This is a genomic window from Halobacillus sp. B23F22_5 (assembly GCF_043497085.1).
In the GTDB taxonomy this organism is placed as follows: domain Bacteria; phylum Bacillota; class Bacilli; order Bacillales; family Halobacillaceae; genus Thalassobacillus.
In genome coordinates this window covers 57672-115342 of the sequence record NZ_JBIEKI010000008.1, presented here as the reverse complement: position 1 = coordinate 115342, position 57671 = coordinate 57672, and the positions used below count along the sequence as shown (strand labels likewise).

Sequence of the window (57671 nt, the reverse complement as noted above, 5' to 3'; positions counted from 1 at the left end):
CTGATAAATTATTTTCGTAATTTTGCGGTGTATCGAACTGGGACTCTTCACTTGAGCAAGCTGCAAATGCTGCGATTATTAAAAGCAAAGCAAATATCAGCCATTTGTTCTTCCACATGCAACTGCCTCCTAACTTTCTCATATAGTTGAATACGTTTAGAATGATGTCAATTACTATTGGTACGTTATTAATAGTGTAAAAAGGTCGTTGGGAAGAGAAACTCCACCAATGTATTTAGAGTTTCTTCCGCCTCTTCAGTCTGCTGGTACGACATTCTCGATTTCTGTCCAATCAAATTCGCCGTTACGGATTTTTTCGCGTCGATCCTGAGTAATGATATCAGTAGGACGACCGCCCTTTGGCCAGTCATTTTCATGTCCTTCCCAAACTGGTCTTTCATGGGAGAGGATATAAGCGGCAAGGTCAGCAGCTTCCTGGTCAGTCAAATTTTCTCCATCGCCAGGTGGCATATTACGCTTTAAATATCCCGACATCTTGGATAAGCGCGTCATACCAGCACCATCATTGAACGAATTGTCACCCCATAAAGCCGGTCCGGAAGTTGCTCCTGTTCCTGACCCATCCTGGGCATGACAGGACATGCAGTTCTTCTCTGAATAAAGTTCCTCGCCTCTCGCGACATCAGGTTCCGGAACTTTTTCCATGTTATTTTGCATCCTCCAAGGGATATCTGCGTCATAATCGATACCTTCTGATATGTAAGTAAGGTAGGCGACCATGCCACGCAATTCATCGCTTCTACGATCAAGCTTTTCCCCATTCATACTCCGCACCATACAACCGTTGATGCGGTCTGATAAAGTGAACATTACTCCTTCACGAGGGCGGTATTGCGGGAACTGTGTAGCTACACCGACCATGGAAGATCCTTTTCCAGTACCCCCGTCAGCATGACAGCTGGCGCAGGAGAGCTCATTGCCCACCTCTTCGGATAATACGGTGTTAGTCTCGTTAAAGGCTTTTTCCCCAAGTTTGATATATTCAGTCATTGGGTCATCCGGATCTAAATCGTCCGTGGAAGGAGGATTATACTCTGGTTCTTCTGGTGTCCGGTCATAGGGGGAATCTTTTGTTACAATTTCATTGTTAGAACATGCTGTAATAGTAGCTATGATTAATAGCAGCATCCATAAAAACCATTTGTTTTTCACCATTTTTTACCTCCTAGTCTCTAGTTGTTAAGGTAGTGTTGACATAATTGTAATAAATTTTTGGATGTAATATATAAGATATGAAATTTCTACATATAATCTTCATAAGATTTTGCCTTTTCTGACATAATCCGCTTGCAGTAAGCGGTTATGCATCGGCGGTCAGACTGATATAAAGCTGCTGGTAGGCTTTCGCTTCTTCTGCCATCCCTTTTTCGTTATAAATTTTAGCTAACCATTGTACAGGCGATGGATCATTTTCTTTCAATTCCATTTCCCAGCTGAAGCATTCTAAAGCTCCATCCAAATTACGAAAATGGTAATATAACTCTCCAAGCTGGTATTGATGGTCTAAATCATTGATCAGGGATTTGATCTGTTTCGCTTTTTGGATGGCAGGTCTTGCTTTGGGGATGATTTCCAATGGGTTCAACCATTCAATTACCCCGTCTATCCCCTCGTTAACCATCAAAATTTCAATACATTGGTAAAGGATACTATTTGCCCGCTCCGGGTGCGTTTGGAATAATGGGAGCAAAAATTTATTCATGTGGTGGATATGCATGGATTCATTTTTTGGATTGAAATTTTCTAAAAGACGCATCATCTTTTTTTCCTGGCTGCTTGAAAGAACCAGGGAATGCCTGTGAAGAAGAGTCATTACTTTTACTGGACTGTCCATTTGTAAATAAAGGGTAAGAAGGTCTTGCTGCAAAGGTTCGAATGCTGGAATGTGTGTGTATAGGTACTCTAATGATGAAAGTATTCCCGTGTCGTCGAAATGTAATTCACATAGTTGTTTGAACTCAGAATAGTTATCTTCGGTTGGAGAAAGGATCAGGTGATTGGTGGAGAGAGCGATTTGGTCTATCCATCGCCCCTGTGATTCTAAAAAGGAGAAAAGCTCATGAAACATATCGCGTTTGCTACGTTGAGAAAATAAGATTTTTTCATAGTAGAGGGGGTCTTTTTTGAGTAAGGTTTTATCATGCGTATCGTAAAGGTTGCAATAGTGGTTAGAAGCTACTTCATTCTTCACTTTTCGTACCCAATCATTTTCGGGCATCTGTACAGACAGTATCTGGATGATTCGGTAGCCTGCGAACATTTTTCCATCACGTCTATGCTGGTAATATAGCGATTGAATATATTTGAAAAGCTTTTCTTTCTCCATAAAGGAATCAAAATACGTAGCAATCAGGGCGAGCTCCTGGGGTGTACAGGATTTTTTAAGCGATTTGAATAGCTGCTGGAAACTTTGTCTTTTTATTGGCTTTTCCGGGGAAGTCAACGCAGGTATGAGAGGGTGATGGGGGGCGATCACAATACCTTTTTCAAAAGCCTTCTTAATGTGACAGTCAGGGCTCAGCCCTCTATCTTTTACAACATTAAGAAACTGGTCCTTGTAATAGATAAGATAATAGATGTTTTGTTCAGGATCTGCAGCTTTTAAAACCTTGCTTTGATTATAGACAGCCATCTGCTCTGCTTTAAGCGGTATATAGCTATTATTGGTTTTTAATGAAAGGGTGATAGGTTCCATGGTATCCCTCCTTGATTTACATTGACTATAACAAAAATGAGCATGACTTTCACGTTAAAAAGAGAACCCTTGTATGGGTTCTCTTTAATCAGGCTTATTTGAATTGTTCTGGAAAACTAGTTAAATCGATACCCCACACAAGCGGCATCAGGAAATAAATGAAAAGTGCAATGATAAATATTGCTACTATATTAAGGAAGAATCCGGCTTTTGCCATATCCGGAATTCTTAAGTATCCAGAGCCGAAAACAACGGCATTGGGAGGGGTTGCAACAGGCAGCATAAAAGCACAGGATGCTGCAAGACCTGCACCGATCATCAAACTGTATGGGTGCACATTGATGGCCGCTGCAAGGGAGGCCATAATTGGAAACATCATGGTTCCTGTGGCTGTATTTGACGTGATTTCGGTTAAGAAAATGACAAGGCCAATGACGGCAAGCAAAATAATAAAGAAGTTTACATTTGCAAGTACTGTCAATTGTTCCCCGAACCATTCGGCCAAACCGGATTCCTTGAAACCGGCAGCAATAGCCAGACCGCCACCGAACAGCAAGAGGATGCCCCAAGGCAATTGTTTAGCTGTATCCCAATCAATCAATGCTTCTCCTCGGTATCGCTTCGATGGAATTACAAAGAGAATTAAGGAAGCAGAAATTGCAATGATGGCATCATTGATGCCAGGGATAAACTCACTTAATAGGAATGATCGGGTAATCCAGGCGAGGGCCGCCAGGGTGAATACCGTCATCACCGCCTTTTCCTCTGGGACCATTCTGCCTAGAGCAGTCTGTTCATCACGAATGACCTTTTGACCTCCCGGAAGCTGATCCAATTTCATTTTATAAGCGACTTTAACTAAATAAACCCAGGCGATAATTAAAAATACGGCGGAAATCGGCACACCGAAAAGCATCCAGCGGGCAAAAGAGATTTCTACTCCATATAACTCTGAGACAATACCGGCAAAAATGGTATTCGGTGGCGTGCCGATTAATGTTCCAAGACCACCGATGGAAGCGGAATAGGCAATCCCCAGCATTAATGCTTTACCGAAATTGAAATTTTCAGGGCTGGTATCAATCGAATCATCATTCTTCAATAAATCTGAAACCTGATAGATGATTGCAAGCCCGATCGGCACCATCATCATTGAGGTGGCTGTGTTAGAAATCCACATCGACAAAGCACCGGTGGCTACCATAAAACCTAAAATAATTTTTTCTGTGCTGGTTCCTATCACTGAAATGATCCACAGCGCTATCCGTTTATGTAGGTTCCAACGCTGCATGGCTAGTGCAATGATAAATCCACCCATAAATAGGAAGATTGTATCCGACCCGTAAGAGGAAGCTGTCGTGTCTATATCCAGTCCACCAGACAATGGGAATAATACAATTGGCAATAGGGAGGTTGCTGGAATAGGAATAGCCTCGGTAATCCACCAGGTAGCAATCCAAAGGGTAGAGGCTAAGATAGCTACTCCTTCTTGAGAAAGTGATTCTGGTTTTACAAATAATAATGTCAATAAGAATAAGAGCGGTCCCAGCCACAAACCGATTTTTTGCCTGGCATCGAACCCGGAAGGCGGTTGATCATCTTCTTTTTTGTGACGGGTGGTTTCTGCTGATTCTGTGTCCCATTTCGTGTTTCCGCTTACAGATAAACTCAGCAGGTCTTTCGCTTCATGGTGCATATTCCACATCCGTTTCCATAACGTGGATGCGCCACTAATTAAGTTCATTATTTTACCTCCTTTATAGCAGTATCATTGGTATTTACCACCATAACATAATTCAATAACTTATTATTGGATTACACTTAAAATTTCGACAATTTTACTATATAAACTTACTTTGTTTATATGAAAGTGGTAAAATAGCCTGATAATTGGATATTTTCCCAATTCATGAAACTTTTGGCATGACATTACGTACATATTAATAGCGGTTAAGCTCCATAAAAGTTACTAGGAAAGGGTGTGATTGTGATAGAAATAGTCGATATCTATTGGTGGATTCTCTGGGGCAGTCTTGGAGCAGCTGTTCTTGCGATTTTCTTTGGGGATATTATAGAAGGGATGTTTGATGGACTGGATGAGTTTTTAAGCCCGCTTTTGTTGTTTGGTACCCTTTCTGTGATAGGTGGAGCCGGTGTATTGCTAACAAAATACACAGATTGGATGGCGGTTTATGTCTTACTGGCAAGCTTGCTTATAGGGACTGGTGCTTATTTTCTTATCTATCACTTTATGATTGTTCCGATGTCTAATGCTGAGTCATCTACTTCGAAATCTGTCATGGATCTTGAAGGAAAGCTGGCAGAAGTCATTACTACCATTCCAGCAGAGGGAATGGGAGAGGTCTTTATTGAATCTACTCACGGCAGCCGAAATGAAATTGCGAAGAGTTTCGATTTTGAAGAGATCAAGCAGGGGCAAAAAGTCGTTGTAGTAGAGGTCAAAGAGCAGATCGTTTATGTTTCGTCAATGAATGATGAATTTAATTAGGGGGTTGAGCATGGATTTTTTAGTTGTAATTGGTGTCATTATAGCAGTATTGGTAGCATTCGGGATATTATTCGCTGCCCGTTATAAGACCGTTGGTGCTGACGATGCAATGATAATTACAGGAAGTTTTTTAGGAAATAAGAATGTACATAAAGCAGATGATGGCAGTGGGATTAAAATTGTCAGAGGCGGAGGGGCGTTTATACTGCCGGTTTTCCAGCAGGCTGAATTCATCAGTTTGCGGTCTCACAGCCTGGATATTTCTACCCCTAATGTTTATACCGAAAATGGTGTCCCGGTTATGGCTGATGGAACTGCGATTATTAAAGTTCAAAGCACAACTGAGGGAATCGCTACAGCCGGGGAACAATTTCTTGGCAAGGATGATTCCGAACTTCGCAAGGAAGCACAAGAGGTATTGGAAGGACATCTGCGTGCCATTTTAGGAACGATGACTGTTGAGGAAATCTATAAAAACCGGGAACGTTTTGCGCAAGAAGTACAAACCCAGGCAGCTGTCGATCTCAAGAAGATGGGGCTGCAGATCGTATCCTTTACGATCAAGGATGTACAGGATGAAAATGGCTACTTAGAAGCTTTAGGTAAACCGCGTATCGCTGAAGTAAAACGTGATGCACAAATAGCTGAAGCAAATGCGATGCGGGACGCTCGCATTCAAAAAGCCAGCGCTGAAAGGGAAAGTAAGCGTGCTGAACTGGAAAGTGAAACACAAATTGCTGAATCAACTAAAAATAAAGAGTTGAAAATTGCTGCATATAAACGCGAACAAGATACATCCAAAGCAGAAGCAGATATGGCCTATCAATTACAAGAAGCGAAATCTCAGCAGCAAATCAAAGAAGAAGAGATGCAAGTACAGTTAGTTGAGAAAAATAAGTTGATAGATTTGGAAGAACGGGAAGTCAGACGAAAAGAACGGCAGTATGAAGCGGAGATATCCAGAAAAGCAGAAGCGGAACGTTATGCTGCAGAGCAAAAGGCGGAAGCAGATAAGCTCACGCAAGTAAAACGTGCGGAAGCAGAAGCAGAGCAAATCCGACTGGACGGGGAAGCAGAAGCTGCTGCTATCAGGCAAAAAGGTCTGGCCGAAGCAGAAGCCAAAGAAAAATTAGCAGATGCTATGGAGAAATATGGTGAAGCTGCTATCCTGGAAATGATTATCAAAATGCTTCCTGAGTTTGCAGGGAAAATTGCAGAGCCAGTAAGCTCCATTGATAAAGTCACAGTAGTGGATAACGGAAATGGCACAGGAAATGGAGATGGTGCAACACGAATGAGTCATTATGTAACTAACTTGATGAGTCAATTGCCAGAAACATTGAAGGATGTCTCTGGGTTTGATATGAAGGGAATGCTCGACAACGTAGCTGCTAACAGTGAAAAGAAAATCAACGAGAGCTTTTCTCAAAAAGAAAAACAGCCAGTAAAAACCGAATAATAGAAAAGCAGGCCGTCGAAACCAAATCGACGGCCTGCTTTTGTTTAATAGAGCTTTCCCTGGCGGTATAACACGGTGGAGAGTTTTGTGACAGAATGGATATAGCAGTTTTGCCGCAAAGGGAAAGGATCTTTAAAAAATTGCGGTAAAATGGTATCTAATGTTTCCTGCATTTTATCATATAATTTATCGTAGATCTGATCTTCCGTATCAAACTGTGTTTCTCTTCCTTGCATCCATTCAAAGTAGGAAACGATTACACCGCCTGCGTTAGCCAGAATATCAGGTACAATAAGAACACCCCGATCACTCAAGTATTGATCGGCATCTTCTGTTACTGGAGCATTAGCGCCTTCAACAATCAAGCGGGCTTTTATATTTTCCATATTCTCAGTGTGGATTTGATCTTCCAGGGCAGCCAGGAATAAGGCATCGACTTCCATTTCTAATAAATCGTCCCTGTTCAGAACCGTTGCCTTGATTTCATGCTCGGCTAACGTTTCGTCATCAACTGGCAGGTCGCCTTTGTGTTTTTTACCATATTTGATAAGAGCGGGGATATCCAGACCCTCTGAATTGTATAAGGTGACATTACGGTCACTGACAGCAACCACTTTATTTTGGAGATTATTGCATTGATAAGCTTGCAGGGCTGCGACAGATCCGACATTTCCAAACCCTTGAATTGCGATTGTCAAAGGACGGTCATAGTGCTCTATGGCAGTTTTGGCAAATCTATTGTCACTATCTTTCATCCACGTGTAATTCTCTTTGATAAAGTTATGCATCATATAGCGAAATGTAAAATATACCCCTTTTCCAGTGGCAGCTCTTCTGCCAAGGGAGCCTCCATTAATCACACTTTTACCCGTGAAGCTTCCCCGATATGGCTTACCTGGATGAATCGTTTTGTACTCAGCCATCATCCAATCCATTTCCCTTGCGCTAGTGCCTACATCGGGAGCCGGGATATCTTTTTCTGTTCCTAAAATATCACTAAAATACTGGACATATTTTTTGCAAATCAAGTTTAATTCCTTGTCTGTATATTCTCTGGGATTGATGATGACCCCGCCTTTCGCACCTCCGAATGGCACATCATGGAGTGCATTTTTCAATGTCATCAATTTAGCCAGGTTAGAAACTTCATCCTCATTCACAGATTCATGGAATCGAATTCCGCCTTTATAGGGCCCTAACGTTTTATTGTGCTGCACCCGGAAGGCGGGAACACGGACTACTGTGCCATTTTCTAAAGCAATCCTGAGAAAGGATTTATTAACATGATTGGGGGTGGAAAGGATGGAGACTAACGACTTGAATGCCTGATGCCTCGACTCATCCCGTAAGTCTGGTAAAAACGAGTCGTCTTCTGCTAAAGCATTCAAAGATGATTCAATAATATCTTCTGTTTTCTTTTCCATAAAAAGTACCCTCCTGCAGAAAGATTAAATCGATGCTATATTTATCCTTCCCCTTTATTACAAATAAGTAATCGTAAAGTTACATTTGCGTAACGGTCGAATGTTATTAGAAAAATACGCCATTAGAAAAACTTGGCTTATCGCCAAGTCCTTATGGCGAAAGCCTAAGTTTTTCTTATACTTTAATCCTTTAACAAAGTTAAACTTTCTTAAAGTATAAAAAAGGCGACCCTAAGGCCGCCTTTGACACGCTATTCATTTTCATGAGGTGCGTTGTCGTTATTCGGATTTTTTTGCAGTACCTTGAGCCCTTGGCCCATATCGGAAGCAAGCACATAATTCCTATCCACATATACGCCCCAAATGTTTGATTGACTCGGAATGTAGGCTCCTACTTCCACAGGATTTGCCGGGTCGGTAATGTCCACTGCACGGACGCCTCCCGAGTAATGGGATAAATAAAGGGTATTTCCTCTCACTTTCGGGTCATGAACCGTGGCACCGCCAGGAATGGTTTCCGTAAAGTCTGTTTTAAATGAGCTTAGAAGCTTAGGGTTTGTTTTATCCTGGATATCATAAATCATGGTATACCCGTAAGCGGATTCGAAGCCTTCACGGACTGGCCCGAATACTTCTCTGGTTTCAATAAGGATATTCCCGCCCTTTGCAAGCGTGGAAGAGTGGGCTGCTCCCTGAACATCCGGTGCAAAATCTGTCCGTCCTAAATAGACAGGGTTTTCTGGGTTTTGAATATCAAGGATGATGGTTCCAAGATCCCAATAAGAAAGGTAGGCAGTGTCACCATTATTATCAGTCATGACACTATGGGCGAATGAGGATCTTCTGACTCCGTCTTCGTCTGTCCAATTATATCCATCATAGTTTTCATCACTAACCTCATCGATGTAATCCCTGGGATTGAATTGATAGATCGACTCAGGAGCTGATGGGTCGCTGACATCAACCAAATGTACGTCCATCTTTTCTCCATGGGAATAATAATCCGCATAATTATTCGCTGTCAGCACATAAGGTTTTCCGTCTTGAACAAATAGGTATAATTCATGTGTGCCACGTGCACCGGAGGTATCTTCCCAGAAGCCTAATTTTTCTGGATTCTCAGGGTTGGTTACATCGTATAATAAAAATCCGCCTGTAGCATCAGAGCCTCTGTCCAGCTTCTGCACACTTACAGCAGCCAGGTCACCTTTGAAGCTTGGTGTATTTACGGATTTTACTATCACTTTCTCCTGCCAGGTTCCCTCGTGGTGGGCGAAGGAAGTAACTTCTTTCGGGTTTGCGGGGTCCTTCATATCAAATACACGGACTCCGCCTTCACCGCCATTAGCTGTATGTGTTCCAAGATAAGCATAACCTTTATGGCTATAGACATCAGCGGTGGAATTGGAGACTCCTTCTTTTACTTCCTGCAATTGGACTGCAGCTACTTCTTTCCAGTGATCCATATTTTTAGTACCTTCCAACAAAGGTACTGACAATTCTTCACCTGCCAGGTTTTCTCCTTTTTCACCACCACCGCCTAATTCATCATGGGCGAATGCAGTGGCTGGGACCAAAGAAAATGTGAGTGCTCCAGCTAAGGTCATATTTAATAATCGCTTCTTCTTCAAAATGGAAACCTCCCAAATGTTATTGATCTCCATTCCCGGGTTGGAGGGCTTTTCCAGGTTCAGTATAGCGTAGCTGGATATTATTAACAATAAATTATGAATTTTCAGTAAAATTATCCTGCATAAATAAGCAGATGTTCCTAACAGATAGAAGAGAAAATACATGGAATCGCAGGTGGGTTTAGGAATCGATAGCAGTGGAAAACTGAATCCACAGGTATCAATAAATTACAGAATAGGTGAGGAATTTGATTATTCGCTTTGGTTATGTCGCCCACGCTTTAAATCTATGGGATGCTTCACCGCAAAAAACGATGACATTTACCCGGTGGAAGCAGCTGGGGGAGAATGAACGAGTTAGCAAACTGCATGAAATAACTAGAAAAAATCTGCTCCATACTTTGCGGGCACTACACTATAATGCTGCCCATGAAATTAAGCTATACCGCTTTTCTTCTTCTATCGTTCCCTTGGCTACACATGAAGAAGTACCATGGGATTACATAACCCCATTTCGGGACCTATACCAGGAAATAGGGGAGTTTGTGAAGAAGCATGGCATTCGTACAAGCTTTCATCCGAACCAGTTCACTTTGTTTACAAGCGATAAACCTCATGTGACTAAGAACGCCGTCCGGGATATGCAGTATCATTACGCGATTGCTGAAGCCTTGGGGCTGGAAAAAGAATTACTCATCAACATCCATGTAGGCGGCGCTTATGGCAATAAAATAGAAGCTGTCCGAAGGTTTCATGATAACCTTCGCCAGCTTCCGGGACACATCAAAGAGCAAATGACGTTAGAAAATGATGACAAAACTTATACAGCGAGCGAAACGTTAGCTATTTGTGAAGAAGAAGGAATACCGATGATGTTCGATTATCACCATTACGTTGCGAACAAGGAAGAGGGGGAAAGCCTGGATGATATTCTTCCTCGATTTATGGACACATGGCAGGAGCGTACGCACTGGCCTAAACTCCATGTCTCTTCACCAAAGTCAGAAAGAGCATTCCGCAGTCATGCTGATTATGTAAGTTTAGATTTTTTACAGCCATTGATTGATAAGTTGAAAGAGATTGATCAATCGGTTGATTTTATGGTTGAAGCAAAAGCGAAGGATCGCGCACTACTGCAGTTAGTGGAAGATATGGCCGCTCGTCGTGGGGTGAAGCGAATAGGTGGAGCGACTCTGGAACTTTGAAAAGATATGACTTATTCCCGGTTGTTCACTTCGAATGCAGTTCGGATCCCAGATTCAATAGCACCTTCCATCCAGCCATGAAAAGAAGAAGTATGTTCTCCTGCAAAATGGAGCCTTTGTTCAGGCAAAGGGATGATTTTACCATAATTCATCTCCTGATTGGGAGTGTATAACGTAAAGCATCCTCCTGAAAAAGGGTTCTTGCTCCAATTAAACGTTACCCCCTGGATATATTCTTTATATACTTGGCTGCCATATATTTTAGCCAGCTCCTCAAGTGTCTGACGTATATGTTCCTCTTTTGGCTGACTGTTCCATAACATAGCATTATTCCCCCAGCTATAGCTGGCGAGCAAAACAGCTGGCCCGGTGCCGCCCGTATTATTACTGGGAATGTAGGTGAATCGTGTGGGACTATCAGAAATGATGTTCCCCAGCTGATCTTTCTCCCAAAACCTGCTCTTGAATTCAATGCCAATTTTTACGGCTGGTACATTGGTTAATTCTTTGATCGCTGACCATTTTTCAAAAGAGATGGAATCATACGGCTCCACGTCAATATATTGAAATACTGTGAATGGAAGGGAAGTAATGGCTAAGTCCCCGCTATATTTCCTTTGTTGCCCTGTCACTCGATCATTTGTTAGAAAATCAATCCCTTCTGCACGTTGAATGATTTTTGTTACTTGCTGGTTGCAAATGATGTGCTCCCTAAGCTGTGGTAAAAAAGCTAGGGGAAGCTGGTCATTTCCGCCAGTAATTTGGTAGAAGTTTGTTTCTTCATTGAAGATAGGAAATATGATATCTGTCAAAATATCGATAAACGCGAATTCAGGGAAGCCTTCAATTCCGAGCAGGACACTGATTTTTCTGATAGCATTGGCAGACATCGATTGACCGATCGGGTTGTTCTTGAGGAAATCACCCATCGAATAACGCGCGAATTTTTGTCTTAATTGTTCCTGCTGGGCCGGGGTGCTAAGATTGTATAATTCAACGAAAGGTTCTACAGCAGAGAGGAATAGTTCTGTTGCTGTTTTTCCCTTTTCCCAACCTTCTACTGGAAAGTTTAAAATGTCAGGATTTTGTTCATATCGCTCACGGGTTGTCATAATTCCATTTGCAAATAGAATATCCTCCGGGGTGGTATTGATGAATTTATTTACGGGCAATCCGAAACGACGTATATATTCGAACACAAGTACATGATTATCGGGAATACGCATGGCTCCCAATTCTAAGTAGTTGCCCTGATGAAAAGGTTGGCGCAAGGTGAAAACTCTTCCGCCAATGCGGTTATTTCCTTCTAGAATCGTGACATCATGTCCAGCTTGTTTCAATAAAGAAGCCGCAGTCAAACCGGCCAGCCCTGCCCCTGCTATCAATATTTTTTTAGGCTGGGAAGCAGGAGTAAGTCCTTTTCTTAAAATAGTCAGCATATCTTGCGGATAAGTAAGCTCATCATATGCCTTGAATGAGTTATTATTCAAATAATGACACCTCCCCGGTTTTAAACATATGCTTCCTGGGCCGGTATTATGTGGGGAAGGGAAGTCTCACATTACATCAGCTCATGCAGTGGCTTAACGTAAAAAGGACGAGTAAAGTTTACTCGTCCAGCAATCTACTATTGGTTCAATAATTTTTGGATGTCTTCTTCGATACTTTCGGGCTTTGTCTTAGGAGCATACCGGTTGATGACCGTTCCGTCCTGATCGACCAGAAATTTGGTGAAGTTCCATTTAACCTGATCGGAAATCATACCAGGTGCTTCTTTTACCAGGTGTTTAAACAACGGGTGGGCATCTTTGCCTTTGACATCGACTTTACTGAACATAGGAAAACTTACCCCATAGGTTACTTTACAAAATTCTTGAATATCCTGTTCAGACCCTGGTTCCTGGTTCATGAACTGGTTGCTTGGAAAACCTAATACTACGAACCCCTGGTCTTTATAAGATTCATATAACTCCTGCAGCCCTTCATACTGAGGGGTAAAACCACATTTGCTTGCGGTATTGACAATAAGCAATACTTTCCCCTCATAATCGGCTAACTTCTTATCTTCTCCGGTGATTGTCTTGGCTGAAAAATCATGGACATTACTCATTAAACCGCCTCCCTTTAAGTCAAAAGCTAGCAGTAAGTATCAGACAAGTCAAAAGATAATGCTTCCTAAACAGGAAAAGCCAGCGTAAGCCCTCAGAGACAAACGCTGGCTGATAACTTTATTTAGCTGCGGAACAGGTATGGCTGTCAAGAGTGACGGTAACTCCCTTTCCGGCTGGCTGCAAGAGTTCAACAGCTGCATCAGGAAAGTGAGGAGCTAACCTGCGCATCACTGACTTTCCTTTTCGGGGAGGGGTAAAGCATAGCAGAATCGGACCTGCACCGCTGATAGCAATCCCATAGATAGGTAATGATTCTTTCAAATTCATGATCTTTTCCCATTCCGCAATCGCCTGGACACGGTAGGGTTGATGGAAAAGGTCTTCGGTCATCATTTTTCCTGCCAGTTTCCAATCGTTTTGCAAGAGGGCAGCTGTCAGGACATTGCTGATACTGCTCGCTTCAACTGCTTGATGATAAGGGAAACTTTCTGGCAAAAGACCTCGAGACTCATCTGTTTTCATCTCATAGTTTGGGATGACAGCTACAATATCGACGTCCGGGCGCCCGCCTAAAACAATATGCGTATCATATTTCTGGTGGCAGCCGATAACAAGACCTCCATACAAGGAAGCTGCCACGTTATCAGGATGGCCTTCATAAAGGCTGGCATGTCGTGCTTTTTCCTTTAAAGAGAGATCGAGCTCAAGTAGCTGATCAGCCAGCTCAATTCCAGCAACAATAGCAGCAGCACTGCTGCCGAAGCCTTTAGACATCGGGAAATCACTCGTCAATTGGACAGCTGCGGGAGGGAGAGAAGCCTCTCCGTGCGCCTCGGCGACAGTAATAGCCACTTGGTAGATTAGATTATCCTTTCCTGAAGGAAGCCCGGCCAAGTTCTCAGATTTCGCCTCAAACGACCACTCCTCATTCGGAGTCACATAAAGTGTCAAATAACGATCGACAGCAAGCCCGATAGAATCAAATCCGGGTCCTAAATTGGCCGTACTTGCAGGGACTCTTATCGAGAACATCCCGCCCGCCTTCATGATTGGACACGTCCTAAAATATGGTCGAAAACCACTTCTTCTTCATTAGGAAGCACTACAGGCTTTAAGGTGGAATTTTCAATCGCACAGTCGGGATCTTTTAACCCGTTTCCTGTCAAGACAGCGACTACTTTGGAGCCTTTTTTAATGTTCCCATTTTCGATATCTTTCTTTATACCTGCGATCGAGGCACATGAAGCCGGTTCGGCAAAAACGCCTTCGGATTGTGCCAGCAAATGATAAGCTTCCAGGATTTCATCATCCGTTACCGAATCAATTTTACCGTTGGATTCATTAGACGATGCAATAGCTTTAACCCAGCTGGCAGGGTTGCCGATCCGGATAGCAGTCGCCAGGGTTTCCGGATTTTCAACGACTTCGTTTCTCACGATTGCTGCTGATCCTTCTGCTTCAAAGCCATGCATGCTTGGCAGTCCTGTATGATTACGCTCATTGTATTCCTGGAATCCTTTCCAGTATGCTGTTATGTTGCCAGCATTTCCAACTGGTATCGCCAGTACGTCGGGAGCAGTTCCTAGTTGTTCGCATACTTCAAAGGCAGCTGTTTTCTGACCTTCGATCCGGTAAGGGTTCACAGAGTTGACGAGTGTGATTGGTGCTTCTTCGCTTAAGTTCCGGACCATCTGCATCGCGTTATCAAAGTTTCCTTTGATGGCATAGATTTCTGCCCCATACATGACTGCTTGTGCCATTTTCCCCATAGCAATTTTTCCGTCTGGGATGACCACGATACAACGCATGTTAGCTCTGGCAGCATACGCTGCGGCAGCCGCCGATGTATTACCGGTCGAAGCGCACATGACTGCTTCACTGCCTTCTTCCTTTGCTTTTGCTACGGCCATCACCATCCCGCGGTCTTTGAATGAACCAGTTGGGTTTAGCCCTTCATACTTGACGTGGAGGTCCACGCCGAGTTGTTCGGATAAATTATCTAATGCGATTAATGGGGTATTACCTTCCCATAAAGATAATTTAGGTGTTTGGTCATTGACTGGTAAATATTCTTTGTATTGATGGAGCAGACCTTTCCAGTTCATCAGCTTTCATCTCCTTCGACGCGGTAACTGCTTTTGATTTCAGAAACAACATCCAAATCATGCAGTTGTTGTAAAATGGCCTGATAGTTTTTCTTGGATACGGTATGGGTTGTCATCACGATATCTGCCACACCTTCTTCTTTTGCAGGCTGCTGTAAGATTTTTTCTAAACTTACGCCATAACTGGAAAACAAGGCAGTTAATGCTGAAAAAGTACCTGGCTGGTCCTTCGCATGCAGACGTAAGAAGTATTTTGCTTCAATTTCATCATCGTTTTTTAAGCTTTTTTCGAACTGCGGTAAAACAGCGCTGTTGCCAGTTACGCCTAGGCGGATATTTTTCATTACCTCTACAAGGTCTGAAACGACAGCAGTGGCAGTCGGCAGTTTACCGGCCCCAGGTCCGTAGAACATCGTTTCACCGACGGCTTCGCCATACACATATACGGCATTGAATTCATCGTTTACAGCGGCGAGCGGGTGAGTTTCCGGAAATAATGCCGGTTGCACACTAACTTCGACTTTATCCCCGGTTCGGTCAGCTATGCCGATCAGCTTCATCGTATAGCCGAGCTGTTTACTATAGTCGAGATCCTCTTTTGAAACCTGGGAGATGCCTGCAATCGACACATCATCCAAATCAAGATGCATCGAGAAGCCGAGTGTTCCGAGAATTGCAATCTTTCTGGCGGCATCGATTCCTTCGACATCCGCCGTAGGATCAGCCTCTGCATATCCTAATTCCTGTGCTTCTTTCAGTACGTCGTCGTAGGCGGCGCCTTCCTGTGTCATTTTAGTCAGAATATAATTGGTTGTTCCGTTAAGGATCCCCATCATCTTTGTAATTCGATCAGAAGAGAGGCCTTCCACCAGACTGCGAAGGATGGGGATACCACCAGCGACAGAGGCTTCATAAAATAAATCGCAGCGGTTTTCAGACGCCACTTCCAGCAATTCGCTGCCGTGAACAGCCATTAAATCTTTGTTGGCAGTCACGACATGTTTTTTATTTTGGAGGGCTTGGACAATATAGTCTTTCGTCCCATCGACCCCGCCCATCACTTCGATGATGACATCCAGGTCTGGATCGTTGAGTACATCATCTGGATTGGCTGTCAATTTTGCTCCGTTCAGGACAACATCGCGCTTTTTCTCCAGGTTGTTGACTAGTATGTGTTTTACTTCCACATTACAGCCGACCTGGTGCTTCAGTTTATCTTGATGTTGTTCAATAATATGCACGACACCGCTTCCTACGGTACCTAACCCGAGCAGGCCTATGGAGATTGTTTGTGTCATGTCCTTCGTCCTCCTTTTGTATTTATAGAAAGTACATTCGTTTACGTATAAAGGACATTATAGTGATGAAGCAGGTGTTTTACAACCCTTTTTCTGAAAATTTTTCAAAAAGGATAATATCACATGAGATGGGGTATATTTCCATTTGTTGAAATGGGTTTAACTTATACATATTTAAGGGAACCTATTAGTAGAAAGTGACATGTTAAGAAAGGATGAAGATGAATGATCCGTACAATTTTAATGATTATTGGTGCAATTGTTGTGATCGGTGCCATTTTATCAATGATTTAATAAGAACAATGAATGAAAGCAGGAGCCAGGCGAACAGCCCGGCTCCTGCTTTTTTTATGGGTCCGTTACCACAAGAGCAATGGGATGGGCTGGGAAATGACTCGCTTTCCTGCGGGGGACCTGGCAAGCTTCCTCGGGCTGCGCCCTGTGGGATCTCGCCTAGCCCCTTCTCCCGCGGGAGTCTCGTCGTTTCCCTACCCATCCAGCCAGCTTGTAATAAAACGGACCCATCAAAAAAGAGAAAGAATATACCACTAAAACTTCATACTGAATCATTTATAAAGGATAAAAAGGGAGAAGTCTTCTTTCAAATATTATGGGGTTTCCCTCACAAGTGTGATTTCGAGAACTTCTTTCGGCAAGGTCCGGAGGGGAACGGCGAGACTCCTGCGGGATGAAAATGACAGGTGAGACCCCGGAAGACAAAGTCTGAGGAGGCTCAGCGCATGCCCGCGGAAAGGGAGCCGTTCCCCACCGGACCACTATCCAGATAACCATCTCGAAATAAAGTCTTCGACTTTACGGTCCTAAATTGAATAAGTCTCTTATGAAAAAACAACTACGTTTGAGCTTGAAAAATAAATAGGGGGATTTCCCTGAGAGGATAGGGAGTTTCCCCGATTACGAAAAACACCTTTGCTTTCTATAATTAAATTAACAACTTACAGGGATCACACAAACACATAAAAAAGTTAAGCGAAGGGGAATTGAAAATGGCTGAAACAGTGTTAAGAAAACCAATGAAAGCAACTCATTCCATTAATAATGCATTTGCTTCGAAATTTGCAAAGTCCATGTTTCTTACCGTCAGTGCGATTATCGTGTTGATGTTCATCGGAACGAGAATGTTCACACATGTCGACTTGAACTTGTACGGATATATGGTGGGTACATTCGTATTCATCGCTGGATTCTTCTACCGATTCATTGCTTGGGGAGAAAGACCACCGACAAAAATCATTATCAAAAAAGGGATTAAATTATTGTTCCGTAAATCAACGCCAAAAACATCGGCCAATCACCTGGCTACATACCAATTCATTTGGAATAGGGGAATTTACCGATGGACCCAGCACTTGCTGATTGGATGGGGTGTCATCCTGTCTTGTCTGGTTACTTTCCCACTCGTGTTTGGCTGGATGTACTTCACGATGGAAGAAGGCGGCTACTATACGATTGTAGCGATGGGAATCGATTTAATCACAGTCCCGGCTGATGGCGTCATTGCATTTCTTTCTTATAACGCATTGAATTTCACAGCCATCATGGTAATCATCGGGGTCAGCATGGCTCTTTACCGCCGTTTGAAAAATATGCAGGCAAGAGCAGAACAAAAATTCTTATATGACTTCCTGCCGCTTTACTTATTGCTTTTCATCAGTATTACCGGTTTGATTTTGACATTCATGAACGTGTTCTTACATGGAGCGGGTCATTATGTGATGTCGCTCATTCATCAATACTCTGTCATTGTTACATTGATTTATCTGCCATTCGGTAAGCTTGCTCATATTCCATTCCGTCCGCTCAGTGTGTTTGCAAGAAACTACCGTGAACATTATGGCGAGAAATCGATGAAGGAATGTAAGGTTTGTGGTGACGGATTCGTTTCAACGGAACAGTCACAGGACGTAGTCAACGTATTAGGAACCAATGAAATAGATTTCACAATGGAGAAGGATGGATTCAATCTGGCTGAATTGTGTCTCCCTTGCCGGCGTAAATACCGCATCGCTAGATTCTCAGGATTTCCAACTCATGAGGTAAAAACCAAGGAGGCCAACCAAAATGCAAAGGGATAAATTTTATAAAGAGATAGAGAATGTCGAACACCCGAATGAAAAATTGATCAAGACACACTGCAGCTACTGCGGGATGCAGTGCGGTATGAACTTACGTGTGAACACAATGACCAATAAAATCATCGGTGTCGAGCCTCGCTACGATTGGCCGGTCACGGTCGGTAAGATGTGCCCGAAAGGGGTGACCGCCTACCAGCAGACGAACCATGATGACCGCATTCTTCGCCCATTGATTCGTGACGATGCGTCATTAAAAGGAACAAAAGAAGGATTCCGGGAAGCAAGCTGGGAGGAAGCCTACGATTTGATCGCTGAGAAATTCGGTGAACTGCAGCAAAATTACGGAAAAGACAGTTTATCTGTATTCAGTGGTGTATCCATGACCAATGAGAAATGTTATCTGACAGGAAAGTTTGCCCGTGTGGCCTTAGGTACACGCTATATCGATTACAACGGCCGTTTTTGTATGTCGAGTGCAGCTGGCGGTTTCCTTCGCTCCTTTGGTGTCGACCGTGGCTCCACACTTCCCTGGACGGATATTCATGAAACTGATTGCTTGTTCATAGCCGGAAGTAATACAGCGGAGTGCCATCCAACTTCCATGTTCCGTATTTGGAATGTGCAGGAACGCGGCGGTTATATCATCGTTGTTGATCCCCGTGAAACCCCGATTGCAAGAAGGGCAGATCTGCATCTTGACCTGAAACCGGGCACAGACCTGGCTTTAGCGAATGGAATTGTTCATTTATTAATTGAAAAAGGGTATGCCGATGAAGAATTCGTCAAGCAGCATACGAACGGTTTTGAAGAAACAAAAGAACTGGTAAGACAATTCACCCCGGAATATACAAGCTCCTTGACTGGTGTAGCACCAGAGAAGATTGAAAGAGCTGCAGAGATCTATGGAAAAGCTCCAAATGCCGTTGTCATGTTTGCACGAGGTATCGAACAGCAGCATAAAGGCGTAGACAACGTTTCTGGATACACCAACATGGCGCTTGTCACTGGCAAAATCGGCCGTCCAAAATCAGGCGTAGCTACCTTCACAGGCCAGGGTAATGGTCAGGGAGGAAGGGAGCATGGCCAGAAATCCGATTTGCTTCCCGGCTACCGTAAGCTCACCAACCCGCAGCACGTACAAGAGGTCTGTAACGTATGGGGCATCACGCCGGAAGAAATGCCGAAACCAGGTGTTTCCGCTTATGAAATGTTCGAATTGATGGATCAAAAAGAAATTCGCGGCCTATATCTGCTTTGTTCCAACCCAGCCGTATCGGCACCGAATTTGAATTTTGTCCGAAACGCAATGAAAAAGCTCGACTTCATGGTTTGTGCTGACTTTTACTTATCAGAATCCGCTGAATTTGCCGATGTGATCTTGCCTTCTGTTACATGGTCAGAGGACGAAGGAACGGTAACGAACATCGAAGGGCGAATCATCAAAATCAATAAAGCCCAGGAACCATTAGGTGAATCCAAGCCTGATTGGCAGATGCAGGTTGAACTTGCAGAACGTCTTGGAAAAGGAAAAAACTTCGCTCATTTGAAGACAGCCAAGGATGTTGCGGAGGAATTCCGCTTAGCTTCCAAAGGTGGAAGTGCCGACTACTATGGTGCTACCTGGGATAAGATCGAAAAACAGGATGGTGTGTTCTGGCCATGTAAGAATGATGAAGATCAAGGGACACCACATATGTTCTTAGATAAGAAATTCTATCATGCAGATGGTAAAGCCCAAATTTGTGCCTTGCCTTACCGTCCACCAGCAGAAGAACCTTGCGAAGAGTATCCGCTCCGCTTGACAACCGGACGTGTTGTATACCATTACTTATCCGGCAACCAGACAAGAAGAATCAAATTTTTGAAAGACATGTGCCCTGAACCTTACGTAGAGGTGCATCCGGAAACAGCAGCAGAATACGACATGGAACATGATGAAAGAATTCGGCTTTATACCCGGAGAGGGGAAGCCGTCTATAAAGTGAAAGTGACGGAAGCGATCCGTAAAGACACGGTATTTGTCCCGTACCATTTCGGCCATGAAGAATCGATAAACCTATTGACGATTCCAGCTCTTGATCCTAAATCCAGAATGCCGGAATTCAAAGCCTGTGCCGCGCAAATGCAAAAACTCGATCCTAAGAAGGTGCTTTAAATGAAGAAACGGTTATACATTGAATTAGAAAATTGTATCGGATGCCGTTCCTGCCTTGCCGCATGTACCCAATGCGGCGGGCATGAACAACGGAATAGGAACTATGTTTATGATGTTAATCCTCACGTCAACCGGCAAACGATGCCACTGATGTGCCTCCATTGTGAAAACCCGGCCTGTGCACGAAGCTGTCCTGCTCAGGCAATTCAAATTCATGAAACCGGAGCTGTCCTCTCTGCTTTGGTAGAGAAATGTATCGGCTGTCAAAACTGTACGATTGCCTGCCCTTATGGCATTCCTAAGTTTGACGAAGAAGAAAACCTGATGTACAAATGCGATCTTTGTATCGACCGTACCAAAGATGGAATCCCGCCGATGTGTGCCAGTGTCTGTCCTTCCAATACGTTGCAGTGGCTGACAGAAGAAGAAATCGAACAGAAGCAGCGTCGGCATGACCTTGATAATGACAAATGGGTGACCAGCATGCCATACCTGGAAGGCGCGACCAATGTCAAAGTAAACCTTCCTGGTATCTTGCAAGGCACAGAAAAACTCTTTTAAGGAGGAAATATCATGAGTGATCGCAATAATAAGATACCGTTTGACGAAGATAACTATACGCATAATATAAACCGCAATAATGAACGGATGCTCGACCGCAGAGGTTTCATGAAAACTTTAGCAGGTGCTGCCGGTGTCTTCGCTGTCTCTACCTTGCCGTGGGGAGCTGTCGCTGCCAAGGAATTGATGGGGTTAGGGGATAAAGAATACCCGCACGAGAAAATCGCAGACGTAAAAGACGTGAAAGTAGGGGACTCCGTAAAATTCACCTTCCCGACAGAACATGATAGCGCGATTTTGATCCGCCTCAGTGAAAATAAATATGTTGCTTACCAGAATGCTTGTACACATTTAAGATGTCCGGTTTATTGGGTGAAAGATGAACAAGAGATGATCTGCCCGTGCCACCATGGAAAGTTTGATGCATCCACCGGTGCACCGACAGCAGGCCCGCCCCGCAGACCGCTTCCTGGTATTGAAGTGGAAGTAAAGGATGACGCCATATATGCAGTGAGGGTGAAGCGTTATGAAGCGTAGTTACGTGGGCGTCCTCATACTGGCAGCTATCCTGTTAATGAATATCGTGTTCACGCAATTGGTCGTCCATCAATATTATTATGAAAATTACGGCGTTACGTTGCTTTATGCCGGCTTGAACATCCTATTGTTCCCGGTGGCGCTGTTCGTTTATAAAAATGAGAAAAATAAGGGAGGCAGCAAGGGTTATGAAAAGTGAAACCTATTTGGATTTTTGTTTTATCACAGAAATGACTGGCACACTTGCTGCCGATGTCCAAGACAATTTCGAAAGATTATTCAAAGGACAGCGTCTCCACTGGTACTTAGATGATAAAACAGTTTTAGATGCTGAAGTTGTAGTGGCTGAAGTTAAAGGGATGAGCAGCTGGGCATCAGAGCAAGACGTCATTGACCATTTGGAAGCACAGGCAGGAGAGACATTCTGGCAGGCCTTGCAAGGCTATCAACTCCATGTCTATCCTCCAGAGAAAGGGTGTGGAACCTGTGGCATTCGTTGATAGAAATGATTTGGAAAACTGCATCGGCTCTTCCGTAAAGGTTTGCATCCATGGAGAAGAAGGGGAAGATATGGCTCCGTGGCTGGATAAAAAAGTGAAGAAGCTGGCTAGTTGTCCAGATAACACCCATCTTAGAATCTACTTTGATGATCATTATTTTTTTGCAGTTCCATTTACGAGTGAAGTCAAACAGACAGAAAACGAATGGTCTGCGTATGATCAAAAAGCCGGCCTATATTATGTAATCAAAAGTGAGGGAAACCACTATGAAAAGTAAAATTCAACTTCCGTTACAAACGATGAACCTTGTTACAGGTTTTATGGTATGGGTATTAATTTCTTCCTTACTGCCTTTTATCACGGAAGATATTGCGATTGCTCCGGAACAGATTGCCTGGGTGACGGCTATTCCAGTTATTTTAGGATCAGTTTTACGGATTCCATTAGGATATTTAGCTAATTTACTGGGAGCAAGAATGATTTTCATGGTAAGTTTTATCCTGTTATTATTCCCGGTCTATTATATCAGTGTGGCGGACTCTCTCATCGATCTTTTGATTGGTGGTTTGTTTCTGGGTATCGGCGGGGCGATTTTTTCTGTCGGAGTCACTTCTCTTCCGAAATATTATGATAAAAGCCGCCACGGCTTCGTAAATGGTATCTACGGAGCGGGGAACATCGGAACAGCGATCACAGCCTTTGCCGCGCCAGTAGTTGCTGCAAACTTTGGCTGGTCGTTCACTGTCCAGCTCTATCTTGTACTATTAGGGATTTTCATCCTTTTGAATTTCTTTTTAGGAGATAAAAAAGAAACCAGAGTAAAAGTTCCATTAATGAAGCAAATCAAAGGCGTCTATAAAAATGAAAAGCTATGGTTATTCTGTTTGTTTTATTTTATCACTTTCGGTTCGTTTGTAGCATTCACGGTCTACCTTCCTAACTTCCTTGTAGCCAACTTTGGACTGGATAAGGTGGATGCCGGGATGAGAACGGCAGGGTTCATTGCTGTTGCTACTTTCTTACGTCCGCTTGGCGGATGGCTGGCCGACCGCTTCCATTCACTGATTCTACTCATGTATGTATTTGGTGGCTTTACCGTTGCGGCGCTGCTATTATCATTTGCTCCTTCTATCAACCTGTACACGGTCGGAAGTTTAACGATCGCAGTGGCTGCCGGAATAGGGAATGGTATTATCTTTAAGCTTGTTCCAATGTACTTTAACAAGCAGGCTGGTATTGCGAACGGTATCGTATCAGCTATGGGTGGACTTGGCGGCTTCTTCCCACCTTTGATTTTGTCCCTTCTTTACAGTTTGACTGGACATTACGCGATCGGCTTCATGGCACTATCCCAAATTGCTTTAGCAAGTTTGATTCTGGTCATCTGGATGTATTATCACGATAAGCTGGCAGTTTCCCATCAAATCATGGAAACGACACCGCTTGGCATGATGGTCACAGATAAAAATGGTAAAATCGTAACTGTAAATCCTGCTTTTACAAAGCTAACTGGCTTTGAGGCTGGTGAGGTAGAAGGAAAAAATCCAAACATCCTGAAATCAGGGAGACAATCCCCGGCATTTTACCAGAGCATGTGGAACACCTTAGAAACGAATGGTTATTGGCAAGGGGAAATTTGGAACAAACGCAAAGACGGAAAACACTATTTAGAGTGGCTCACCATCAACGCGATCAAAGATGATTCGGGGGAAATCATCCAATACGCTGGTGTGTTCACGGATATTACAGAAAATCAACAACAGAAAAGCATGTAAAAAATAGAGGAGGATGGAAATGGAGCTTGAAGCAGGGAACCAGGCGTGCAGTTATATCATTCAGTCTCAGGAAGAAGAAATTAAACGGGTGGCCCTTGAGCTCCATGAAAGCATCAATCAGAACCTGTACACCATGCAAACAGGATTGAACTTCATTGAAGCCGGTATCGAAAATCAAGAGCTGAAAAGTTACACCAAAGAAATGGCGGGGTTAATGGAGCGGACAATCAGGGAAGTCAGGCTGCTGTCTGTTGAGTTATATCCGAATACATTATCGACATTGGGATTGGTCTCCGCGATGAAAAGCTATTCGAAGCTGTTCACCAATACTTTTGGGATTCTGATTGATGTTCACTCCAGCGGGGAAGAGAAGCTTCTTTCCGACCAAAAAAGTATGGCCGCTTTTCGTGTCTGTCAGGAAGCATTGATCAACATTGCTAAATACGCAGATACTGATCATGCGAAAATCGAGTTTACATGGGGAGAAATTTCAGTGAGAATAGATATAAAAGATGCTGGAAAAGGCTTCGATGCGAACGAAGTGATGGAAAGCGGCAGTGCTAATGGAATTGCTGCTATGAGAGAAAGGCTTCGCCTTGTCGGGGGGCAATGCGACTTTTCTTCTGAGTTGGACAAAGGGACAACTGTTTCTATCAATTTGCCAATCCAGTAATAGGAGGGGTTATGGGATGATAAAGGTCCTGTTAGTGGATGATCATGCAGTGGTGAGGATGGGCTTGAAGATGTTATTGAATTCGTTGCCGGATATGGAAGTAGTCGGAGAAGCATCAGAAGGCAATGAAGGAATCGAAATGGCGCTGGAAGAAAAGCCGGATGCTATATTAATGGATTTGAGCATGCCCCATGGAAAGGATGGCTTGTCTGCAACGGGAGAATTAAAAAAACTTCTTCCTGAGACAGCTATCCTCATCCTGACCATGCATGATGATGAAGAATATTTATTCCGTGCCATCCAGGCGGGTGCTTCCGGGTGTGTATTAAAAAGTGCTCCCCATGATGAATTAGTCAATGCCATCCGCTCGGTATGCCAGGGAGATGCCTATCTTCATCCATCCGCCCAGAAACGTTTGATGGAGGAGTACCTGGGTAATTTGAAAGAAGACGGTTCCGATACGTATCAGTTATTATCCGATCGGGAAAAGGAAGTCCTGACATTGATAGCAAAAGGCTATTCCAATAAAGAGATTGCAGAAAAGCTGGTGATCAGTGTCAAAACAGTGGAAACCCATAAAGGAAACTTAATGGAAAAGCTGCAAATGAAAACACGGCCTGAGCTGGTATCCTTTGCATTGAAAAAAGGATTGCTTGGTTATGGGATTCAGTAAGGACGTGATGACATGGAATCTTTAAAAGAGTTAGTACTGAACGAATGTGACAGCCTTAAACAAAATGTGCCCTGTGATTTTGTCGGAATCGCTTTGCAGAATCGAAATGATCCGGATATTACCTGGCCATACGCGATGGGAAATCGAAATGAGAAATATAAATATATCACGGTCCGTTATGGAAAAGGGATTGCCGGAAAAGTGATTTCAAGTGCAAGGCCTATGGAAATCACTGATTTTCCCGAAAATATTTTTGGGAAAATAACCGATTATCCGATTATGTTAGCCGAAAAGCTGAAAGCCGCTTATTCGGTTCCTTTAGTTTGGAACGGACTTCCTAGAGGTGCACTTTTGATTGGTTATCGGCATGCCCGCCAGTTTGAAGAACAAGAAAAACAGAAGCTCAGGGAAGTTGCGCGGAAATTGGAGTCATTTTTACCTTCCCATTTTACCGAAGAATAGGAGGGACAGTTGGTGACCACAAGAACGCAGCATGGAAATAAGCAAGAAATAACGGAAGATGCAACAATTGTGATTGATGATAATGGTTTTATCGAGTCAATGAATGAGAAAGCGCAGCTACTGTTTGAGGCAGCAGGAGAAAGCGGTGCTGGCAGTCACATAGAGAAATGGATACCTGAGACGAATATTGACGTCTTAGAGCCGGGAACATTTACGCAACAGTTCGGTATGACGACAGAGGGGCAGCGTTTCCCATTATTTATACGGAAAAACACTTTTTCTATTGGAGGGAATGACTACTCGCTTCTTGTTTTGCATGCCGATAATGATAGCTCCATCTCCAATTTAGAACCGGAAAAAGTATTGAATGAACTGCTTGATATGAAATTTGCGCTTGATGAATCGACCATTGTGGCGATCACCGACCAAAAAGGCATCATCAAATACGTGAATGACAAGTTTTGTGAGATTTCCAAGTACTCAGAAGAAGAGTTAATCGGACAGGATCACCGGATCATCAACTCCGGTCACCATTCCAAGGGTTTTATGCGAGACTTATGGCGGACGATCGCCAACGGCCAGGTGTGGCGAGGGGAGATCAAAAACAGGGCGAAGGATGATACCTATTACTGGGTGGATACTACTATCGTGCCTTTTTTGAATAATAAAGGAAAACCTTATCAATATCTTGCCATCCGTAAGGAAATTACAGAATTTAAACGTGTGGTAGATGAACTGGAAAAATCAATGCAAGAGCTGGTGGATTTGAAGTTTGCTCTTGATGAATCCTCCATTGTAGCAATTACCGATGAAAAAGGAATCATTACGTACGTTAATGATCAATTCTGCCAAATTTCGAAATATGAGCGGGAGGAATTGATTGGACGTACCCATTCCATCATCAATTCCGGCTACCATTCCAAAGAATTTTTTAAAGAATTATGGCGGACAATCGGTAGTGGAGAAGTATGGAAAGGTGAAATAAGAAATCAGGCAAAAGATGGTACCTATTACTGGGTGGATACCACGATCGTACCGTTTTTGAATGAGAAAGGAAAGCCCTATCAATACTTGGCGATCCGTTCTGAGATTACAGAGAGAAAACGAGTAGAAGCAGAGCTGCAGCGAGCAATGACACGAATTATAGAGGTCCAGGAAGAAGAGAGGCTGCGGCTATCGCGAGACCTCCATGATGGTCTTGGCCAGAACCTTTACAGTCATTTGATTACCATCAGCAGATTGAGTGCGGAAATGGAACATCCGTTGATTGATCAGATGAGGGATGAAGCTGCGGAATTGATAGAAGAAGTACGAGACATTTCCTGGGAGCTGCGCCCTTCTGTTCTCGATGATCTTGGACTGGTTCCGGCGATTCGCTCCTTCCTGAACCGCTTTTCCGATCACTATAATATCGATGTCATGTTCGAATGTGTACTTGATCAAAGGTTGAGTGCCCATTCGGAAATAACTATTTATCGTATCATCCAGGAAGCTTTAACAAATATCTGGAAATACGCAGGTGTCGATCGAGCCTGGGTAACCGTACGTGAACTGGATGATGTGGTCCGGGTGATGATTGAAGATCAAGGGAAAGGTTTTGATCAGGACCAGTTATCTTCCGGTGTCGGTTTATTCAGTATGGAAGAGCGGACGCGTTCTGTAGGAGGAGATCTGGAAGTCATCTCAGCCCCAGGAAAAGGTACAAAAATCATAGCAGAAATCCCTTCTGAAGGGAATGAGCCGGACTGAAATAGTCCGGCTTTTTAAGTGTCTAGGAAATTATAAAATTTTCTTTTTATGGATAACTTCAGGTGGTGGGTGTCATCCAGCTCCAGCGCCTACCCCTCGAGGTCTTAAGTCAATCCTCTCTGTGACAAAGAACGTCACGCCGAGGCTTGTCTTAAGCTTGTCGGGGGTGAGCAAGGCGCTTGCGCTTTTGTTCGTGCGTTCAAAATCCCTGTTCGGTTAATAATTAACATGTTGCAAATTCATCGCAAATATATCGTGAAAGAAATAAACTCTCCCTGCACAATCATAGCTTGTCTCTACAGCTCATAAGATAGCTTTAACAGAGGGTGAGAGGGGATGATGTCTATCCGGTTATTCCGTGAATTCCGTCAATTTGCGATGAGGGGGAGTGCGGCTGAACTTGGAGTAGCGCTGGTGCTGGGTGCTGCATTCAGTGGTTTCATCGATTCACTCGTATCTGATATCCTCCTTCCCCCGATCGGTTTGATTTTAGCGAAAATGAATTTCTCTGACTTGTTCATCAGCTTAAGCGGGGGTTCATACTCTTCTCTGGCGGCTGCTAAAGAAGCAGGAGCTGCAACTATCAATTATGGCCTCTTTTTATCATCCTTTATCCGGTTCACCATTACATTATTTGCTGTTTTTCTGGTTGTAAGACAGCTTAATCGCTGGAAAAAACCGAACCAGGATGTAGTAGCGGCGATGACGCGCAAGGAATGTCCCTATTGCTGTACTTCTATTCCTGCAAAGGCGAGTATCTGTCCAAACTGCGGTTCATCACTACAATCCCATAACGATACCAGTAAAAAAGAGCGCAAAGGTTTTCGGCTGGGTATCAAATGAAAAGCATATCATGCATATGCTTTTTTACTTTTTTTGGATATAACCACAAAGTATGAAAAAGATTAAATGACTAATCATAACAGCAGAGGAGGTTATCTGAAATGACAGGATTTATGCGAAAGGCAATAATGAATGGCATTATCATCGTTCCCCTGCTGATGTGGTTTTCAGAAGCCACATTTTTTCAGAGTCTTATTACCGCACTTATCTTGTGTATAATTGCCTACTTTGTCAGTGAACGAGGCATATTGCTAATGAGCAATAATATTACAGCGACGGTAGCGGATGGTGTACTGGCATTCATTTACTTCTGGGGAGTAGCAGAGTGGATGGGATGGGCTCTGTCCGCTGGGGAAATTTTTATAATCACTGCATTGCTGGCGGTGGTGGAATTCGTATTCCACCGTCAATTTGTGCATCTGTTAAACGAAAATAAGCAACCAGTCAAGCAAACGACCTGAAGAAAATCAGACAGTTTCCCTTTAGAGTGCACATGGGGCGTGTGCACTTTTTTCTTATAAGAGAAGAAGATGAATGAAGAGGTGGATGAAATAAAATGGAAAAGAAAAAGTGGGACCTCGTTGCCTTAGCATCCATACCACTTGTAATGACATTGGGCAATTCCATGCTGATACCTGTACTGCCAATTATCGAAAGAGAAATAAATATCACGCCTTTCCAATCGAGTTTGATCATTACTGTCTACTCGATTGTAGCAATTTTATTGATTCCTATTGCCGGTTATTTATCTGATAAAATAGGTCGAAAAAAAGTGATCATCCCAAGCTTGGTGATCGCAGGTATCGGTGGGGTGGTCTCTGCATTTGCAGCATGGACAATGAAAGAGCCTTATCTAGTCATCCTGATTGGACGTTTTTTACAGGGAATAGGTGCTGCTGGCGCATTTCCAGTGGTGATTCCGACGGTCGGAGATATGTTTGAAGATGAGGAGCAGGTCAGTGCCGGACTGGGAGTGATCGAAACCTCCAACACTTTCGGTAAAGTATTGAGTCCGGTTCTCGGGGCACTATTGGCGGTATGGATTTGGTTCATTCCTTTTGCTGCAATCCCTGTTTTGTCTCTCGTGGGGATTATTTTGGTCCTGAAATTTGTTAAGGTGCCAAAAGAAGTTCAGAACGGAGGAGAGGAACAAACCTTTTCCCGGTTCAAGCAATCCATAAAAGAAGTTTTTCATCACAATGGCCGATGGCTGATCGCTATCTTTATCATCGGCGGCATCAATATGTTTGTGTTATTTGGTTTTCTCTTTCATTTATCCGCAATATTAGAATCGAAATTTATGATTCAAGGGGCGTATAAAGGCCTGGTGTTGGCAATTCCGCTTTTGCTATTATGTATAGCTTCCTACTTTAGTGGAAAGAAGATCGGGGAAAGCAAACAACTAATGAGATGGGCGGTAATTGCCGGTAATGGAGCAGCTGCCACTTCCCTGACGTTCATCAGAAATGAGAATGGATTGGTAATGCTGCTGGTTCTGCTATCAGTTGCCGGGCTTGGCATTGGGTTGTCTTTACCGAGTTTAGACGCTCTCATTACAGAAGGAATTGGTAAAGAAGTCCGAGGCACAGTGACTTCTCTGTATAGCAGTATGCGTTTTGTCGGGGTAGCCGCAGGTCCGCCTGTAATCGCCATCTTGATGGAAAAATCCGCTGCCAGCTTATATATCAGTCTGGCAGCATTAAGCGCTCTGGCAGTAGTGATTACATTCATTATGATAAGACCTTCGGGTGAGACGCCAGAAGTTCAAGTGGAACATTGAACAGCTTATGTGAAAGGGTGTTAACAATCGTTTTTACCACATTGCTTATAAAGTTAGTTTTAGTTTTTGCCACCTTGTATATAGTAGCAAGAGTACTGAATAAAAAGTTGATTTCTCAAATGACTTTTTTTGATTTTGTGGCTGGTATTACAATAGGTTCCATGACCGCAACGACCATCCTCTCCCCCAGTGTCTCTTTAGTGAAAGGAGCAGCAGGCTTGGTTTTGTTCGGCGTTCTTGTCTTGCTAATTGATTATTTGACTTTGAACAATTTTCATTTAAGAAAGCTTTTCAACAGTGAGCCGACAGTGCTGATGAACAATGGGCATATATTGGAGGATGGGATGAAAAGAGTACGGTTTACTATCGATGAATTGCTATCCCAGCTCCGAAAAAAGAATGTTTTTTATTTGAGTGAAGTGGATACAGCAATCCTTGAAACTGATGGTACTGTCAGTGTGCTGAAAAAGTCTTCGGTGCAGACCCCAACGAACAGTGATTTAAATATCGTCAAACCCTCAAAGAAATTGCCTCAAACTTTCATCATACAAGGGAAAGTATTGGAGAACAGCCTTCATGCTGCAGGGAAAGATCGAAATTGGATGACTCAGACTTTGAACCAGCATGGCATAAAAAATATAAACGATGTCATAGTCGCTCAAGTCGATGGACAAGGAAATGTTTTTTTGGATACGAGACAAGATCACATCAGCTTTACTGGTGATGAATAAAAAAGATGCATCCTGGTAAAATAGGAGGCATCTTTTTAGTTGATTAGTTTTTTCGAAAGCGGGGATACGCCGAGACTTTGTACAACAAGAGATATCAATACAGCTGCAAACGACAGTGAAACGATCATCCCGACATCTCCTGAGCTTTTGGATTGCAAACTTAGAATCAGAAAGATGGACATGGTACCTTTCAAGCCTGACCAGGATATCAGGGAGGCCTCACGCCAGGAAATCCGGTTTCTCCAATGTGGAAGAAGCTGTGTAGTTCCTGTAATGATTATAAAACGGATGAGCAGTGAAGATGCAAAAATTATTAGGGCAAATCCCCACGCCCCAAAGGCTAAAAATTTCGCTGCTTGAATGCCGATCAATAAGAAGATTAGTGATAAAATTGTCAATTCGGCTATGCCCCAGAATCCATCCAACGTATCTTTGAAATGGTCCTCTTTAATTGTTCTTCCATATTCAAACGAAAGCATAATGCCTGCAAAGACAGTAGCTAAGACGCCTGAAACACCAATATGCTCTGCTATATTAAAGATTCCATAAGCTAGTATGATGCTTAACATCACCTGATATTGACGGTTATGAGTAAAGTGGACGGCTTTACTCATCAACCAGCCGAATAAAACCCCAAGCACAACGCCTCCAAGAGAAACGAGTAAGAACTCTCCCAGGAAAGATAAAAAGCTGAACGACTTACTTTGAGTAAGCATTCCGGACAGGACAGTAAAGATGACGATGCTTGTCCCATCGTTAATTAAGGATTCTCCTTCGACGACATCAGCAATTTTTTCATCTCCAGCAGATTTTTTCAAAATCGAGACGACAGACACAGGGTCTGTAGGTGTCAAAATGGAAGCGATGATTAGTGCTCCTAAGAAAGACAGCGATACAAACGGTCCGCTTAAGGCGTATATTGCTGTCCCCAGCAGCGCGACTGTCAACATGATTCCAATAGTAGCCAAAAAGCTGATGATACCAGCATTCTTTTTCAGTTCATCCGGCGGGAAACGATAAGCTGAAGTAAATAGCAATGCTGGAAGGAAAACGTGATAAATCATATCCTTAGTCACTTCTATGGTAGAAAAGTAAGGAATAAAAGAAAGACCGATTCCAATGATCACCAAAACCGTAGGTACTGGTATATTCTCTTGTTTTTTATCGATGGTAAAGATGAGGTAGCCAATGAATAATAGCAAAATGATTTGAGAAGTAGACAAAGATACCCCTCCCACTTTTGAATGCTAGGTTTCAATTCCCGTTAACATTTGCCATAAACGTCTGAAACGGGATGTATCTTTTGGTAAACATATTTTTTGGCCGATCAAAAGAGCGTTAGGGTTGATATCAGGGTTTGCATTCATTAGGTCTTTGACACTCAAATCGTTGTTGACAGCGATATGATAAAAAGTATCGCCGGGCCTTACAGAATATATTTCCGGGCACTCCTCAGCAGGAAGGGGAAGCGGGATAGATATCATTTGACCTGGGAATAAAAAATAAGGGTGGATGCCAGGGTTCTCTGTAATCAGGTCTTCTAACGACACATTAAAAAAATGAGCGATATGATATAAGCTATCCCCTGGCTGGATGACATAAAAGTTTTTCTCACGATAGATAGGATGATTAGGAATACAACAGGGAAGACCGGGTTGATCTGTGAAATAGGCATACGGATTAGTACTATTATTTATCTGCTTGTAAGGACGCATCGTCCGATTGCTCCTTTCGATGATATATCATAGTGATATTCATAAAGCTGACACATGTGATTAGACAGAAGCTAAGGTTAGTTTTTAGGGGAGAGGGGGTATAAACGGTAGAACGGAGGGATGTAATTGAGCGATAAAAAACAAGACAGAAAAAATTTAGATAGACAGATGAAAGAAGCAGAAAAACAGCCAAAAGATCATGCAGATAGTCCTGATCGTCAATTTTATATTCCATCACAAATCGTCAAGGAATTTGGAGAAAAAGGCAGAGATCATCTGGCTAAGCCATTTCGCGCTCAGATGCTGCTGGCATTTACTGCCGGTTCGTTCATGACCTTTGGAGCTGCTTTTTCAATTTTGCTGGGTATCGGTATAGAAGCGGAAGGACTCTATTATCTGTTATCTGGCTTAGGTTTTGCTGCCGGTTATTCGATGGTGTTTATTTCAGGTGCCGTGTTGTTCACTGAAATCAATGTAATGCTCCCGACGTACAAATTTCATATAGCTGGGTTGATGCATATGGACATGGTAAAATTCTGGCTTTCTTCTTATTTAGGGAATATTGTCGGAGCGTTATTTGTAGCTGTACTCATTCAAACTTCAGGTTCGTTATCAGAACCTTTTTATACGGAAATGCAGTCATTACTGGATAAAAAAATGAAATTTATGGACTTAGGAGCAGCCGGCTGGTTTGAAGTAATTGTGTCTGGTATTCTTGCTAACTGGCTGATTGGAATGGCAGCATTCTTAACGACAGCTGCCAGGGATATCACTGGTAAATTACTTGGAACCACTCTCCCGGTCATTTTGTTCGTGGCAGGAAACTTCCAGCACAGTGCTGCGAATATGGGTTATTTCAGTATTGGAGTTTTGTCGGAAGCTTCCTATACATGGTATGAGTTCATTTTCTTTAACCTTATCCCTGCAAGTATTGGAAATATAATCGGAGGGGCTTTATTGGTCGCACTTCTTTTCAGTTATGCGTATAAAGAAGACCTTAAATCTTAGAAACATTAAGAAGTAGAAAAACCTGCTGCACAGGAATCATCGAATGGTGCAGCAGGTTTTTCTATGGACTATCACAACTAATTTACCAGCTTGAAAAAGTAAGGCCCGCAAGTTATAATTGAAAAGTAAATCGTAATGATTACTATTTAAAAATCCACTTCGATTTCTAATAAATAGTTTATAAGAAAGGAGGTACATGATGGCTAAAAAGTCAAAAGTCGTAAAAGAACAAAAGCGTCAAGAAATGGTAGCTAAATATGCGGAATTAAGACAAGAATTAAAAGCACAAGGCGACTATGAGGCTTTAAGGAAACTTCCGCGGGATTCTTCACCGACACGTTTGACCAAGCGCTGTGAAGTGACTGGACGACCACGTGGAACGATGCGTAAGTTCAACCTTTCCCGTATCAAATTTCGCGAACTAGCCTACAAAGGCCAGCTCCCAGGAATCAAAAAAGCAAGCTGGTAAGATCAAAAGCGGAAGAGCGCGGTAAGCGACGAAGAGACTGGACTGCCCCGCAGGAGATAAAGAAGACACAGAGAGCGAAAGCGAGCTGATGTCGCCTTATCGTACGGAGGGGAAGGAAGTCTTCAAGTCGCTGCGCTCTGTAGCTAGCCGGTCAAAAGCGGAAGAGCGCGGTAAGCGACGAAGAGACTGCTTACTATTCAAAAATCATCAATCCCAGTAGAGGATTGGTGATTTTTTTATTGTTCCTTTAGTATCAGCTTCAAGTAGTATTCAAAAATCAGATCAGCCAGCATGACAAGTGTTGATCGGGCTGAGACATCGTAGCCTTCGTAAGATGCTTTCCTCACAGGAGCGCTGATATTCTCATTTGTCAATGCAGGAAGGGGACTGTCCGGGTTATTTGTGACTGCCACTGAAGGGATATTCAAATGGGACAACTTCTCGGCTGCTTTCAATAAAGTTTCTGTCTCTCCGCTGGAAGAAATGAAGATTACTAAATCGTCACGACCAATCCAATTACTGATCAGGTCAATCATATGGGATTCATAGATGTAAGTGGAGGATTGATTCATTTGCATCAGCCGTTTACTTAAGTATTCTCCGATCGTTTTTGTTAATCCTACAGATAGAATCACAATTCGCTCTGCCTTCTGCATGGAAATCGCGATACTTACCAGGCTATCAGGCTGCAGTTTTTTTAAAGTGGCGGGTATATCCTGGAGATAGCGCTGAATAGGGTCTTCGTCATCATTAGGCAGGCTGGTGGCATCGATATCTTTTAAATGATACTTCAGCTCCGCATACCCTTCTAATCCTAACTTGTGACAGAGACGGATAATAGTAGTGGTGCTTACATTGTTAGCATCAGCCATTTTTGTCAAAGGCATCGTTTTGGACTGTTCCAGGTTATCTTCGATGTAATAAAGTACATGCTTCTCCGAATGTGTCAGCTCTGGTAAATAGGTGGAGAAAGTATCCAGCAGTTTGCCCATCATTAGTGCTCCTTCGTGAACTTATAATAGCTGTCATTATTAGTTCTTTAAGTATATCATATCGAATGCTGTCTCTATTATGTACAAATGTACATCACCTGTACAACCATAGGGACTTTTCCCGTGTTATAAATGAATTACAGAGAAATTGAAAGCACTTACAACAAACAAGGCGGGTGAGCGAAATGGAATTAAATCAAATGACGGAAAAAACATTAATCCGTTATGACGTGAAAGAGACGACAAAAGAAGAAGTGATTTGGTCATTAGTAGAATCCCTTTATGAACAAGGGTATATCACCTCTAAAGAGGAATATTTTGAAACCGTTTTAGCTCGTGAAAAAGTGTCAGCCACTGGGATGGAAGCAGGGCTTGCCATTCCTCACGGGAAGTCCTCAGCTGTGAAAAAAGCCGGGTTTGCAGTCGCCAGGCTTTCCACACCAATAGATGATTGGGAAAGTATCGACCCAAACAATAAAGTTGAACTGATATTCCTTTTGGCTATTCCGGAAGGGGAGGCAGGTTCCACACACTTGAATCTGCTTGCTGAACTTAGTACACGCCTAATGGACAAGGATTATTATAATCGTCTGATGGCTGCAGAGAATTCCGAGCAATTCATAGCCGCGCTGGATCAGGTTTCTGTAAAAGAGAGTCAGGACCCGGACGATTATGAAAAGACTATTTTGGCGGTTACTGCCTGTGCGGCAGGTATCGCTCATACGTATATGGCTGCTGAAGCATTAGAGCAGGCGGGGAAAGAGAAAGGTATTCGTGTCCTTACCGAGAAACAGGGAGCGAATGGCCTGGAGGATGAGCACACTGCGGCAATGATCAAACAGGCTGATGCTGTCATATTTGCGACAGATATCTCTCCAAAAGGGAAAGAACGATTCCAAGGACTCCCATACATCCAGGTCAGAGTTGCTGAACCATTAGGAAAAGGCGATGAGCTAATCGACCGTGTTCTGAATAATCCAGATGGTATTGTTGCAGCGGAAAATGCTGAGGAAAGTGCTGGTGGGGAAGAGAGTCAGTCATCCAACAAAAAGACAGGTGTGCTCGCTGAAATGGGGCAGGCGATCCTGACGGGAATTTCTTACATGATCCCGGTTATTGTGGCGGCAGGTCTGATGATGGGTATCGCCAAGCTTGGCGCCGTACCATTTGGGCTGGTCAATGAAATCAATGACATATCCTATGCAACACATGATAATGAGCTGTTTGTAATTCTTCATCACCTCGATAAATTCGGGTTTATGATCTTCCAGTTCATGTATCCGATTTTTGCCGCCTTTACGGCATATGCGCTTGCTGATCGAGTTGGAATTGTAGCTGGTTTTATTGGGGGTCTATTTGCTGCAGGTATCCATTATCGCTTCTGGGGAATTGAAGAAGGTATTCCTTCCGGTTTCTTTGGGGCCCTAATTCTTGGTCTGTCTGCAGGTTATATCGCACGGTTCTTAAATCAGAAAATCAAGCTTAATAAAAACTTCCAGGCGATGAAGCCGATGCTTATCATCCCTGCTATCAGTGTGTTATCTATCTTTTTATTGAATTTCTATATTGTCGATCCTGTGTTTGGTGGTTTAAATGTAATGTTGCGCAATACGATCGAAGCTTCTCAGGAATCTGGAGAAATTGTCCTCTCCACGATTATTGCAGCAGCTACTGCTTTTGATTTGGGCGGTCCTATCAACAAAGCAGCAGGTGCTATTGCTATCGGTTTAGCGGCTGATGAAATCTTCCCGCTTACTGCACGTGTTCTGGCAATCGTCATCCCGCCGATTGGGCTTGGACTTGCTACGGTACTCGACAAATATGTAGTAGGACGCCGGGTGTTTGATGCGAACTTGCGTGTTACCGGGAATACTTCTATCCTGCTTGGCTTTATTGCCATTAGTGAGGGAGCTATTCCGTTCATGCTGCGTAATCCGCTCATCACCATTCCAATCAATATCATCGGTGCGATCCTCGGTGCAGTTACAGCCGTTTTGTTAGGTGCCGTCCAGTGGCTGCCACTTCCAGCATTCTGGGGATGGCCGCTCGTCGAAAATATCTGGGCCTACCTGATTGGTCTGCTTGTCGGTACGTTATTCATTGCTCTTACTAACATTCTAATTCGTCATATGCTGATCAAACGAGGACGTATGACGGTAACATCATAAAAAAACATGTTCGCGGAATCTTTTTAAGAAGGTCCGCGAACATACTGTTATATTGGAGGATTCGTTATGTCTAAGAAACGCGTCTATGTCGTTCCCCACTCCCACTGGGACAGGGAATGGTATTTCACCATAGAAGATTCAAATATCCTTTTAGCTGAAAACCTTGACCATTTGCTTGAATTACTAGAGCAAAACGAAGAATATCACAGCTATGTTTTTGACGCGCAAATGTCTATTGTCGATGAATATTTGAAAGTAAGACCAGAGAATAAAGAACGGCTCAAGCGACTGATCGAGCAGAAACGAATTTTTGTCGGTCCGTGGTATACCCAGGCGGATTCCCTGCTGGTCCATAAGGAATCACTGGTCAGGAATTTGCTTTATGGCATCAAAGGGACGAAGGCAATGGGGCATAGCATGAATGTCGGCTACCTGCCTGATATCTTCGGTCAAAACATCTATCTTCCTGCGCTATTCCGTGACTTCGGAATCGATTATGCTGTCTTACAGCGCGGTATTTATTCTGATCAATTAAACGGGAATACTAATTTTCTCTGGGAATCTCCCGATGGAAAATCGGTAAAAGCGAATCTTATCCCGCTTGGCTATGGCCCAGGTAAGTTTTTGAATGCGGAGAAAGATTTCCACCAGGAACGGCTGCAGCCGATGCTGGAAAAGTTAGCGGAAATGAACAAGGATACAGATAACCTGCTTCTTCCTGCTGGTGGGGACCAGGTTTTGGTACGAGAGCATTTCCCGGAGACGATTCAACAGTTGAATGCACAGGATGAGCAGTTTGAATACGTGTTGTCCGATTATGAAACATTCATGGAAGATACCTGGGAGGAAGATGACTTCGACCACACCATTACCGGTGAACTGATCGGTACGGAAAGGTCACGAATTCATAATACAATCCGCTCCCAGCGTTATGATATCAAGCAATGGAACAGTTTCGTCGAACATAAAATCATCAACCAATTAGAACCACTGGCGGTTATCGGCAAACAATTAGGGCTTCGTTACCCGCAGGAATGGCTGGATATCATGTGGAAAAACCTCTTCGATGTCCATGCTCACGACAGTATCGGCGGATGCAACTCTGATGATACCAATCGTGACATTATCCATCGGTTGGAAAAAATAAATCGGCAGGCGGATGGGCTGTTGAACCTGATTAAAAAACAGCTGACCCATGCTATCGCTCGAGAACTTGATGATGATCACATTGTTGTTTTGTTCAATACGAATCTCAAACATTATCATGGGGCGGTAGAAACGACTATTTTCACAAAAGATAAAGATTTCATTTTACAAACAATAGATGGACAAGAACTGGCAGTTACGATTACCGAGCAAGAGTATTTGAGTGGCGGAAAGAAAATCGTCGTCACAGCTGAAGGTGATAAGGAAGTGGAAATCCCTGGCTACTACCGTTCTCAGGTGCTGGTTGAGCGGGCTGAAATTCCTGGCCTTGGCTATACCACCCTGCAGGTGAAGAAGGGAACGGATGCTACACGTATGCAATTGGATAATAGTACAACAATCGAGAATGATAGATATGAGGTGAGGTGCAATAACAAAGGGGAACTGGTCCTGAATGATAAGCGATCTACTTTGACTGTGGAGAACTTCCTGCAATTTGAAAATGTAGGGGACGCGGGTGATTCTTATGATTTTTCCCCGCTTCCAAAAGAAGAACCTATCATTCTAGATAAAGCCGAAATAATCACCATTGAAAAATCACCACTGGTTCAGCAAATGACGGTGATGCACCAGGCGGCTGTTCCTGCTGACCTTAAGGAACGTGAAGATAACCAGGTGAAAACGCCATTGGCTGTGTATTCCACCATCGAACTTCGGAAGGGAGAAGGTCTGGTCCGGATCCAACACGAAGTTGATAACCAGAGCATCGACCATCGCCTTCGCGCTTTAATTCAAACCCCGGTAAAACATGCAGAGAAATCATTCGGAGATCAGGGTTATAGTATCATCGAACGTCCCGTTTCAAACCCGCGGATGGAAACGTGGAGGGAGCAAGGCTATAAAGAGGCACCAGTTCCGATTTATACGGTGGAGCAATTTGCTGGTGTAGAAGATGGACAGGGTCACCTGACTGCCTTTACAAAAGGAATCAAGGAGTATGAAGTGATAGAAGAGTCACATCAGCTGGCCTTGACGTTATTCCGTAGTGTCGGTTTGCTAGGTAGAGATGATCTGCTCTGGAGACCAGGCCGGGCATCAGGCATCAATAATAAAGTAGTCACCACTCCCGATGCACAAATGATCGGCAGGATGTCATTTGACTATGCCATCCATTTGGAAGGCGAAAAAGTGGAGACATCAGAATTATTCCGGTTAGCCGATCATTTTAATGAGCGCTATGTATCGTATCAAAACCAGGATCTGAATACGTTTGAAGAGCGATTGGACCGCTTTGAAATTCCTTATCCGGTCAACGAACTTCCAGACAGCTATGGACTTGCTGCTATCGACAATCCAAACGTATTCATCAGTGCTGTTAAAAAGGCACACGACGATGATGGCATCATTGTCCGATTATATAACCCAACAGATCAGGAAGAAACGATCTCATTGTCAAGCGACTACATGGACAACCCGCGGAAGACGGACCTGGCTGAAGAAAAAGTTGGAGAAATAACTGCTTCAACGGTTGCCATCGCGCCTAAATCTTATCAGACCGTCAAACTATCCTGAAAAGGAGCATGCAAGCTATGCATAAAGAACAATTAATTCAACTGGTTACTGATCATTTAAAAAAGATCTATCAGAACGAATACCAGCCGGAATATACCAATGATTTCCGCGCTTTCATCGAGAAATGGGAAGGAAAGGAGTGGGGAGCCCCCGCTCCTTTAACCGAAGAGAATATTTATTTAATTACGTACGGCGACAGCATTTATGACAATGACCGGCCGACACTTCCTGTCCTTCATCAGTTTTTAAAAGAAGAAGCGGGTGAAGCCATTACGGATGTACACTTGCTTCCTATGTTTCCTTACACCTCCGATGATGGTTTTTCGGTGACAGACTACCGAGCGATTAATCCAAATCTCGGAAGCTGGGAAAACATCAGAAGTTTTTCGCGTGACTATCGAATGATGTTTGATTTCGTAGCGAATCACATTTCCCAGTCCAGTGAATGGTTTCAAAAATATTTGTCAGGCGACCCCGATTTTGAAGGGTTTTTCATCCCTGAAGACGAAACTATTGATACGAGTAATGTAGTCCGTCCACGTACGTCTCCTTTGTTCCATGAATATGAGGGGGAGGCAGGCATGAAGACGGCCTGGACTACTTTCAGTAAAGACCAGGTTGATGTCAATTTCAAGCATTTCCCTGCATTAATGGAAATGACGGATGTACTGTTAGATTACTTGAATCAAGGCGCAACAAGTATTCGTCTCGACGCTATCGGCTTTACTTGGAAGGAATCTGGCACAACGTGCATCCATTTGCCCCAGGCTCATGAAATCATCCGGCTTTGGAATACGATTGTCAGCTATTTCAAACCGAACGTACAAATCATTACGGAGACCAATGTGCCTCATAAGGAGAACATCAGTTATTTTGGCAGCGGGACAGATGAAGCGAATATGGTGTACCAGTTCTCTTTGCCACCATTAGTGCTGTACAGTTTTACTACTCATAATACCCGTCATCTCACCGAATGGGCGAAGACGATAACGAAAGTATCTGACCAGGCCACGTACTTCAACTTTTTAGCCAGTCACGATGGAATTGGCATGAGGCCGACAGAAGGGATCCTTTCCGAAGAGGAAAAACAGATGCTCGTGGATAAAGTACTGGAAAACGGGGGCGAGGTTTCTTATAAAAGCAACCCGGATGGCAGCCAATCCGTATACGAGTTGAACATCAACTATACCGATGCCTTAATCAATCATGGTGAAGATGATGAACTGGAAGAGGCCATCCAGAAAATGCTGGCAGCACATGCCATTTTATTATCGTTTATTGGTGTGCCGGCGATTTATTATCACTCCCTGCTAGGGTCTTCTAACGATACGGAAGGAATGAAAGAATCAGGCATTCCACGCCGGATCAACCGTGAAAAGTTAGCGTACCAGACCATTAAGCGGGAGTTACAAGAAAACCCCCGGAGACATGGTATCTTTAACGGCCTGAAGCGGATGATCGATATCCGGAAACAGCGTAGTGCGTTTTCTCCTTATGCTTCACAGGAAGTGATCGAGATTTCGGATCAGGTTTTTGCATTAATCCGTTATAATGAAGATACTGGAGAAAAAATATTCTTCGCAGTCAATACAGCGAAAGAACCGGTGAAATTCAATATTCCATTCCAGGGATACGACCTGCTCAATAATCAGTCTGTTGCGGAAGAAATAACTTTAGATGGTTACGAGTTTGTATGGATACTTGCGGATTAAGAAAGTAGTGATAGTATGAAAATTTTGTTAGCACCAGATTCTTTCAAGGGGTCGCTGTCAGCTTATGATGTAGGGAAGGCTGCGGAAGCAGGTGTGAAAATGGCTTTAGATGCTGAAATTTCTTCTGTTCCTATGGCTGATGGAGGAGAGGGATCTATTGAGGCATTATCTTCCCTGGATGTCGAGGAAATCCCTGTGACAGTTGCGGGTCCCTCAGGGAAAACCGTTAGTACGAGTTATATCACACTGAAACAAAACGGTGAGGAGATCGCTTTTATAGAGTGCGCACGCAGCACAGGACTGCCGTTGATTAATAAGCAGTCAGCAGATCCTTATGAACTGAATTCCTACGGGTTGGGTGAGCAAATAAAAGATGCGGTCGAGCGTGGATATCGTACCATCATGGTCTCCTTGGGGGGCAGTGCGACAACGGACGGCGGAACCGGAATGCTGCAGGCATTGGGCTTTCAGTTTTTGAATGAACAGGGTGACGTACTTGAAGCCGATCGCAATATCGTGACAGAAGTCGTTCATATTAAGGATGAAAACAAAATTGCCGGACTGGATGACTGTCGTTTTATAGCTGCTACCGATGTTACCAATCCATTTTACGGCCCCAAAGGTGCCGCCTATATTTATGGCCCTCAAAAAGGCGCTGCAGAGGAACAGATACCTGAACTCGATAAAGGCCTTCAGCAGTTTGCGAAATCGATACAGGAAAAATATGGGCATGATGTCCAGCATATTCCGGGTTCAGGTGCTGCCGGGGGGCTTGGAGGTGCGCTTGCCGGTGTATTGGGTGCAGAATTGAAGTCTGGTTTTGATATAATTGCAGCACTTACCGGATTGGAAGAGAAAATCAGCTCCAGCAACTTAGTCATCACTGGGGAAGGCAGTCTCGATGCCCAATCGTTATACGGAAAAGTTCCTGTAAATGTAGCCAGGATGGCGAAAAAACACGGGAAGCCGGTGATTGCCATTGCAGGAACAGTGGGTGAAGATATATCCGAGCTTCATGACATGATTGACGCTGTCTTCTCGATTCAGACTGGCCCGAGAAGTCTCGAAGATGCTATGAACCCTAAAATTGCCGCACAGCAAATCACCCAGACAACAGAACAAATTATGCGACTCTGGAAAACACGTCGAATTTGATAGGAGTTTGGAGATTTTTAGAATGCTCACCCCATACCACGAAAAGCGATCCGTTTTCCAAACACCATAACGCTCATGAAATTCTCGTGATTAATTGAATAGGAAGAAAAAAACACTTGGTTTGCTAGCCAAGTGTTTTGTGTATGAATCTCACATCACGTTTCCTTCTGCTGGAATTGGATTCTGTTTTAATATCCGCGCTAAATGAATCAGGTTATAAGCTTCCATTGTAACATTATTCCGGGTGAAGTCATTTTCAATGCCGTTTGCTTCAATGTAGGACGGTCCTGGTCCTGCTTCACCGACCCAGTAGGCATCTGCATTAGGTGGTATATTAAAGCCGAAGTGGGACAGCGTGAAAAGAATGGAGCCTGCTGCTTTTTTAGCGCCATCTTCATTACCTGTCACTACTGTTCCTGCTACCTTGTTATAATAAATCGATTGTCCTTTTTCATTGGTAATGGAGGCACCTCCATTTATACGTTCAATAGCAAGTTTAGCTAGACTGCTTTTTTCTCCTGCCCATACCGGGGTAGCAAGTACAAGGATATCGGCTTCCTTAATTTTCTCAAATATCTCCGGCCATTCATCGCCTTCCCCAAGATCGTCACTGACTCCGTATTTAATGGAGTAATCAGCGAGACGAACTGTTTCATGGGCTACCCTTTTTTTATCAAATACCTCAGTTAATTCATTGGAGAGTGCTTCCGTGTTGGAAGGTTCTTCTTCACTAGTCTTAAACGAAGCATTCAAGATTACTGCTTTAAGCTCAGTCATTGTAACCACTCCTTTATGTACTTCTCTTTACCCGAAATATAGGGAATAAATCATGTGTTTATCCATTGTCGGAATGTGTCACCAATCTGGTAATAAATACCTATAAGTTTGGGATTGCGTTATCCAATCTCACCGTGGTAAATTTGCATTACATAAAGATAGAGCACTTGGAATTAACTGAAGCTACAATCTTCTGAAAATTCAAAATGTGCTTGAGTCTTTATGAAAGCCTGGTTAGGTAATTGCCCAGTGACTTGAAACTGAGTCTAAAATGGGAATCTCCTAATACATTTTTAAAAGGAGGGTGAGCTGCTGTGACGATCCTGTTTACCAAAGGCCGGGAACTGTTTGAAGAAGATGCAAAGAACCAGGCGTTCAAGGAAAAACCAGAAAAAAACAGTCCAGCGAAAACTCGTAGTGGTAAGTTTTTGTCTTTTGCGAAAAAGCGTAAGTAAGCCGAGATTGAAGGCGTGGTCTTTGGAAAAGTGAATAATGGCAGGATCAACGAAACATGGGATGAAACGCAGCAGGTCATCAAATGAAATCAGAAATAGTCTGATGATGGTGGCAAGACTGATAGTGAATACGCATGAACGTAGATGAATCCTATGTTTGCGGTTGACATTGCATAATAAAGACCTTTGCGGTATGCGAATATCCCGCAAAGGTCTTTTAGTGTTTAATAAGAGGTTGGTACCTAATAAAAAATGGTAAATAATTTTAAGTTTTAATGTGTGCACACGGGGAATTGCCTAGTACACTCAATGATAAAGGAGGGTTGAAAAGTGACGATCCTGTTTACCAAAGGCCGTGAGCTGCTTGAGGAAGATATGAAAAATCAAGCCTTCAAAAAGCAGCCAGAGCAAAAACCAGCACAGAAAAAAAGTGGCAAAGTAACGATGTTTTCTAAAAAGAAGTAAGTCTTTGGGTATCCACAATTGAATAGAACAGGATCAACTATTTCATGGGGATGACTTGGTGGCAGTCATCAGCCAACATCATACACCGTTATGATATACAAACTCGCAAATGAGGATGATAAACATTATCGTACGTTATAGTTTTACACCACATTTGATTCCTATGTTTTTAGTTGTATCAAAAAAATAAAAACAGAATCCTTCTACTATAAAAGGGAAGAGGGGTTCTGTTTTTTAATGTGTTATCATCTCGGCTGTGCAATGATTCCATTATGAACTTTGATATAACCATGACGGAGTATCTGAAAACCATGCTCATACAGATAAAGCCCCATTTGTTCCACAGTCATAAGTTCGCGATAGGTATGATTCATAACGTCTGCCATCACATGATAATATATCTTAGAACGCAACTGGCTGCGTGGTGTCGTCATAATGACATAGCCGCCAGGTTTCAAGAATCTTCGGTGCCAATCAACTACTTCTTCTTTATATTCATCAGGGAAATGCTCAAGTAAACCTACGGATAGTACGATATCGAATTCTTTCCCAAAAACTAAATTGCGAATGTCCTGCACTATATATTCTACGGAAAAATCCTCTTTATAGTAAATCTTCGGACCCCCAGTAGATGGATTATCGCCCAGAAAAGGGTAGCTTTCCGGAAACTCTGCAAATCGGGTAGTCTTACAATATTCATCATAATCGACCATTACTATTTCTGCTCCAGGGTACATCGCCGCCAATTGCATTGCTTCATATCCTTCGGCTGCTCCTAAAAACAATATGCGAGGCTTTTTTAAATCAAGCCCTTCAAATAAAGCCCTTTTTCCTCGCGGGTCCCAAATTCCATCCTGAATTCGATGAGCATAATTCCATAATTGAATTTGCATGATATCTCCTAAGGCTTCTTTTATGGCAGAAGGCTTAAAGGAGGTCATCGTTTTCAGAAAAGCTTGTCTCGTTTCAGTCATTTCCTTTGGTACGTCTTTCACAAACCATTCATGAAAAGCTTTATTAAAGTAAGACCAGGAGGTTTTCGGGGGCATTTTTGTTTGATAGGTTTGTTCCCATTCCAGACGTTCCTGCGAATAATTTTTAACTTGATATGGCTTACCAACATCCTTCCAGGACAGCTGAGACCAATCGTTGACAGTATTAAGCTTAATAAACTTATTATAGTCTTTTTCGGACAGCTGGCGTAACTCGACTCGGTACTGGTTTAGCACCTCTGTTGTTCCTATATGCTCCTCTTTATACGGGGAAAGCCGGTCAGTAGCGGTTGCTTCCATCATTGAAATCCATCTCCTATTAAAATCAGAATATTTAAACTAATTATAACTTTACCTGTAAATGGAAAACAACCTGATTATTTATTTTTGAGCCAGGTGTAAACTGTGAAAAATCACAAAAACTAAAGCTATATCATTTTCAAGAAGGGAGCATGGTCAGTGTTATTACACCTGAAAAAAATATGCGGCAGCATATTGATATTAATGGCACTTCATCCAACAGCAGCATGGGGTGTGCCACTGCAGGAAACAGGAAATTCATCTGCTTGGCAATCTTCTGTTGAGGCTATAGAAACTGGCACGGAAGAGCAGGAGCTGGAAGTTCATTTCATTGACGTAGAGCAAGGGGACAGCATTTTCATCAAGTTTCCGAATGGCAAAACAATGCTTGTCGATGCTGGTGATAGAAAAGCGGGGGAAAAAGTAGTTAAGTATTTGAAACATGCCGGTGTTTCTACCATTGATCAAGTTGTCGCCACTCACCCTGATATTGATCATATCGGAGGGTTTTTAGAAGTATTTGCTCATATGGGAGTAAAAAAACTGCTGGATAGCGGAAAAACTTATACCACGGATACGTATGCTGAATACTTGAAATTGATTGCATTGAATGAAATTCCGACACAAGTAGCAGAAGAAGGGCAGCAGCTGCATTTGGATCCAGATGTGAAGGTGCAAGTGCTGCATGTCAATCGTAACGAAAAAGAAAACAACCCAGCTTCGATTGTGTTGAAGTTGAGTTATGGAGATATGGATGTATTGTTAACCAGTGACACGGAAGAAAAAAATGAAAAAAGGCTGATTAAACGTTATGATGTTCAGGCGGAAATCCTGAAAGTAGCCCACCATGGCTCAGCAACCAGCAATTCGCAGGCTTTTGTCGATGCAGTCAATCCGGAAGCTGCTGTTTTTTCTTATGATCAAGCGAATGATTATGGTCATCCTGTTCCTAAAGTGGTTGCCAGATTATATCACCTGGGCACTGCCTTATACTCTACGGCTGAATCAGGGGATATCGTCATCTCCATTAATGAAGATAACTATGACATTGATGCAGACCCTTATGACCCCGGTTTTGAACCTGGACCCAGACAAGGATGATGTTTTTCAATTAAAAAATCCCAGGCAGTAAGTCTAGGTCACTGAAAAACTGAAGGTTATTGAAAAGTAGAATTAAAAAAAGCGGTCTGTGTAGAATTTAATTTCCATACAGACCGCTTTTCGTCTAATTTCAAGTGGTTTGTGCCCTCTATTCCTTCATTAGTTTAACGATTCGTTTCACATTAGCTGTAAAAATCGCCATCGCACCTTGAATGCGCATGCCTTCAAGACCGGAAAATGAGGCGACCTCATATCCGTGTCTATGTTTCAATTCGCTATTCTTCGTTTCTTTTTTTTTACATCTGTTGATTACACGATGAGCGTTCGGTGGTGACGCCTGCGGGAACAGCGCGAGCCGAAGATCCACTTGGTCAAGTGATCTTCTTGACCAAGTTAGCTGAGGCCGTGCCCGCGGCAAGCATCCACCGATAAGTGATTCGTGAGAATCAACCACAAACTTTAACAGCTCTTTTAGATTAGAAAAAACTTTTTCAATGGAATCGCAGTAAGACGGGCTTAATTTTTTATTCTAAAATTCGGTTCATTTCGTCTACATCCATCTGTCCATTGGGTTCAGAATTCTTTCCGAGTGTCATTACTCCACTGCCTCCACAGACGCTGCATGTATATTTCCATTCTTCATCGTCCATTAATAATCCTGCACCATCGCAGGCTTTACAAATTTGGTTTCGGTCTACCATAATTGTTCCTCCTTATCATTGACTTGTCTTGCTTTAATCCAGTTGATCAGCCCGCCTTTCAGCATCATATCGATTTGTCGATCAGAAAGCGCATGTTCCAATTGGATCGCTTGTTTTCCTTGGACGTTTGCTTTGACTATTGTTCCTGTTTGAATGCTTTTTCTTAAGTCATCCAATTGGATGAGATCGCCTTGTTCCAATTTGTCATAATCCTTTTCATCACGGAAAGTAAGTGGAAGGACACCAAAATTCACCAGGTTCTGCCAATGGATTCTGGCAAAGTCTTTGGCAATGACTACGCGGAGGCCTAAATATCTTGGTGCCAGCGCGGCGTGCTCCCGGCTTGACCCCTGCCCATAGTTATAACCTCCGATTAAAGCGTGTCCGCCTTCTTCTCTTATTTTCATAGCCCGGTCATAATAACTGTCATCAATGATTTCGAAAGAGAATTTGCTTATCTCAGGCAAGTTGCTTCGGTAAGGCAAGACTCTGGAACCGCCAGCAAGGATTTCATCTGTAGAAATGTTATCGCCCATTTTAAGCAGGACAGGTATCTTTAACCTATCAGGAAGCGGACTCATGTCAGGAATAGATGCGATATTCGGTCCTTTTTCTAACGTCACTTGCTTCGCTTCTTCCAGTGGCAGAGGCTTTTCCAATAAATCGACATCAATCGATGGATGGGTGATTTCCCTTACTTTTGGATATTTCATCTCCAGACTTCGGGGATCGGTTATTTTTCCGGTAAGAGCGGATGCAGCGGCTGTCTCCGGGCTGCATAAAAATACGCTGTCTTCGCGGGTACCGGACCTGCCAGGGAAATTCCGGGGCGTCGTCCGCAGGCTATTCCTTCCGGTAGCCGGTGCCTGCCCCATTCCGATACAACCGTTACAGCCTGCCTGGTGTAGTCTGGCACCAGAACTTAACAGGCTTGCAATATGACTTTCTTTCACAAGATCCGTAAGCATCTGACGGGAAGAAGGGTTGATGTCAAAAGAAATTCCTTTTGAAATCTGCTTACCTTTTACAATTTCGGCTGCAATAGCAAAATCTCTGTAACCAGGGTTGGCGGATGATCCCACATAGGATTGGTAGATCGGTTCGCCTTCCAGGTCTTTGACAGGTACGACATTTCCCGGACTGGATGGTTTGGCAATCATCGGTTCGATCTCAGATAAATTGATTTCTTCGTTAATGTCATAAGTCGCTCCTTCATCTGCGAGGATTTCCACCCAGGCATCCTCCCGCTGCTGGCTTTTCAAGTATCGGCGGACTTCTTTATCTGAAGGGAATACCGTTGCAGTGGCTCCGAGTTCTGCTCCCATATTAGCGATGACATGCCTATCCATAGCACTTAAGTGCTTTAGTCCCGGTCCATAATATTCGATGATTCTACCGACCCCGCCTTTCACATCGTGGCGCCGCAATAATTCTAAAATCACGTCCTTAGCGCTTACCCAATCGGGAAGTTCCCCTGTAAGCTCGATTCCCCATATCTGTGGCATTTTTACAAAAAAAGGTTCCCCGGCAATAGCCATTGCAACATCGATTCCGCCGGCCCCCATGGCAAGCATCCCCATGCAGCCATTCGCACAGGTGTGGCTGTCTGAACCAAGTAATGTTTTCCCTGGTTCAGCCAGTCGCTGCATGTGGACAGGGTGACTTACTCCGTTACCTGGCCGGCTGTAATAGAGTCCGAACCTGCGGGCGGCACTTTGTAGGAAAAGGTGATCATCCGGGTTTTTATTATCCTCCTGAATAATATTGTGGTCGACATATTGGGCAGAAGCTTCTGTTTTTGCACGGTCAAGGTTCATTGCTTCAAGCTCCAGCATAACCATCGTTCCTGTTGCATCTTGTGTAAGGGTTTGGTCAATTCTTAAGCCGATTTCTTCGCCAGCTTTCATTTCGCCGGATATGAGGTGACTGTTGATCAATTTCTCGCTGACATTCATAGCCATAGTTTTTCCTCCTCATCAAGGACGAAGTACCACTTTGATACAATCGTCTTTTTTTCCATTAAAAATTTTATAACCATGGGCAGCCTCATCTAAGGGCAGGTGATGGGTAATAATATTGGTAGGATCAATTTCCCTATTCACTATCTGCTGATACAGCCTTTCCATATAAGTCCTGGCATGTGCCTGGCCCATTTTTAGTTGGATGTTACGAGAAAAAAATGCCCCTAACGGAAACATATTGTATAGACCGCCATAAACACCGGTAAGCTGTACTGTTCCACATTTCTTTACTGCTTTAGCAGCGATTTGAATGGGTCCTAAAGTTCCGCCTTGCAATTTTAACTTCTGCTGTGCAAACTCTAATGGTGATTTTTTACCGTCCATTCCGACACAGTCAATGACAACGTCTGCACCGCCTTTGGTTACCTCTTTTAAAACCTCTCCCATATCCTCATGGGCTGTGAAGTCAAATGTATCTGTTTGGTTAGTAAGCTTGGAATGATTCAGACGGTAAGGCAGGTAATCGACAGCAATTACTCTAGCTGCGCCTTTCTGCCAGGCGAATTTCTGAGCCATTAAACCGACAGGACCACAGCCCAGGACAATTACTGTGTCTCCAGCTTTAACCCCGGCATTTTCAACACTCCAGTAAGCGGTAGGGAGTACATCAGATAAAAACAACAAAGCATCGTCGTCCAGCTCGCAATCCTCTGGAATGAGAAAAGGGGTATAGTTGCCAAATGGCACCCGCAGATACTCGGCCTGGCCGCCTGGATAGTTCCCGAATTTTTCTGAGTAGCCAAAGTAACCACCGGAATCGTAATGCGGGTTGGCGTTGTCACATTGGCTTTCTTGGTGGTTATGGCAATAGGGACAGGTGCCACAGGCCACGGTGAACGGAATGACGACACGATCGCCTTTTTTCACTTTGGTTACATCTTTTCCTATCTCTTCCACGATCCCCATCGGCTCGTGACCAATGACATATCCGATCGGCAGAGGATAGTTACCCTGGTAAAGGTGTAAGTCCGAACCGCAAATCGCGGTCGAGGTGATTCTGATAATGACATCTTGAGAATCTTGAATGGTTGGGAAGTCTGTTTTTTTAACACTGACAGAATATTTACCTTGATAAGTGACTGCTTTCATGGCTCCTCCTTGGATTGTTTTTCTATGTGTTAAGATAGCCTGTTTGCCGTATCTTATGTATGAATAAGCGGGTTTGTATGTTTTAGAGAGGCCGGTTACAAACTATACCGGGTGGAAGGAGTTCGGATTATGAGTAAGCAGCAAACTGATTCGCAAACAAAAATACCCTGGTGGCAGCTGACACTGATCGGAGTAGGCTGTACGATTGGTACAGGTTTTTTCCTGGGATCCGCATTAGCAATCAAACGGGGAGGACCTGCTGTTATTCTTACGTTCCTTCTTGCAGCAGTAGGAACATATATCGTGTTTGATGCTTTAGCCAGGATGACTGCAGAAGATCCGGAAAAGGGCTCGTTTCGTTCGTACGCTAAAAAAGCGTACGGCAGATGGGCAGGGTTCAGCAATGGGTGGGTGTATTGGACTTCAGAGCTTTTGATTATGGGCAGCCAGTTGACTGCTCTTGCGATATTCTCACAGTTCTGGTTTCCTGATATGCCATTGTGGTTATTATCAGCTATTTTTGGCGTATTAGGTATCGGGGTCATCATTACAGGTGTTTCAGGATTCGAACGCTTTGAAAATATTTTTGCGGTAATCAAGACAGCAGCAATTGTGATGTTCATTATCATAGCAGCATTAGCTGTTACTGGTGTGCTGGGAGAGGGACGCCCTGATCGTACATTTGAGTGGACATGGGGAGGGCTGTTCCCTGCAGGAATGACTGGTTTGTGGGCAGCGTTGATTTATGCCTTTTATGCATTTGGGGGAATCGAAGTGATGGGGATTATGGCGAATGAATTGAAAGACCCGAAGGAAGCTCCGAAATCGGGGAAAGTAATGCTTAGGTTGCTTGCGATCATTTATGTCGCATCTCTAGGCTTAGCAATTTTTCTTGTTACCTGGGACAAATTCAATGCAGATGAAAGTCCCTTTATCACTGCATTAGCTAAATACGATTTGGCTTTTGTACCACATGTTTTTAATGGCGCGTTGGTAATCGGCGGATTTTCTACAATGGTCGCTTCCCTTTATGCTATTACCACCATTCTTTCAACGCTTGCAGAAGATAAGGATGCCCCGGCGTTTTTTGCAAAAACCGGAAAACGCGGTGTTCCATATCATGCCTTGTGTTTAACCATTTCGGGGCTGATCGCATCGATAGTCGTAGCTTTGTTGCTCCCTGAAAAAATTTATGAATATTTAACAACTGCTGCCGGATTGATGCTGCTCTACACATGGATTTTTATATTGTTTTCTTATAACAAATTGATGGATTTGCCAGGTAAGGCAAAAGTAAAACGATGGGTTGGACTCCTTTTGATTGCAGCAGCTGTCAGCGGTACATTGCTGGATAGTACGAGCAGAATTGGTTTCTTCATCAGCCTGTTATTCCTGGCAGTAATAGCTCTGGTTACCTTTTTGATGAGAAAGAAGTGGAAGGAAGCTTCATGACTTTGCTGAATGTCTTATAAATGAAATAGCATTTTAACTGCCTGCATAGCGAAGTAGAAAGCAAAACCGAATAAACTTACTCCTGATAAAACAGAAATACGCTTTAACGTACGCGGGGTGAGCACCCGCCTAAACCCGCTTGATACGACGGCCATCGTAATGTCCCATAGCATCAAACCTAGTAAAATCGCTCCACCGTATAACACCAGGTGCCACTGATCATAGCGGTTGATGGTATTGGCCAACACGGATCCGTAAATGCCGAGCCAAAACAGAATGGATAAAGGGTTGGTAATAGCAAGCAAAAATCCTGTTGAAAATGTTTTAGCTAAGGAGTCTTTCTGGCGGTTATAATCCACATCAACTTTATGAGAGCTGGCAATACTTTCAAATCCAGTATATAAGAGAACAAATGCACCGAATGACCATAAAAATGTTTTCATGAACGGAATTTCTAAAAAGTGTACAACTCCAAGAAAGACGGCAATGATAAAGCAGATTTCAGCTACAATTGCCCCTAACCCGATCAGCCAGGAATGAAAAAAACCGTTTTTGATTCCCTGGTTGATTTGCGCCGCATTGATTGGACCAAGGGGGGCTGCCAGTGACAACCCGAGGAAAATATAACTAAGAAAAACACCCAAAGCACTCACTCCTTCACGATATGGAATAGCTTGTACAATATGTATGCACAAATATCCCAATGTACCACTGCAAAAAAAAGCACACCGTCTCCTGGATGGTGTGCTGAGTGCTTTTATCGATTATTAGCTTGATTAGTTTCTTCAATTAATCGCAATAAGTCAGTGGCTCGCTGCATGTCATGGTTGCCAATCCCCCTGAATAAGGCGGGATTATGGGTTGCTTCATTTAACATCTCTTCCGCTTGTTTGACCTGTTGCTGTGCCTCTGTATATCCGCTTCGTTCTTCCTGTGCTCTTTCTACCGCTCGTTTTGCCTGGTTAAGCTGGTCCATTACAGACTTGAAATCTTGTTGATCTTTCATGGTTATCCTCCTTTTTATTGTTAATTTGCCTGAAAAGCGGCGGTTTTATCCGCTGTCTATGTAACCTGATCCAAACAAAAAGTCCACACGGCTTACGCCGTATGGACTTTCATTAAAGCAGGGCAGGGCTGATTAATAACCCCAGCCTCTACCGTAACCGCCTCCTGCATAGGATGCCCCTATAATAATTAATAGGATGAACAATACGACTAATAAAGCGAAACCGCCACCATAACCTTTACTCATCAAAGCACCTCCTTTCTATTTATATATGTTGTAAGATGACGAATGTACTGGGTAAATGCCTATTCCTGATGAATTTATGCAAGGGAAAGAAGTCTTGTTCAAACGTTCGAAGAAAGTGGAGCAGTCTACGGAATCCCTATCATAAATTGAAGAAATAACGTGATAGTTGTAGAAAAGGGGGCATTTCCCCCTGAAAATAAGGTATGATAGTAGTAATATAAAAGTATTACAAATACATCTTAAGAAATAGGGGGATGCGGTTTGACAAAAGACCCGGAAATCAATGTAGGGGGACTTACTTTTGCGTGGGAGATGGAAGAGGGGAGGTTTCTATTCGAAGGAGAAGACGCTGTCCTTTTTTGGATAACTTCTGCGATGAAATCTTTTTTCGATACGATTGAGGAAATTTCAGGAGAAGAAGCTGCAAATTTAGTTATGGAAACTACTGGTTTTCGTCAAGGTTCTGTCGTAGGGGAATACTTTCAGAATAAAGGTGTGGGGATAGAAGAAGTAGCAAAAATACTGCCCAATACATACGCCTCAGCGGGATGGGGAAAAGCGGAAATTTTAAATATTGATGGAGAAAATAAAACACTTACCGTTAAACTGAAGAACGACTGGGAACATAAGATCAATAAGGCTCAAGGGAAAGAGGAGCGTGGTTCCTTTCTCCCCGCCCATTATGCTGGTATATTCTCCGGTCTGTTCGGTTCGACGATATGGTATGAAGTGCAACAGTCCCAGTTGGAAGGCTATGACTACACCTATATCAACTATTTTCCGGAAGATGTCAACGTAGCACGCAATATCCATGATTTAGCCCGAAAAAAAGAAGCTGAACAAATCCGTCATTTAGAAGGTTTGGTCGAGGATAAAACCAGAGATTTGAAACAGCTGGTCAGAACACTTTCATCACCGATCATCCCCGTCTTGGAAGGAATTGTCGTAGTGCCTTTGCTTGGTCGATATGATGAAGAACGTGCAGACGAGTTAATTACCAAAACATTAACCAACCTGCCAGAATATAAAGCCACCTATCTCGTATTAGATTTGACAGGTCTTGATAATGACCTTACCAGTTACACGGCTAGCTTAATCGAAAAAATGGGAACCGCGGCAAGCTTGATCGGTACAAAAGTCATTATTGTCGGTATCTCGGCAGAACTAGGGAGAATTATTGCCAATACGGAGATCGATTTATCTAAATTTGATTGTTTCCAGAACTTGCAGCACGGGATTCATTACGCTCTTGCTCAAAATGGCAGACAGATCGTTTGATGCATTCTTACTGTCTGTAATTGTTTGATGGTCACCTCATGTGGGTAAGTATAGAACAAGTACCAAATCAAATCATAATGAGGTGAAAATAATGGGTAGACTTATAAGGAAATTATTTAAATACGCACCAGTCATCTATCCAATGGTTCGAAAATTTATGAATAAACGTAAAAGCAGAAGAACTACACTTTAATATGCGAATGTAATCGCTCCTCCATGAGAGGGGCGGTTTTTTAGTTTCGAAATTATATACCACATTAAAAAGGCGGATGACTCAAGGTTCGAGTCTCCCGCTGGTAACTACTTCTTCAATTTTTCCAAATTGGTTTCATGGAACTTGGATCCTTCGACTTCATTGACGATACTAAAAGGATTTCCGTCTGGATCAAGGAATTCAAATGCATACATGCCCCCGAAATCATCAATTTTGCTGACAACCACACCTTTTCTATATAGATCCCGGTGAGCTTCATGAATATCTTTAACTAGAAAATTATAGTAACTGTTTTTCTTCCCTTTTACTACTTCAAATTCAGTAGGCTGGGGATTTTCTACTTCTATCAATCCTAGCTGAGCATCTCCCTTTTTAAAAACGAAGCCCGCACCTCTTTCACCAAAATCCCATTTGTCGACGAAGATAGCTCCTAAATTTTCCTGATACCACTTCATGGATTCCTCAAGGTTTGTAACAGGTATGAAAATACTGCCAACCTTAAACATTGCAACATCTCCTTTTAGAAGGATTACTTATAAAATTAAATTCGCTGAAAGCGGCCATTTTCCTTCTTTTTTCCTGCACATCCATCACATTAAATTAATACAGTGTACATGAAAGAAGACGCCTTGTAAGGGGCGTCTTTTTGATTAGCTATTATTTTGATGAAAGGGGCATTTACCGGTAACCGGTTTGACGTCGTCACCGATAAAGTATTGCTTCCATTCATGATGGGTAGGATCACCATAATGGCTGATGTCCGGGTGTTTCGGAAGCTGGTCCCACTTTTCCACTCGTTCGCGGACTTTTTCACGAGACATGATACCGCCTTTACTGGTACCTTCTAAACCTTCGAAAATTTTTCTGGGCTGGAACCCAAGTACCAAAGAATTGCCCAGGTTCCGTGTTTTCCTCTGTTTGTATGCAGGGGAGTTTCCGAAAACAAAGAACGGCTCACCTGCGAATGAAAATGCCCATAAGTGATGGTTGGGATCGGTTGGATAATCCACTGGCCAAGGCTCCTGGTCATTATCATTCAAATAATTTAAGATTTTCCAGAAATAATCCCGATAATATTCAATAGACTTTTCTTCTTGCTCAGGTTCTACAAATAAGAAAAAACCATGCCGGATAAATGGGGGAGCTTCAAATAATTTTAAGAATTCTTCTACTGTGTTCGGAAGGTGGGACCAGTCGTCATGATTTAAGAAAGAATAACGGAGTTCTCCTTTCTTTTCTGCTCCCATACCAAAGTAACAAGGGAAAGTCGGTTCGGTAACAATGTTATGGAATGTTTCATATTCTTCTGGCAGCCAATCAGGTACAATCGATCTATCTTTCATATCTTGTTTTTCCAGCAGGAAACTATCTTTTTTCATAAAAGCGACTCCTTTCCATACATACACTGACTTTCTTTTTCCCTATCCATACTAAATAAAAACACAGTAATGGTCTGGTACATTATGGACAAGCTAATGATGAAAATAATGGAATGGAGGCTGAATGTTTTGGTTGGAAAATTTCAGTTATTAACAATCATTATGATGGTGTTACTGGGATTCGGAGCGCCTTTGGGGGCACAGGAAAAAGGTGATGAGGGGTCTATCATGCACAGTCATGAACACAAAGAAAATGACCATCATAAAGAAATTCGTAAAAGAATCAAAGAATTCGAGGAACGTGGCTATAAACAAGAAAATATAAGAAAAGCCATTCTGATTGCCAAACATGCTTATGTGGAGCCGCAAAAGGTGTTGGATACCTATCAAGTGACAAACTCATGGCAAGCTACAGCAAAAACCTTTGGGGTTGACTACGAAAAAATCAAGCAGCATCATCAAGAAAAGGTACAGGAGTTTTTCAAAAAGAATGAATCTCAAATTTTAAATGAATTGACTGCTTATACAGGTAAAGACCAGACAGAGCTGGGGGGTTATCTGGATAAGGATGTCTCGCTTAAAACCTTGATGAAAGCAGCTGTGGTGGCAAAGCTTAGTGAAACAGAAATAGAAGATATTATAAAGGAGAATCAAGACGGTAAATCATGGAAGGATATTTTACATGAAAGGAAAATTGAGCCTGGTGCTCTTCAATCAGAGATGGAAAACCTTTTTCACAAAATAAAGAATAAAAGTGAATGAACAATTTTTCAGATAAATCATTGGCGTAATCCCGACTATTCTAGTAAGCTTTTAATAAACATATGCTAGTTGGGGTGAGCAAATGAGTGATTTATATAAAACTCTGATTAAAAATGACCGGCAGCAGCGATTTTACAATAAAGCGGCAGTGTTAGCAGATAAGGTGAAACAACGCACTACCGCCTCTGACCAACAGGCTTCTTTTTCTAAAGAAAACTTAGCGGATTTGAAGCTGGAAAAGTACTTTTCCCTCCCTCTACCGGAAAATCTGGGAGGAGAAGGGCTTTCGTTATATGAACTTTTATTAATGCAGGAGCGGCTTGCTGCAGGTGATGGATCAGTGGCATTATCGGTCGGGTGGCATCTCGGAATTATTATGGAACTACGTGATGAACAGCTCTGGGGTAAAACAATCTTTAATAAAGTAGCCAAAGAAATTGCAACGGAACAAAAAGTAATGAACCGTGCTGCCTCTGAACCAGCAACAGGAAGTCCGACACGTG

Annotated in this window: 58 protein-coding genes (2 of these 58 cut by a window edge); 33 read left to right on the top strand and 25 right to left on the bottom strand. The window is 43.1% G+C overall.

All coding sequences use genetic code 11. The features are described 5' to 3' along the window. From ACGTN9_RS12475 to ACGTN9_RS12460, 4 genes are all read right to left on the bottom strand, one after another. On the bottom strand, nucleotides 1-118 hold the start of the coding sequence (locus ACGTN9_RS12475; RefSeq protein WP_499593239.1) for a c-type cytochrome. The gene continues 776 nt to the left of window position 1, outside the view; 118 of the gene's 894 nt are visible here — the first part of the coding sequence; its start codon is at nucleotides 116-118; its stop codon lies beyond the left edge, outside the window. A 137-nt stretch (nucleotides 119-255) separates the two neighbouring features. Further along, nucleotides 256-1173: a c-type cytochrome gene (locus tag ACGTN9_RS12470; protein ID WP_499593236.1), complete on the bottom strand. Its 918-nt coding sequence runs from the start codon at nucleotides 1171-1173 to the stop codon at nucleotides 256-258. A 148-nt stretch (nucleotides 1174-1321) separates the two neighbouring features. Next, nucleotides 1322-2716, bottom strand: a complete 1395-nt coding sequence (locus ACGTN9_RS12465; protein WP_499593234.1) for a tetratricopeptide repeat protein — start codon at nucleotides 2714-2716, stop codon at nucleotides 1322-1324. 94 nt (nucleotides 2717-2810) lie between these two features. Then, complete coding sequence (locus ACGTN9_RS12460; protein ID WP_499593232.1) at nucleotides 2811-4460, bottom strand: SLC13 family permease; 1650 nt, start codon at nucleotides 4458-4460, stop codon at nucleotides 2811-2813. A 243-nt stretch (nucleotides 4461-4703) separates the two neighbouring features. Between ACGTN9_RS12460 and ACGTN9_RS12455 the strand changes: the two genes are divergently transcribed. Together ACGTN9_RS12455 and floT are read left to right on the top strand one after the other, a co-directional pair. Beyond that, nucleotides 4704-5225, top strand: coding sequence for an NfeD family membrane protein (locus ACGTN9_RS12455; RefSeq protein ID WP_499593230.1), 522 nt, complete (start codon nucleotides 4704-4706; stop codon nucleotides 5223-5225). Nucleotides 5226-5235: 10 nt separating this feature from the next. Further along, nucleotides 5236-6684: a flotillin lipid rafts scaffold protein FloT gene (gene floT / locus ACGTN9_RS12450; RefSeq protein ID WP_499593228.1), complete on the top strand. Its 1449-nt coding sequence runs from the start codon at nucleotides 5236-5238 to the stop codon at nucleotides 6682-6684. Nucleotides 6685-6728: 44 nt separating this feature from the next. On the opposite strand, the gene ACGTN9_RS12445 is transcribed toward floT, so the two are convergent. Beyond that, the gene (locus tag ACGTN9_RS12445; protein WP_499593226.1) at nucleotides 6729-8108 is read right to left on the bottom strand and encodes a Glu/Leu/Phe/Val family dehydrogenase; all 1380 of its coding nucleotides are present in this window, start codon (nucleotides 8106-8108) and stop codon (nucleotides 6729-6731) included. A 251-nt stretch (nucleotides 8109-8359) separates the two neighbouring features. After that, the gene (locus ACGTN9_RS12440; RefSeq protein WP_499593224.1) at nucleotides 8360-9739 is read right to left on the bottom strand and encodes an LVIVD repeat-containing protein; all 1380 of its coding nucleotides are present in this window, start codon (nucleotides 9737-9739) and stop codon (nucleotides 8360-8362) included. 248 nt (nucleotides 9740-9987) lie between these two features. Here ACGTN9_RS12440 and uvsE point away from each other — a divergent pair, with 248 nt between their 5' ends. Further along, nucleotides 9988-10944 carry a UV DNA damage repair endonuclease UvsE gene (gene uvsE / locus ACGTN9_RS12435; protein ID WP_499593301.1) on the top strand — a complete coding sequence of 319 codons (957 nt, stop codon included), beginning with the start codon at nucleotides 9988-9990 and terminating at the stop codon, nucleotides 10942-10944. Nucleotides 10945-10955: 11 nt separating this feature from the next. Here the strand turns inward: uvsE and ACGTN9_RS12430 are convergent, their stop codons facing one another. From ACGTN9_RS12430 to ACGTN9_RS12410, 5 genes are all read right to left on the bottom strand, one after another. Beyond that, nucleotides 10956-12434 (bottom strand): flavin monoamine oxidase family protein, encoded by a 1479-nt coding sequence (locus ACGTN9_RS12430; RefSeq protein WP_499593222.1) that lies wholly within the window; start codon nucleotides 12432-12434, stop codon nucleotides 10956-10958. Between the two features lie 137 nt (nucleotides 12435-12571). Next, nucleotides 12572-13054: a glutathione peroxidase gene (locus ACGTN9_RS12425; protein ID WP_499593220.1), complete on the bottom strand. Its 483-nt coding sequence runs from the start codon at nucleotides 13052-13054 to the stop codon at nucleotides 12572-12574. A 118-nt stretch (nucleotides 13055-13172) separates the two neighbouring features. Beyond that, on the bottom strand, nucleotides 13173-14102 hold the full coding sequence (thrB, locus tag ACGTN9_RS12420) for a homoserine kinase (RefSeq protein ID WP_499593219.1): 930 nt from the start codon (nucleotides 14100-14102) through the stop codon (nucleotides 13173-13175). Further along, nucleotides 14099-15160 carry a threonine synthase gene (gene thrC, locus ACGTN9_RS12415; RefSeq protein ID WP_499593217.1) on the bottom strand — a complete coding sequence of 354 codons (1062 nt, stop codon included), beginning with the start codon at nucleotides 15158-15160 and terminating at the stop codon, nucleotides 14099-14101. The genes thrB and thrC overlap by 4 nt, the downstream gene beginning before the upstream one ends. Continuing rightward, nucleotides 15160-16458, bottom strand: coding sequence for a homoserine dehydrogenase (locus ACGTN9_RS12410; RefSeq protein WP_499593215.1), 1299 nt, complete (start codon nucleotides 16456-16458; stop codon nucleotides 15160-15162). The genes thrC and ACGTN9_RS12410 overlap by 1 nt, the downstream gene beginning before the upstream one ends. Before the next feature lie 1052 nt (nucleotides 16459-17510). On the opposite strand from ACGTN9_RS12410, the gene ACGTN9_RS12405 reads away from it, so the two are divergent. The 16 genes from ACGTN9_RS12405 (at nucleotide 17511) to ACGTN9_RS12330 (ending at nucleotide 30993) form a co-directional block, all read left to right on the top strand. Beyond that, nucleotides 17511-18554 carry a hypothetical protein gene (locus tag ACGTN9_RS12405; RefSeq protein ID WP_499593299.1) on the top strand — a complete coding sequence of 348 codons (1044 nt, stop codon included), beginning with the start codon at nucleotides 17511-17513 and terminating at the stop codon, nucleotides 18552-18554. Beyond that, a complete protein-coding gene (locus ACGTN9_RS12400) occupies nucleotides 18541-20709 on the top strand; it encodes a molybdopterin oxidoreductase family protein (RefSeq protein WP_499593213.1) in 2169 nt (722 codons plus the stop codon). Before ACGTN9_RS12405 ends, ACGTN9_RS12400 begins: the two co-directional genes overlap by 14 nt. Beyond that, entirely contained in the window at nucleotides 20710-21270 is a 561-nt protein-coding gene (locus ACGTN9_RS12395) for a 4Fe-4S dicluster domain-containing protein (protein WP_028785059.1), read from the top strand. 12 nt (nucleotides 21271-21282) lie between these two features. Beyond that, nucleotides 21283-21807 carry a QcrA and Rieske domain-containing protein gene (locus tag ACGTN9_RS12390; protein ID WP_499593210.1) on the top strand — a complete coding sequence of 175 codons (525 nt, stop codon included), beginning with the start codon at nucleotides 21283-21285 and terminating at the stop codon, nucleotides 21805-21807. Next, entirely contained in the window at nucleotides 21797-22006 is a 210-nt protein-coding gene (locus ACGTN9_RS12385; protein WP_093045203.1) for a hypothetical protein, read from the top strand. The genes ACGTN9_RS12390 and ACGTN9_RS12385 overlap by 11 nt, the downstream gene beginning before the upstream one ends. Continuing rightward, nucleotides 21996-22307, top strand: coding sequence for a hypothetical protein (locus ACGTN9_RS12380; RefSeq protein WP_499593208.1), 312 nt, complete (start codon nucleotides 21996-21998; stop codon nucleotides 22305-22307). The genes ACGTN9_RS12385 and ACGTN9_RS12380 overlap by 11 nt, the downstream gene beginning before the upstream one ends. After that, complete coding sequence (locus ACGTN9_RS12375) at nucleotides 22294-22584, top strand: hypothetical protein (protein ID WP_499593206.1); 291 nt, start codon at nucleotides 22294-22296, stop codon at nucleotides 22582-22584. The genes ACGTN9_RS12380 and ACGTN9_RS12375 overlap by 14 nt, the downstream gene beginning before the upstream one ends. After that, entirely contained in the window at nucleotides 22574-24082 is a 1509-nt protein-coding gene (locus ACGTN9_RS12370; RefSeq protein WP_499593204.1) for a nitrate/nitrite transporter, read from the top strand. The genes ACGTN9_RS12375 and ACGTN9_RS12370 overlap by 11 nt, the downstream gene beginning before the upstream one ends. Before the next feature lie 19 nt (nucleotides 24083-24101). Beyond that, nucleotides 24102-24755, top strand: coding sequence for a sensor histidine kinase (locus ACGTN9_RS12365; RefSeq protein WP_499593202.1), 654 nt, complete (start codon nucleotides 24102-24104; stop codon nucleotides 24753-24755). Between the two features lie 16 nt (nucleotides 24756-24771). Then, complete coding sequence (locus tag ACGTN9_RS12360; protein ID WP_499593200.1) at nucleotides 24772-25428, top strand: response regulator; 657 nt, start codon at nucleotides 24772-24774, stop codon at nucleotides 25426-25428. 12 nt (nucleotides 25429-25440) lie between these two features. Continuing rightward, a complete protein-coding gene (locus ACGTN9_RS12355; protein WP_499593198.1) occupies nucleotides 25441-25890 on the top strand; it encodes a GAF domain-containing protein in 450 nt (149 codons plus the stop codon). A gap of 12 nt (nucleotides 25891-25902) precedes the next feature. Further along, nucleotides 25903-27639, top strand: coding sequence for a PAS domain-containing sensor histidine kinase (locus ACGTN9_RS12350; RefSeq protein WP_499593196.1), 1737 nt, complete (start codon nucleotides 25903-25905; stop codon nucleotides 27637-27639). Between the two features lie 339 nt (nucleotides 27640-27978). Next, nucleotides 27979-28482 (top strand): large conductance mechanosensitive channel protein MscL, encoded by a 504-nt coding sequence (gene mscL, locus ACGTN9_RS12345; protein WP_499593194.1) that lies wholly within the window; start codon nucleotides 27979-27981, stop codon nucleotides 28480-28482. 101 nt (nucleotides 28483-28583) lie between these two features. Next, entirely contained in the window at nucleotides 28584-28943 is a 360-nt protein-coding gene (locus tag ACGTN9_RS12340; protein WP_499593192.1) for a DUF2512 family protein, read from the top strand. 95 nt (nucleotides 28944-29038) lie between these two features. Continuing rightward, a complete protein-coding gene (bcbE, locus tag ACGTN9_RS12335) occupies nucleotides 29039-30262 on the top strand; it encodes a bacillibactin exporter BcbE (protein ID WP_499593190.1) in 1224 nt (407 codons plus the stop codon). 17 nt (nucleotides 30263-30279) lie between these two features. Further along, nucleotides 30280-30993 carry a DUF421 domain-containing protein gene (locus ACGTN9_RS12330; protein ID WP_499593188.1) on the top strand — a complete coding sequence of 238 codons (714 nt, stop codon included), beginning with the start codon at nucleotides 30280-30282 and terminating at the stop codon, nucleotides 30991-30993. Between the two features lie 35 nt (nucleotides 30994-31028). Here ACGTN9_RS12330 and ACGTN9_RS12325 read toward each other — a convergent pair whose 3' ends face one another. Both ACGTN9_RS12325 and ACGTN9_RS12320 read right to left on the bottom strand, forming a co-directional pair. Beyond that, nucleotides 31029-32216, bottom strand: coding sequence for a cation:proton antiporter (locus ACGTN9_RS12325; RefSeq protein WP_499593187.1), 1188 nt, complete (start codon nucleotides 32214-32216; stop codon nucleotides 31029-31031). Between the two features lie 24 nt (nucleotides 32217-32240). Continuing rightward, nucleotides 32241-32708 (bottom strand): LysM peptidoglycan-binding domain-containing protein, encoded by a 468-nt coding sequence (locus ACGTN9_RS12320; protein WP_499593186.1) that lies wholly within the window; start codon nucleotides 32706-32708, stop codon nucleotides 32241-32243. A gap of 126 nt (nucleotides 32709-32834) precedes the next feature. Here ACGTN9_RS12320 and ACGTN9_RS12315 point away from each other — a divergent pair, with 126 nt between their 5' ends. Together ACGTN9_RS12315 and rpsN are read left to right on the top strand one after the other, a co-directional pair. Then, on the top strand, nucleotides 32835-33716 hold the full coding sequence (locus ACGTN9_RS12315) for a formate/nitrite transporter family protein (protein ID WP_499593184.1): 882 nt from the start codon (nucleotides 32835-32837) through the stop codon (nucleotides 33714-33716). A 199-nt stretch (nucleotides 33717-33915) separates the two neighbouring features. After that, nucleotides 33916-34185: a 30S ribosomal protein S14 gene (gene rpsN / locus ACGTN9_RS12310; RefSeq protein ID WP_093045217.1), complete on the top strand. Its 270-nt coding sequence runs from the start codon at nucleotides 33916-33918 to the stop codon at nucleotides 34183-34185. A 236-nt stretch (nucleotides 34186-34421) separates the two neighbouring features. On the opposite strand, the gene ACGTN9_RS12305 is transcribed toward rpsN, so the two are convergent. Continuing rightward, a complete protein-coding gene (locus ACGTN9_RS12305; RefSeq protein WP_499593183.1) occupies nucleotides 34422-35177 on the bottom strand; it encodes a MurR/RpiR family transcriptional regulator in 756 nt (251 codons plus the stop codon). Between the two features lie 185 nt (nucleotides 35178-35362). Here ACGTN9_RS12305 and ACGTN9_RS12300 point away from each other — a divergent pair, with 185 nt between their 5' ends. The 4 genes from ACGTN9_RS12300 (at nucleotide 35363) to ACGTN9_RS12285 (ending at nucleotide 42930) form a co-directional block, all read left to right on the top strand. Next, complete coding sequence (locus ACGTN9_RS12300; protein WP_499593181.1) at nucleotides 35363-37345, top strand: fructose-specific PTS transporter subunit EIIC; 1983 nt, start codon at nucleotides 35363-35365, stop codon at nucleotides 37343-37345. A gap of 66 nt (nucleotides 37346-37411) precedes the next feature. Beyond that, nucleotides 37412-40063 carry a glycoside hydrolase family 38 N-terminal domain-containing protein gene (locus ACGTN9_RS12295; protein ID WP_499593179.1) on the top strand — a complete coding sequence of 884 codons (2652 nt, stop codon included), beginning with the start codon at nucleotides 37412-37414 and terminating at the stop codon, nucleotides 40061-40063. 17 nt (nucleotides 40064-40080) lie between these two features. Continuing rightward, complete coding sequence (locus ACGTN9_RS12290; protein ID WP_499593177.1) at nucleotides 40081-41775, top strand: alpha-amylase family glycosyl hydrolase; 1695 nt, start codon at nucleotides 40081-40083, stop codon at nucleotides 41773-41775. A gap of 15 nt (nucleotides 41776-41790) precedes the next feature. Then, nucleotides 41791-42930, top strand: a complete 1140-nt coding sequence (locus tag ACGTN9_RS12285; protein WP_499593175.1) for a glycerate kinase family protein — start codon at nucleotides 41791-41793, stop codon at nucleotides 42928-42930. 150 nt (nucleotides 42931-43080) lie between these two features. Here ACGTN9_RS12285 and ACGTN9_RS12280 read toward each other — a convergent pair whose 3' ends face one another. Continuing rightward, nucleotides 43081-43707, bottom strand: a complete 627-nt coding sequence (locus ACGTN9_RS12280; protein ID WP_499593173.1) for a flavodoxin family protein — start codon at nucleotides 43705-43707, stop codon at nucleotides 43081-43083. 314 nt (nucleotides 43708-44021) lie between these two features. Here ACGTN9_RS12280 and ACGTN9_RS12275 point away from each other — a divergent pair, with 314 nt between their 5' ends. Both ACGTN9_RS12275 and ACGTN9_RS12270 read left to right on the top strand, forming a co-directional pair. Beyond that, nucleotides 44022-44162, top strand: a complete 141-nt coding sequence (locus ACGTN9_RS12275; RefSeq protein ID WP_157620104.1) for a hypothetical protein — start codon at nucleotides 44022-44024, stop codon at nucleotides 44160-44162. A 330-nt stretch (nucleotides 44163-44492) separates the two neighbouring features. Next, entirely contained in the window at nucleotides 44493-44627 is a 135-nt protein-coding gene (locus ACGTN9_RS12270; protein WP_499593171.1) for a hypothetical protein, read from the top strand. Nucleotides 44628-44872: 245 nt separating this feature from the next. On the opposite strand, the gene ACGTN9_RS12265 is transcribed toward ACGTN9_RS12270, so the two are convergent. Further along, the gene (locus tag ACGTN9_RS12265) at nucleotides 44873-45922 is read right to left on the bottom strand and encodes a class I SAM-dependent methyltransferase (RefSeq protein ID WP_499593169.1); all 1050 of its coding nucleotides are present in this window, start codon (nucleotides 45920-45922) and stop codon (nucleotides 44873-44875) included. 156 nt (nucleotides 45923-46078) lie between these two features. Between ACGTN9_RS12265 and ACGTN9_RS12260 the strand changes: the two genes are divergently transcribed. Next, nucleotides 46079-47020, top strand: a complete 942-nt coding sequence (locus tag ACGTN9_RS12260; RefSeq protein ID WP_499593167.1) for a ComEC/Rec2 family competence protein — start codon at nucleotides 46079-46081, stop codon at nucleotides 47018-47020. Nucleotides 47021-47168: 148 nt separating this feature from the next. On the opposite strand, the gene ACGTN9_RS12255 is transcribed toward ACGTN9_RS12260, so the two are convergent. From ACGTN9_RS12255 to ACGTN9_RS12240, 4 genes are all read right to left on the bottom strand, one after another. Then, nucleotides 47169-47387: a hypothetical protein gene (locus ACGTN9_RS12255; RefSeq protein WP_499593305.1), complete on the bottom strand. Its 219-nt coding sequence runs from the start codon at nucleotides 47385-47387 to the stop codon at nucleotides 47169-47171. Between the two features lie 157 nt (nucleotides 47388-47544). Further along, the gene (locus ACGTN9_RS12250) at nucleotides 47545-47721 is read right to left on the bottom strand and encodes a hypothetical protein (protein WP_499593165.1); all 177 of its coding nucleotides are present in this window, start codon (nucleotides 47719-47721) and stop codon (nucleotides 47545-47547) included. Beyond that, complete coding sequence (locus ACGTN9_RS12245) at nucleotides 47715-49682, bottom strand: aconitate hydratase (protein ID WP_499593163.1); 1968 nt, start codon at nucleotides 49680-49682, stop codon at nucleotides 47715-47717. The genes ACGTN9_RS12250 and ACGTN9_RS12245 overlap by 7 nt, the downstream gene beginning before the upstream one ends. A 15-nt stretch (nucleotides 49683-49697) precedes the next feature. Continuing rightward, the gene (locus ACGTN9_RS12240) at nucleotides 49698-50831 is read right to left on the bottom strand and encodes a zinc-dependent alcohol dehydrogenase (RefSeq protein WP_499593161.1); all 1134 of its coding nucleotides are present in this window, start codon (nucleotides 50829-50831) and stop codon (nucleotides 49698-49700) included. A gap of 129 nt (nucleotides 50832-50960) precedes the next feature. Between ACGTN9_RS12240 and ACGTN9_RS12235 the strand changes: the two genes are divergently transcribed. Continuing rightward, a complete protein-coding gene (locus tag ACGTN9_RS12235) occupies nucleotides 50961-52283 on the top strand; it encodes an amino acid permease (RefSeq protein ID WP_499593159.1) in 1323 nt (440 codons plus the stop codon). Nucleotides 52284-52297: 14 nt separating this feature from the next. Here ACGTN9_RS12235 and ACGTN9_RS12230 read toward each other — a convergent pair whose 3' ends face one another. The 3 genes from ACGTN9_RS12230 to ACGTN9_RS12220 all read right to left on the bottom strand — a co-directional run bounded on the left by ACGTN9_RS12230 (nucleotide 52298) and on the right by ACGTN9_RS12220 (nucleotide 53535). After that, nucleotides 52298-52927 (bottom strand): LysE family transporter, encoded by a 630-nt coding sequence (locus tag ACGTN9_RS12230; protein WP_499593157.1) that lies wholly within the window; start codon nucleotides 52925-52927, stop codon nucleotides 52298-52300. Between the two features lie 113 nt (nucleotides 52928-53040). Continuing rightward, the gene (locus tag ACGTN9_RS12225; protein WP_499593155.1) at nucleotides 53041-53289 is read right to left on the bottom strand and encodes a hypothetical protein; all 249 of its coding nucleotides are present in this window, start codon (nucleotides 53287-53289) and stop codon (nucleotides 53041-53043) included. A 132-nt stretch (nucleotides 53290-53421) separates the two neighbouring features. Further along, nucleotides 53422-53535 carry a YjcZ family sporulation protein gene (locus tag ACGTN9_RS12220; protein WP_499593153.1) on the bottom strand — a complete coding sequence of 38 codons (114 nt, stop codon included), beginning with the start codon at nucleotides 53533-53535 and terminating at the stop codon, nucleotides 53422-53424. 261 nt (nucleotides 53536-53796) lie between these two features. Between ACGTN9_RS12220 and ACGTN9_RS12215 the strand changes: the two genes are divergently transcribed. Both ACGTN9_RS12215 and yxzF read left to right on the top strand, forming a co-directional pair. After that, nucleotides 53797-54813, top strand: coding sequence for an STAS domain-containing protein (locus ACGTN9_RS12215; protein WP_499593152.1), 1017 nt, complete (start codon nucleotides 53797-53799; stop codon nucleotides 54811-54813). 91 nt (nucleotides 54814-54904) lie between these two features. Next, nucleotides 54905-55006, top strand: coding sequence for a small protein YxzF (yxzF, locus tag ACGTN9_RS12210; protein ID WP_499593150.1), 102 nt, complete (start codon nucleotides 54905-54907; stop codon nucleotides 55004-55006). 107 nt (nucleotides 55007-55113) lie between these two features. On the opposite strand, the gene ACGTN9_RS12205 is transcribed toward yxzF, so the two are convergent. Together ACGTN9_RS12205 and ACGTN9_RS12200 are read right to left on the bottom strand one after the other, a co-directional pair. Continuing rightward, nucleotides 55114-55533 (bottom strand): VOC family protein, encoded by a 420-nt coding sequence (locus tag ACGTN9_RS12205; protein WP_499593148.1) that lies wholly within the window; start codon nucleotides 55531-55533, stop codon nucleotides 55114-55116. Between the two features lie 144 nt (nucleotides 55534-55677). Then, nucleotides 55678-56406 carry a YqcI/YcgG family protein gene (locus ACGTN9_RS12200; protein ID WP_499593146.1) on the bottom strand — a complete coding sequence of 243 codons (729 nt, stop codon included), beginning with the start codon at nucleotides 56404-56406 and terminating at the stop codon, nucleotides 55678-55680. Between the two features lie 129 nt (nucleotides 56407-56535). On the opposite strand from ACGTN9_RS12200, the gene ACGTN9_RS12195 reads away from it, so the two are divergent. Beyond that, nucleotides 56536-57168, top strand: a complete 633-nt coding sequence (locus tag ACGTN9_RS12195) for a hypothetical protein (RefSeq protein WP_499593144.1) — start codon at nucleotides 56536-56538, stop codon at nucleotides 57166-57168. An 82-nt stretch (nucleotides 57169-57250) separates the two neighbouring features. Then, on the top strand, nucleotides 57251-57671 hold the 5' end (the start) of the coding sequence (locus tag ACGTN9_RS12190; protein WP_499593142.1) for an acyl-CoA dehydrogenase family protein. It continues 740 nt past the right edge of the window; only the first 421 of its 1161 coding nucleotides appear in the window; the start codon lies at nucleotides 57251-57253; its stop codon lies beyond the right edge, outside the window.

Coding starts and splice junctions, on each gene's coding strand:
- thrB (WP_499593219.1), bottom strand. CDS start 14,102: ATGAAGGCGGGCGGGATGTTCTCGATAAGAGTCCCTGCAAGTACGGCC.
- ACGTN9_RS12390 (WP_499593210.1), top strand. CDS start 21,283: ATGAGTGATCGCAATAATAAGATACCGTTTGACGAAGATAACTATACG.
- ACGTN9_RS12265 (WP_499593169.1), bottom strand. CDS start 45,922: ATGATGGAAGCAACCGCTACTGACCGGCTTTCCCCGTATAAAGAGGAG.
- ACGTN9_RS12395 (WP_028785059.1), top strand. CDS start 20,710: ATGAAGAAACGGTTATACATTGAATTAGAAAATTGTATCGGATGCCGT.
- ACGTN9_RS12305 (WP_499593183.1), bottom strand. CDS start 35,177: ATGGGCAAACTGCTGGATACTTTCTCCACCTATTTACCAGAGCTGACA.
- ACGTN9_RS12220 (WP_499593153.1), bottom strand. CDS start 53,535: ATGAGTAAAGGTTATGGTGGCGGTTTCGCTTTATTAGTCGTATTGTTC.
- ACGTN9_RS12280 (WP_499593173.1), bottom strand. CDS start 43,707: ATGACTGAGCTTAAAGCAGTAATCTTGAATGCTTCGTTTAAGACTAGT.
- ACGTN9_RS12320 (WP_499593186.1), bottom strand. CDS start 32,708: ATGCGTCCTTACAAGCAGATAAATAATAGTACTAATCCGTATGCCTAT.
- ACGTN9_RS12380 (WP_499593208.1), top strand. CDS start 21,996: ATGAAAAGTGAAACCTATTTGGATTTTTGTTTTATCACAGAAATGACT.
- ACGTN9_RS12250 (WP_499593165.1), bottom strand. CDS start 47,721: ATGGTAGACCGAAACCAAATTTGTAAAGCCTGCGATGGTGCAGGATTA.
- ACGTN9_RS12285 (WP_499593175.1), top strand. CDS start 41,791: ATGAAAATTTTGTTAGCACCAGATTCTTTCAAGGGGTCGCTGTCAGCT.
- ACGTN9_RS12365 (WP_499593202.1), top strand. CDS start 24,102: ATGGAGCTTGAAGCAGGGAACCAGGCGTGCAGTTATATCATTCAGTCT.
- ACGTN9_RS12370 (WP_499593204.1), top strand. CDS start 22,574: ATGAAAAGTAAAATTCAACTTCCGTTACAAACGATGAACCTTGTTACA.
- ACGTN9_RS12445 (WP_499593226.1), bottom strand. CDS start 8,108: ATGGAAAAGAAAACAGAAGATATTATTGAATCATCTTTGAATGCTTTA.
- ACGTN9_RS12385 (WP_093045203.1), top strand. CDS start 21,797: ATGAAGCGTAGTTACGTGGGCGTCCTCATACTGGCAGCTATCCTGTTA.
- yxzF (WP_499593150.1), top strand. CDS start 54,905: ATGGGTAGACTTATAAGGAAATTATTTAAATACGCACCAGTCATCTAT.
- ACGTN9_RS12340 (WP_499593192.1), top strand. CDS start 28,584: ATGACAGGATTTATGCGAAAGGCAATAATGAATGGCATTATCATCGTT.
- ACGTN9_RS12300 (WP_499593181.1), top strand. CDS start 35,363: ATGGAATTAAATCAAATGACGGAAAAAACATTAATCCGTTATGACGTG.
- ACGTN9_RS12295 (WP_499593179.1), top strand. CDS start 37,412: ATGTCTAAGAAACGCGTCTATGTCGTTCCCCACTCCCACTGGGACAGG.
- ACGTN9_RS12205 (WP_499593148.1), bottom strand. CDS start 55,533: ATGTTTAAGGTTGGCAGTATTTTCATACCTGTTACAAACCTTGAGGAA.
- ACGTN9_RS12465 (WP_499593234.1), bottom strand. CDS start 2,716: ATGGAACCTATCACCCTTTCATTAAAAACCAATAATAGCTATATACCG.
- ACGTN9_RS12235 (WP_499593159.1), top strand. CDS start 50,961: ATGAGTAAGCAGCAAACTGATTCGCAAACAAAAATACCCTGGTGGCAG.
- ACGTN9_RS12425 (WP_499593220.1), bottom strand. CDS start 13,054: ATGAGTAATGTCCATGATTTTTCAGCCAAGACAATCACCGGAGAAGAT.
- ACGTN9_RS12355 (WP_499593198.1), top strand. CDS start 25,441: ATGGAATCTTTAAAAGAGTTAGTACTGAACGAATGTGACAGCCTTAAA.
- ACGTN9_RS12225 (WP_499593155.1), bottom strand. CDS start 53,289: ATGAAAGATCAACAAGATTTCAAGTCTGTAATGGACCAGCTTAACCAG.
- ACGTN9_RS12410 (WP_499593215.1), bottom strand. CDS start 16,458: ATGACACAAACAATCTCCATAGGCCTGCTCGGGTTAGGTACCGTAGGA.
- ACGTN9_RS12240 (WP_499593161.1), bottom strand. CDS start 50,831: ATGAAAGCAGTCACTTATCAAGGTAAATATTCTGTCAGTGTTAAAAAA.
- rpsN (WP_093045217.1), top strand. CDS start 33,916: ATGGCTAAAAAGTCAAAAGTCGTAAAAGAACAAAAGCGTCAAGAAATG.
- mscL (WP_499593194.1), top strand. CDS start 27,979: ATGTCTATCCGGTTATTCCGTGAATTCCGTCAATTTGCGATGAGGGGG.
- floT (WP_499593228.1), top strand. CDS start 5,236: ATGGATTTTTTAGTTGTAATTGGTGTCATTATAGCAGTATTGGTAGCA.
- ACGTN9_RS12245 (WP_499593163.1), bottom strand. CDS start 49,682: ATGGCTATGAATGTCAGCGAGAAATTGATCAACAGTCACCTCATATCC.
- ACGTN9_RS12290 (WP_499593177.1), top strand. CDS start 40,081: ATGCATAAAGAACAATTAATTCAACTGGTTACTGATCATTTAAAAAAG.
- ACGTN9_RS12360 (WP_499593200.1), top strand. CDS start 24,772: ATGATAAAGGTCCTGTTAGTGGATGATCATGCAGTGGTGAGGATGGGC.
- ACGTN9_RS12400 (WP_499593213.1), top strand. CDS start 18,541: ATGCAAAGGGATAAATTTTATAAAGAGATAGAGAATGTCGAACACCCG.
- ACGTN9_RS12460 (WP_499593232.1), bottom strand. CDS start 4,460: ATGAACTTAATTAGTGGCGCATCCACGTTATGGAAACGGATGTGGAAT.
- ACGTN9_RS12200 (WP_499593146.1), bottom strand. CDS start 56,406: ATGAAAAAAGATAGTTTCCTGCTGGAAAAACAAGATATGAAAGATAGA.
- thrC (WP_499593217.1), bottom strand. CDS start 15,160: ATGAACTGGAAAGGTCTGCTCCATCAATACAAAGAATATTTACCAGTC.
- bcbE (WP_499593190.1), top strand. CDS start 29,039: ATGGAAAAGAAAAAGTGGGACCTCGTTGCCTTAGCATCCATACCACTT.